Source organism: Lacrimispora amygdalina (genome assembly GCF_003432035.1).
GTDB classification, from domain to species: domain Bacteria; phylum Bacillota; class Clostridia; order Lachnospirales; family Lachnospiraceae; genus Lacrimispora; species Lacrimispora amygdalina.
In genome coordinates this window covers 1-57671 of sequence record NZ_QOHO01000018.1, presented here as the reverse complement: position 1 = coordinate 57671, position 57671 = coordinate 1, and the positions used below count along the sequence as shown (strand labels likewise).

The window sequence follows — 57671 nt, the reverse complement described above, 5'->3', positions numbered from 1 at the left end:
TCTCTGGGAATTTAATGGAGAGTGTGATGGAATGATTTTAAGTAAAAGCTCCCGCTTTTTAAGCGGCATACTCATTGCAGCAGTATTAATATCCTCAGTTCCAGTAAATGTATATGCGGAAACAGGAGAAGCTTTAAGTGAAGATGACCGGGACGCGAAATCAATTGGTGGCTGGGTTGGAGGCAGCATTGATAACAGGACTGATATTTTTCTTACAGATGGAGATCCGGTATCCAACTGGTATCAGTACAATACGCAGAATCCTATTGGGGTAAGTTCTCCAACAGACGGTGATGGTGATGAGAATATTTTTGAATACTGCCCTTATTATGAAACGAAAGATAACAGCAAAGGGAAAATATATAAAGATTATATAATTCAAGATCCCGGATATTATGCGTTGACTGCTAATGCTGAGATATTTCTGCGGTCTGGGGGCGATGAAGGAAAACTGACAATAGAACTCTATTCTGATACTTCGGGAACTGGTACCCCCATTAACAGCTCAACAGTATCATCAGCCGGATTTACAACGGAAGAGTGGCATACCTTATCCATTAATTCGCTATCCCTAACCGCAGATGTAAAAAGGATCAGGTTTATTTTAGAGGCAACGGCCGCAGAAATCAATAACGCAGACGACTATATTGATTTTGACGGTCTCAGCATGAAATTTACCAAGGTGGCAGCACCTCCAATTATTACCAATCTGGGCGGGAACGCCTTTTTTACAGAAGGATCTTTACCGGTCTATCTGGATTCCGGAAGTGATGCAGCTGTAACAGTGGATACCGCTTTTGGCAGAACCTATGCAGGGGGATCGGTTGATGTATCAATAATCAGCGGATCCGTAATTACAGAAGATGAATTAAAGATTGGTGAAAGTGGTGATATTACACTGTCTGAAGAGAATGTTAAGTATCTTGATACTGTGATTGGCACTTATACAGGTGGATCTTCAGGAACTAACCTGACCATTAATTTAAATTCCAATGCTGATAACAGCAGTGTAACAGCTTTATTAAGAGCAATTGTATACAATAATAAAAACAATCTTAAACCCAGCACTATGATAAGAACAATCCGTATATCCGTAGAAGATAATACTGGAATTTCGGGTAATGCTGATGTTACCGTTACGGTTAATAATATCAATTATCGTCCGGTAAGAAAAAGCGGGATAACGGATACGGGTACTGATCAAGTAACGGTAAAAAATGCATATCACCTGGATTTAAGTACAATATTTGAGGATCCGGACACCGATTCACTAACTTATAAAGTAAAGGTAAATAACTCAATTGCGGATGTAGCACAAGAGAGTTATGAATATACCCCGCAAACAGCAGGCGTATATACTTTGGAATTTACCGCCAATGACGGAATGGTGGACTCTGCAGACACCTACACGGTGACACTGACAGCACTCAATACAGCTCCGGTCAGAAAAAGCGGAGTACCTGCCTCCGATTCAATAAACATGGTGGTTAATACAGCTTTTTCCCTTAACTTAAATGATGTTTTTGAAGATGCAGATAGCGATACCCTTTCTTATAAGGTAAAAATTAACGGGCAAACGGAGCAGGCAGCGGTTAGCAGCTATTCCTACACGCCAACCGCAACAGGTACGTATACCCTGGAATTTAAAGCCAATGACGGACATGATGATTCGGCAGATACCTACACGGTAACGCTGAATGCAGTAGCACCCAATACACCCCCGGCAAGAAAAACCGGAGTGAGTGATACAAAGGAAGAGACAGTGCCAGTTAAAAAAGCCTGCGGGATTAATCTGAATGAGATATTTGAAGATGCTGATGGCGATTCATTATCCTATAAGGTAAAGGTAAATGGCGGAGCGGAGACGGCAGCAGACGGGAATTATTCCTATACTCCCTCAGCCGCAGGAACACACACGCTGGTATTCAGGGCCTATGATGGAAGTGCAGACTCCATAGATACCTATACGGTAATACTTACTGCTGTGAATACCCCTCCGGTAAGAAGAAGTGAAGTGGGGGAATCAATATCTGATAATGTAACAATAGGTAGTACCTACACTATGGATTTAAGTACAATATTTGAAGATGAGAACCAGGATCCGCTTACTTATAAAGTAAAGATTAACGGTGGTACGGAAGAGATTGTAAGTATGCCTTATTCCATTAACCTGACCAGTTTGGGAACGTATACTCTGGTATTTAAGGCATATGATGGATTTTCTGATTCCACAGACACCTACACAGTAATCCTGAATGTAAAGGAGCCTAACCGGGCACCGGCCAGAGCAGCCGGGGTAGAAGAATCGGAGTCAATAACAGCACCGGCAAATTCCAGTATTGTCAGGAACCTTGCAAGTATATTTGAGGATGACGACGGTGATCCGCTTACCTACAAGGTGAAGGTTGACAGCAATCCGGAAGTGGCAGCCAATGGTAATTTTACCTATATAGTCCCTGCCGTTGGCGCCCATACCCTGGTGTTTAAAGCCAATGACGGAACGGTAGATTCCACCCAAACCTATACGGTGTATATTACAGCAACAAAAGATCCTGTCAAATCGGTCACTGCACCTAACCCGGTGACAGGAGTAACGAACGGTGCAGCAAAAACAGCCGCTGCACTTCATTTACCGGAGAAGGTGGTCCTTGTTACTGAAATGGGAACCGTATTGGCTGATGTAACCTGGGATGTGACAGCCAGCTCCTATGATCCGGATCAGAAGACGGAACAGACATTTGATGTAGAAGGTACCGTAAGTCTTCCTGATGAAGTATATAATCCTGATGGCATATCCCTGGACGTAACGGTTACTGTGACCGTTAAAGCAGAAGTGCTGGTGGATAAGGTTCTGGAGAGTATTTCTCCGTTGTCCCCTGTAACAGGAGTTCCTAACGGTACAGCAAAAACAGCCGCTGCACTTGGTCTTCCTGTAAATGTAGATCTTGAGACAGATAATGGAACCGTACCGGCGAGTGTTACCTGGGATGTGGCCTCCAGCTCCTATGATCCTGACCTGAAAACGGTCCAGACCTTCGAGGTAGAAGGAACCGTGACTCTTCCGGCCAAAGTAATTAATCCTGACAGTGTATCTCTGGATATTATAGTTGAAGTAACAGTGGATGCAGAGTCACTGAATGATAAAATTCTGGAAAAAATTTATCCGCTGCCTTCCATAAAAGGAATTACGAACGGAACTGCCAAAACAGTTACTGCCCTGGGGATCCCATCCAGAGTTACGCTGGGAACCGATGCCGGAAACGTTCAGGCAGATGTGATCTGGGATTTGGATTCCAGTTCCTATGATCCGTTCATCAGTGAAGAACAGACCTTTACTGTAGAGGGAAATGTAGTTCTGCCGGATAACGTTATCAATCCATCTGGAATTTCTCTGGAAGTAACGATTAATTTAACCGTTTCGGAAGAAGAGGAAGAACAGGAGTATTATACCATCCGGATCAATGTGACGAAAAGACCGGATAAAGTCAGCTATACACTGGGAGAGGATTTGGATACACAGGGGCTTGAGGTAACTGAATATCAGAAAGCCAGTCCCTCAAATGCAGTGAAAAAAACAGTTTTATCAGAGGGGCAGTATGATCTGGAATATAATCTTACCAGAACAGGAACACGAACAGTTAAGGTTATTTATTACGGAACCGACCGGTATGGGAATGAAAAAGAGTTTACAGATGAGTTTACGGTCAGAGTAAAAGAACCGCCGAGAGATGACAGCGATGACGATGATGACAGAGAGATTACACAACCAGGCAAACCAAAAGGCGGAGACGATGACCATTATTATTCCGGAAGCTGGCATTCAGATGAAAATGGATGGAGGATAAACGGAAATGATGGAAACAGTCCGGCAAACCGCTGGGTGTACACGGACTGGAAGGGATCAAACGACTGGTACTTCTTTGACGAAAAAGGCTATATGGTAACTGGATGGTTAGAGTACAAAGGTAATAAGTATTATTTAAATCCGGTCAGTGACGGAAAGAAAGGCTATATGTATACCGGCTGGAACATGATTGAAGGAAAATGGTATTATTTCAGTGAAGCGGCAGATGAAACAAAAGGTTCCATGCTTAAGGACACAACAACTCCGGATGGGCATCGGGTAGGACCGGATGGAGAACGTATTTCTTAAAATTACAGGATAGTATCTCCATTAACCCATTTGCACTGTAACAGAATAATTGATTTCCAGATAAGAAAAGGAAAGAGAGCATTCGGCAATAAACTTGACCGTCCGCTCTCTTTCTTTTCTACTGCAATGAATTAAAATATTTTTATTGCTATATTTTACCAGAAATAGTAAAATAAACAAAAATACATGGAATTTGATGCATGAAGGGTAACGGGTTCGGGGGAAAAATTAAGAATATAATGAAAGAAAAACAAAAGAAGAACAGAAGAGCCCTGTTATTTTTAATACTGTCTGTTTGTTTAATATCAGGGCTTGTAAGTATCCGGAATCAATATGTTTCCTATCCCATATCCGATGGATTTATAAACCTGTCGGATATGAATATGGAAGATAAGGCGGTTCAGTTAAATGGTGCTTGGAAGTTTTATGAAGGGATATTTGAGGATACTGTCTCCCGGACAGCAGGCAGCCTGGACGTTCCGGGAAGCTGGCGGGGAAAAGTAATTAACGGAAAGAAGCTGGAAAAACACGGCATCGGCGTATATGAACTCCGGGTAAAAGTTCCGGCACCCGGTGATTACTGCATGAAGCTTAACTATGTTTCCAGTGCATATGAACTTTACATAAATGATAAAAAGATTGTAGAAAACGGAAAAATTGGTGCAGACAAGAACGGAGAAATTCCCAGCTGGGCCCCTCAGTTTGTCTACTTTAGTGCCGATCAGAGTGATCTTGTGATCCGGCTTAAGGTATCCAATTTTCACTGCAATAATGGCGGAATCGTACTTCCGGTCTATATTGGAAAACAGGCGCCGCTGTTCCGGTTTCACCTTCTCAACCTGATGAAAAACATCGGGTTTATTGGTATTCTCGCTGGAATGGCGTGCTATCTGTATGTTTTTAACTGGTGTCTGAATAAAAAAGCACAGTCTGTATATCTCTGGATTTTTTGTATCTCTGTGCTGGTTTCTGCGTCTATTATAGACGGAGAGAGTCTGGTCAGTATTTTATCCTTTCTCTCCATTGATGCAGTTCTGAAAACAGAGTATATATCCTTTATGGTCCAGATTACATCCATTCAGTTCTTTCTATGGAGCATGTACCCGGAGCTGGGAAAAACCCATCCGGTCCGCTTTTTAAAGCTTTTGGATTTTTTCTATACCGCCATTCTTGTTTTTCTGCCCGTCGTGCCTGCGTTGTATGACAATATGGTATTCGTACCGATTCTGTTAATTAATGCAATTTGTTATTTTTTAAAGATTGCCAGGGCGTTTCAGCTGAAAAAGCCCAATGCCGGACCGGTTTTACTGGGCTATTGTGTATATGTGATGTCCTGTATCCTGCAGCTTGTGGATATCCAGCATAATATTGATGTAAAATATTTAAATGACTTTAATTTCTACTATTTCGGAGTGCTTTTTTTCCTCCTCAGTCAGGGATATGTTCTGGCAGTGAATGTGGAAGATACGTTCCATCAGTCTGAACTTGCCCATGAGATGGAGATTGCCTCTTTGCAGGCCCAGATCTCCCCTCATTTTTTGTTTAATATTCTTCATAACATTTACTACCTTATGGACACCAATGCGAAGACGGCAAAAGATATGCTTATGTGTCTGTCTGATTTTTTAAGGGTAAAATACCGGTTTGATTACAGAACCTATACCCTGTATCAGTTAAGAGAGGAACTGGATCTGGTAAATGCTTATGTGGAACTGGAAAATGTGAGAATGAATGGTGCATTAAAGCTTGAGATTGATGCACCTGATGAGCTTCGGACAAACAAGATTCTTCCCCTTACCCTTCAGCCCCTTGTGGAAAACTGTATTAAGCACGGATATGATTCCCGTGAGCTTCATATCCGGATCGGGGTCATGGAGAAAGGAGAGATGCTGCTGATCAGCGTAGAGGATAACGGCAGGGGAATCAGACCGGAAATTCTTGAAACTATTGGCAGGAGTGATGCTTCAAAAAGAGGAGTTGGAATCAGCAATATCAATTACAGACTTAAAATATGTTTTCAAAGCCAGCTGGTCATTGAAAGCCAGTGGTCAAAAGGAACAAAGATCAGTTTTCAGATACCGAAGAGGGGGTAATATGCAGGTATGCAGGTTGTAGTCATTGATGATGAGAAAAATTCAATTGAATATCTTACGGAACTGCTGAAGAAAAAGGATGAATTTTCTTTGGCAGCGGCCTTTTCCGATTCCAGAGAGGGGCTGGCGTATTTACTGAAGAACCCATGCGACCTGTTATTTTTGGATATTGATATGCCGGGAATTAATGGAATGTACATTGCTGAGCAGATCAGCAGCCTTCATCCACAAACGAAGATCTGCTTTGTAACTGCGTATAATGGTTATGCAGCAAAGGCATTTGAACTGAATGCAGTTGATTATTTATTAAAACCCTACACAGAAGAACGGTTTTATAAGTGTCTGAATAAATTAAAGAATACCACAGCCGGACAGGAGGTATACCAGGAGATCAGCGGGCAGTATGAATATAACTTGGACATGATCTGCGGGTATAACGACGAAGATATTGTTCTTATACCGGCGGCTGATATATTTTATATAGAAGCATTACAGGGGGTTTGTATGATACATACCAGGGATCACGTATTCCGCGGTAATAAAACGCTGAATTTTTATGAGGAAAAGCTGAAGAAAAATTCATTTTTCCGGACTCATAAGTGTTACCTGGCTAATCTCGCCAGAGCAGACCGGTTTCGGCCGCGAATTAATTATACCTATGATATGTATTTTAAGGATATTTCCGATGTGATACTGGTAAGCCGGAATAAGGTAAAGGAACTGAAACAATATTTCAATTAATTCAGGAGGATGAAATGATGAGTGAAAAAGTCAGGGTAAGTGAACTAAAGGCAGGAGATATCCTTTTACTGGAGCCCAGCGAAGACAAGATATCAAAGATCATAGCGTGGGTCACAAAATCTGAAGTAAGCCATACCGCTTTAAGCTGCGGGCCTGCCAAGCCGACAGGGACTGTGATTGAGGAAACGCCGCCCAATGCAGTCGAGGACACCATCCTTACCAGAACAGCAAGGACAGCCTATGTGATGCGGTTAAATCCGGGAAATAACGACTGTCAGCCGGTTATGAACATTGCGGCCCGGTATGTCAGAGAGAAGCTGCCTTATGCCCATGCCCAGCTTCCGTTTATCGGCCTGTATTGCATTACCAGTAACATACTGGGTGATACGGGGATTCAGGGCCTTGTAACAAAGATTGTGAAACTTTCCATGGGGATTTTAATGGAGCTGGAAGATGCGGTGATTTATAAGGGCAGAGAAGCCATGATGTGCTCCCAGTTTGCTTATCATTGCTATAAGGAAGCGGGAGAGAGTTATGAGATTCATTTAAATAATAATACAGGCTTCCCTGTGATTGATAAGATCATTGAAATCATTCAGAGGGATCCTTCCGGTTATAACAGCCGGATATTCTCTGCAATTGGGGAAAACAGCCCTGTAACGGATGAGAATGTGGATGAAGCAGTCAATGAATTATATGAGGCGCTGAGTGAGAATCAGGCTGGCACACGGCTTTCTGTATCGCCTGATTTGCCGGATGACCTTATTATAGAAGTAACCCGTTTCTGCATCCAGTTCGTTAAGACATTTTCCAGGGGAGCAGACTGTAATCAGGAGGATGCTGTCTACTATTTAGACAGACTTAAGGATATGTATGAATACTTCATCTCCCCAGGAGACCTGTTGAAGAACACCCTTAATTTAACCTGTATCGGTACGGTTGATTATGAAGGTTGAAGAATTTTATTAACCATTGATCCCGCAGATTAACAGGTTATGCTGTTTTTTTGCATCTTAGGGATATCCTGCCTGCAATGAATAAAATACCGGTATAATGTAGCCAGCTGGAGAATACAGACCAGCTGGCTTTTTTGGCGCAATAACGGCCGGAAACTGTTTTTTAAGGAAGGCGGGGAATTAGATGGATTATGCAAAAACAAAACAGTGGCTGGATGATCATGGAGTCATTCTGGAGGAAAGCTTCTATACAGCATTAAATAATCTTGCTAAAGACTACAAAAAGACAAATGACTTAAGGCTTCTGGAAGACGTGTATCAGAAACTGGGGGTAAATAAACAGGCTGTTTCCTGGTGGAAAAATCACCCGTACAGCACTCAGACAAGAGAATCCAAGAAGCAGGTGATTGCCTCCTGTGCGAAAATATTTCATTTAAATTCAGAGGAATCCGAGCTTCTGGCCAATAAGGCGGGGCTCTCTCTTTCCGGTGAGCATGATTTTTGCGGATATTTCAGACAGTTTCTAAATGGCGGCAGAGGAAGAGGCAAATCCATCTGCGAAGCAGCCAATGTCAGCGAGCGGATGTTTCAATACATTAAGAGTCAGAAAAGGCCGTCAAAGGAAACATTGCTGGCAATTGCCATTTCTCTTGGACTTGGAATTGACGAAATACAGCTTTTACTGAAAAAAGCCGGGTATGCGTTATCCGCTTCTCTTCCCAATGATGCAGTTGTATGCTGGTTTCTTTCCGGTGAAAGAAAAACAGACGGAACGGTTCCGGTTCTGTTTTATATCAATGAAGTGCTTGATGAGCTGAGACTTCCTCTTCTGATGACACGGTTGAAAAGCTCATAATAAATGTATTTTACCTAAAATAAATAGATTTTATGAAAGCCGGATCTGGAGCAGCCGGCTTTTTGAGGTTGCACTGGTAATAAATAGATATATGTCCTCTTAATTGTCAAAAATCTGACGAGAATAAAAAACATTAAGATAAATTATAATAATTATTGTAAAATCTATTATAATTAATATCAATTATGTCGACAATATAAGGTATGAACAAATCGCACATCTAGTGCCAGCTTTTTTTTGCTATGGCATATGTAGTACTTTAACTAAAAAATCCCCTGATAAATTGATCAAATTGACTAAAATAATGTAAAAAATGTCGAATAATGCGATAAAATTTACTTTTCAAACACTTAGAAAGGACTTATATTGAATAAAGAAAAGCAGAAAAAGGAGGGGGTATCTATATGACAGATGCTGAGAAACTGCGGATTGTACAGATGGAGAATGAGAAGCTGATGGAAGAAAATTCGAGACTCCATAAAGTGATTGAAAGGTTGAATCAGACGCTGAACAGATTGATCGGACGTTACATAAGTACTGATAAAATCGCCTGACAGGGGATGGGTAAGGAGTGCAGGGGGGCACTCCCGGAATGTCCCTGTCAGGGATCAATCCCCTTTTGGGATTCTTCCTGGTCACTTAAATTTAATCCCTTGTTTTTACGTACCATTTCCCAGATTGTCTGGTGCATCCATTCAATGGTTTTATTCAGTTTTTCATTTTCAATCTCCAGTTCGGTAATGCGGTCTCCCATTCGGGCAATGATTTCCCGGTTATTATTCACCTTATGAGGTACCAGCAGGCGCTTTACATAGGGAGACGATGAGGCAATGATTTGGGAGGATAGCAGTTCGTCCCTTTCTTCACAGGGCAAATCCATGAAAGCCTGATAGCTGATGGACAACGCAAGCATGTCCACCTTGCACTTTGGGCATACCGCATTCCTCTCCAGCTGATAATAACCATAATACCCGCATTTGGAACAATAGTACACGGACAGTTCTCTCATTGGTCTCCTCCTTTTTTTATTAGTGTATGAACATTCTACTCCTATATATATAACGTTTAATCGACAAAAATATAACGCGAAAACACTGAAATCGATAAAAAAATTTCTATTTTAGCATTTTGTACTGATATTACAGATACAATTGTTCAAAACAAATAAAAGCCCGCTGCTGATACGCCGCGGGCTTTTTGGCAATTGAACGGATGTTTCATTTATAAAGGTAATCTATTTACTGAATAATACCATTTACATCTACAACGTAAACTTTTTCGTTGGTGTCTTTGAAATCTCTGAAGCCTGCGCCAAGCTCTGGTTTTGCTGTGGACTTGGATGTGGAAGAAGCTTTCTGAAGAACACCATTGGTATTCACAAGATAGTTCTTGCCGTTAAGAGCGAATGGAGCAACTCTTAAATCCGCATCTGCTTCTTTTCTTAAACCATACTCGTAAAGAGTATCGTCAAGAATACCGTGGAAGCCCTGACCTTTCTTGCTTCCTGAAGTTACAAAGTACCAGATCTGGTTCTCGCCTAAATCTTCGTCATAGATGGACTGTTTTCCAGTGTTGATCGCGCCGCTTTCTGCGAAATAGAAGTTTGCAGTATTTCCGTCTTCCAGAGTAACAACCTTAAGTCCGGTCTGCATTTCACCTTTTGTATTAAATCCATATTTCTGGGAGTTTACAGTGAATAATTGAATACCCTTTTTCGCAAAGTAAGGAGCACCGTTTTTGAAGAAGAACCAGTGCTGTTCGCCTTCTGCGCTGATGCCTTCGATGCCTTCGATTTCTCTCCAGCCATCAACTCTTGCACCGCTCTCATCATAGTACTGATAGCCTGCTGCGGAAGTATTGTTGTCAGTATTTTCGGCCGCTTCTGAAGGAGTTGCTGTTACAGGAAGTTTGTACCAGCCGGTCTGCATTTCACCATTTACAAAGGTGTAATAGGAACCGTTAATTTTTTTGTCTACCTGATCTTTTACCATGATACCGTCTTTGTCAAAATAGTACCATGCACGTGGATGCTCGGAATCTTCTTTTGCACTGTCAAGCTCAAACCAGCCTGTTTTCTGTGCTCCGTCGTTTTCGCCACCCAGGTAATAAGTAGAACCTGCGATTTCTACTTTGCCAGTGAGCATCTGACCCTGTTCGTCAAAGTAGTACCAGCTGTTGTTAATCTTCTGCCATTTGGAAACTACGGCTTTTCCGTCTTTTCCGTAATAATGCCAGTAGTTTTCAGGCGAGTCAGGGGAGTCCCAGTAGCTGTCATTGGTAACAGAGATCCAGTAATTAGATACTCTTTTACCGCTCTCATCTACATAGTACTCATCAATTTCCTCGCTGGTAGCGATTTCGCCATCCTCGTTTAAGTAGTACCAGTCTTCTCCGTACTTCTTCCAGGAATCAGTGGCGAAGTAATCACCCTCCTCATAAAATCTCCATGTACCGTTTTCTTCTACCCAGCCAGTTGCCTTGGCATAGACAGTAGAGGCTGTGTTAAAAGATCCCAGTTGTGGGGCTGCAGCAGTTAAAATACCGGCAGCGGATAATACAGCCATCAATTTGATTTGCTTTTTCATAAATATGTTCTCTCCTTTTTTGCAGTAAGTTTTATCGTGGCCGAAAATCCATAGTTGCATTACTCTGCGATTATAACGTAAACAAAAGGGAGAAAGAAAGTGTGGTTTGATGGCAGATATGGAAGGAGCTAACAGAACAGGAGAAAAGTTGAGGATACGCAGGGGTTCCCCAGTCTGTATGGTGCCGCCCCAGTGCAGGGAATTCGGGCAGTTGTAAGGAAAACGAGGCTGGGACGGAGAAGAAACGGAAGAAAAATGGAAATGCAGGAAGCATTTAGAAAGTAAGAAAACTTTAATAGGAAAATAAAGTGGTGTGTGGTATAATCACAGTCAGATAATTACCATTCCTTAATAAAGGAGAAAATAACATGAGAACGAAAGTATCCAATTATATAGCCCGGAGTCTGGTGGAGCTTGGAATCACCCAGGTGTTTACCGTAACAGGAGGAGGTGCCATGCATTTAAACGATGCATTGGGACATCAGGAAGGGCTTAACTGTCTCTATAACCATCATGAGCAGGCATGTGCCATTGCTGCCGAATCCTACGCCAGAATCAGGGGACAGATTGCTGCTGTATGCGTGACCACAGGCCCGGGGGGTACCAATGCCATAACCGGAGTTTTAGGCGGATGGCTGGATTCCATTCCCATGCTGATTCTGTCAGGACAGGTCCGCTATGATACCACAGCCAGATGGTCCGGCGTAGGAATCCGTGCCATGGGAGATCAGGAATTTGATATTACAAAAGCAATTGACTGCATGACCAAGTACAGCGAGATGGTGATTGATCCCATGAGGATCCGCTACTGCCTGGAAAAGGCAGTCTATCTGGCGTATTCCGGCCGCCCCGGACCTGTATGGCTGGACATTCCCTTAAACGTGCAGGGCGCTTTTGTGGAAACCGGTGATTTAATCGGATTTAATCCGGAGGATTACGAGCAGGGGGGAGACGGATGGGCTTCTGTATGTGAAGCAAAGATCTCTGAGGATGAGAACGGGTATGGAGAGAAACGTCAGACACTGCCTCCAAAGCCCGATCAGGATGCTGTCCGTGACGTCCTTTTAAAGATCAAAGAAGCATCACGCCCTGTAATTAATGCAGGCAATGGAATCCGCATCGGACAGGCTCATGAGGCGTTTCTTCGTGTGGCAGAGAAGCTGGGAGTTCCTGTTGTGACGGGCTGGAACAGCCAGGACTGTATTTATGATACCCATCCTCTTTATACAGGAAGAGGAGGCGGAATGGGAGACCGTCCCGGTAATTTCGCCATACAGAACAGCGACCTGGTGCTTTCACTTGCCAGTCGTTTAAGCATCCGCCAGGTTGGATATAACTATGACACCTGGGCCAGAGAAGCTTATGTTATTGTCAATGACATTGATTCTGAGGAATTAAAGAAACCGTCTGTCCATGCAGATATGCGGATTCATGCAGATATTAAAGAACTGCTGGCGGTGATGGAAGATCTTCTGGATCAGGAATTTAAGGCGACTGGGAAAGATCCGCTTTTTAAGGGCGGGAAGGGAATTGACTCACTTACCTGGAATGAGACCTGCCGTATGTGGAAAGAGACGTATCCGGTGGTGCTTCCAAAGCATTACAGCCAGGAAGAAGAGAAGGAAGTCAACATCTATGCATTTATTAAGGAGCTCAGCTCCCGTCTTCCGGAAAACCAGATTACTGTGGTTGGCAACGGATCGGCCTGTGTTGTGGGCGGACATGCTTATGTGATCAAGCCCGGCCAGCGTTTTATCACCAATTCTGCGGTGGCCTCCATGGGATATGACCTGCCGGCAGCCATCGGCATTGCAAAGGCTGATCCGGGAGAGGACATTATTCTTGTGACCGGGGATGGAAGCATACAGATGAACCTGCAGGAACTGCAGACGATTATACACCACCGCCTTCCCATTAAGATATTCGTAATAAATAACGGCGGTTATCATTCCATCCGGCAGACCCAGAAGAATTATTTTGGGGAGCCGTTGGTGGGAATCGGAGATGACAGCGGGGATTTAAGCTTCCCTGATATGATGAAGCTCTCCGGTGCATACGGATACCCCTATGTCTGCGCCCGTCACAACGGTGAGATCGATCAGGCGCTTCGTGATACCTTATCTCTTGACGGACCGGTGATTTGTGAAGTATTTGTCAGCAGAGATCAGAATTTTGAGCCGAAGTCAGCGGCCAAGCGTCTCCCGGACGGAACCATGGTTTCTCCTCCATTAGAGGATTTATCCCCGTTCCTGTCTGAGGAAGAGATGAACCGCAATATGATCATTCCCCGAATCAGGGACTAGACTACAGGACAGGGAGGAAATACGGTGAATGTTGTTGTAACAGGAGCGACCAGCTTCCTGGGAAGAGCTGTGGCGGACCGCCTTTTAAAACAGGGCAGCAGGGTATATGCAGTGGTCCGTCCCGGTTCGGAGAATATGAGATACCTTCCGGCAGAACAAAAGGGACTTCACGTAATAGAACGGGAGCTTGGGGAGCTTGATACGCTGGATCAGGTAATTGACGGACCCTGCCAGGCATTTTATCACTTTGGCTGGGATGGTTCAGGCAGCGAGAACCGTATGAAACGGGAAGTCCAGCAAAAGAATGTCAGGGACTCTTTGAAGGCTTTGGAAGGGGCCGGACGTTTAGGCTGCAGCCGTTTTCTCTTCAGCGGTTCCCAGGCGGAATACGGAATTCACGCAGGACCGCTTACTGAGGAGACCGTATGCAGTCCTGTCTCTGAATATGGAAAGGCGAAACTGGATTTTTTAAATCAGGCGGCAGAAAAGACGGACCAGTGGAGACAGGAAGGGATTTTTTCCATGGAGTATATTCACGCAAGGATTTTCAGCGTGTACGGACCGGGAGACCATCCATGGTCTCTGGTGGAAAGCTGCTTACGGGCATTTGGCAGGGGAGAATACATATCCCTGGGGGAATGTACACAAATGTGGAATTTTTTATATCTGGAGGATTGTGTCCGGGCACTGATGCTTTTAATGGAACGGGAAAAAGAATCGGTTTCCGGAATTTATAATGTGGCAGCGCCGGAAAGCGAAACAAAGCCGCTGCGGGAATACATTCGGCTCATGTATGAAACCATGGGATATCATGGCAGCTACAGTTATGGAAGAAGACGGCCCAATGCGGAAGGTCTTGCAAATCTGATTCCGGATATAAAAAAGCTGGAAAAAGAGACCGGTTTTTCTCCCCTTGTGAACTTTTCTGAGGGAGTTAAGAAAACCTGCGGATATTAAAAAGGATTGACATGGAGGAAAATTTGTGGTATGAGAGATAGGATTTGTATTGTGTGCGGGCAGGCACTTGACGGGGAACCTTTACTGACACTGGATCATATGCCCGCCTCCGCCCAGGATATTCCGGGCCGGGAGGATCTGGCAGATGACAGGGGAATCAGTTTAAATCTGCACCAGTGCAGCTGCTGCGGTCTGGTTCAGTTTGATTGTGAGCCAGTGCCATATTATAAGGACGTAATCCGGTCCGGCGGATTTACCACCACCATGGTGGAATTAAGAAAACGCCAGTACCGGCATTTTATTGAATCCTGCCATCTGGAAGGGAAGAAACTCATTGAGGCTGGCTGCGGCCAGGGAGAATTCCTTTCAGTACTTACCGGATTCCCGGTTATTGCCTGCGGAATTGAGCACCGTGAGAGCCTGGTTTTACTAGGAAAAGAAAAAGGGCTGAATGTCTGGAGGCAGTTTGCCGGGGAGGGCGAGGTTCTTGTATCCCCCGATGGCAGCATGAGCGGTCCCTACGATGGATTTTTATCCTTTAACTATCTGGAACACCAGCCGGACCCTGTTGGGATGCTTCGCTGCATTGCAGAGAATTTAACGGATGAGGGCGTGGGTTTAATTACCGTGCCAAGTCTTGAATATATCTTGAAGTATGACGGCTACTACGAACTGATCCGGGATCATATTGCTTATTATACCTTTGATACGCTGCGTTTTGCAGCGGATCAGGCTGGTTTTGAAGTGATTGAGGAAGAGATGGTAAACCGGGATACGCTCTCGGTGATTGTCAGAAAGAAGAAAACCTTAAAAGAAAGGCCGTCCGGGGATAGTTCCGGCAGACTGGATGTCTCCGGTCTGGTACAAAGCCGTGTGATCATTGGCGATGAGCTGAAACGTCTGATCCGTGAATTAGAGTCAGAAGGAAAGAGCCTTGGAATCTGGGGAGCAAGCCATCAGGGCTTTACCCTCGCATCCACAACTGTAATCGGGGATTTTGCCAGATACATCATTGATTCAGCTCCCTTTAAACAGGGCAGATATGCACCTGCCTCCCACTTGCCCATTGTGGCACCGGACCATTTCCTTAAGGATCCGGTAGATGCCATTTTAATCGTGGCTCCGGGCTATACAGAGGAGATCGCTAAGTCCATCGTGGAAAAATTTGGCCGGAATGTGGAGATTCTGGCGTTGAAATCCAATCATTTGGAAAGGATATAAGAAAAAAGTATGAAAGCATTTGTATTAATTGAACCGGGAAAAGTTGGCTGGCATGATGCGCCGGAGCCGGAGCTTACACCTTACGGAGCGATTCTGCGCCCTGTTGCAGTGGCGCCCTGCTCCTCTGATGTTCATACCGTTTACGGAGGGGGATCTAGAAAAGCGCCCAATCTTATATTAGGCCATGAATGTGTGGCGGAGATTTTACAGACCGGTGAATTGGTGAAAGATTTTAAGCCTGGAGAGGTTGTTGCAGTTCCTGCCATCACCCCGGACTGGAGGGCTATGGGGATTCAGGAAGGAAATTATAAGCACGCATCGGCTCCATTTTCCGGACATCAGCTGGGCAGATCCATACCCGGCGTATTTGCTGAAAAATTCCTGATTCCTGATGCGGATACCACTCTTGCAAAGATTCCTGAGGGAGTTACACTGGAACAGGCTCTTATGTGTGTGGATGTGGTCACTACCGGTTTTACCGGGGCGGAATATGCAGACATACAGTTTGGAGACACAGTCGTGGTTATGGGAATCGGTCCCATCGGCCTGATGGCAGTTGAAGGTGCCAGACATCTGGGGGCGGCCCGCATCATTGCAGTAGGTACCAGGCCTGTATGCACCAGTCTTGCCATGGAGTTTGGGGCGACGGAGGTCTTAAGCTATAAAAACGGCAGTATCGTGGATCAGGTGATGGAACGGACCGGCGGTCTGGGAGCCGATGGCGTCATCATCTGCGGAGGCGGTGACGAAGTATTTACCCAGGCGGTTGATATGGCAAGATATGGAATCGGAACCATTTCCAATGTCAATTATTTTGGCGGCACCGGAAATCTTGCTTTCCCCAAATTTTCGGGCGGCAGGGGAATGGGTGGGAAGACCATTCATACGGAGCTGGCAAAAGGCGGGAGAGTGAGAATTGAACGCCTCTTAAAGATGATTCAGTACGGCAGAATTAACCCCCAGAAGCTGGTGACCCATCACCTGTATGGACTGGATGAAGTGGAGACTGCGCTCCGGCTGATGAAAGAAAAACCTGCAGATTTAGTAAAAGTGATGGTGCGGACAGATGGGAAGTGAACACATGAAAACAATTAGCATTGTAGTTCCCTGCTATAATGAGGAAGAAAACGTAGAGGCCATGTATCAGGCGATTACAGGTGTTTTTAAAAGGGAATTAAATCAATACGGTTATGAACTGATTTTTATTGATAATGATTCTTCTGACAGAACCAGGGATTTAATCCGCAGTTTATGTTCAAAGGATAAAGGGGTAAAGGGAATTTTAAATGCGAAAAATTTCGGGCAGTTCAATTCTCCATACTACGCCATGCTCCAGTCAGACGGCGACTGTACGATTTTAATGGCTGCAGATTTCCAGGACCCGGTGGAGATGATTCCCAGATACGTAAAGGAATGGGAAGACGGTTACAAAATTGTGATTGGTATCAAGAAGTCCAGCAAAGAGAGCAGGATCATGTACTGGCTGAGAAGCTGTTACTATAAGATGATTAAAAAACTCTCGGATGTGGAGCAGATTGAGCATTTTACGGGATTCGGACTCTATGACAAATCATTTATTAAGGTTTTAAGGCAGCTTGATGATCCGACACCTTTCCTCAGGGGAATTGTGGCAGAGCTTGGTTTCAGAAGAAAAGAGATTCCTTATGAACAGCCCAAACGGCGGGCTGGGAAAACCAGCAATAATTTCTACAGGCTCTATGATGCGGCGATGTTAAGCATTACTTCCTACACAAAGGTCGGACTTCGCCTGGCAACCATTTTTGGAAGTATCTGCTCCTTTGCCAGCATGGCGGTGGGCCTGATTTATCTGATCTTAAAGCTGATCTACTGGGACCGTTTCCCAGCCGGGATGGCACCTCTCCTCATTGGCATGTGCTTTCTGGGATCAGTTCAGATCTTCTTTATCGGTCTTGTGGGGGAGTACATTCTTTCCATCAATGCCCGCATTATGAAACGTCCTCTTGTTATTGAGGAAGAGCGGATTAATTTCACATGCGGCACACAGGAAGATACAGATGAGGATCTGCTTCTTATGGCAGCCTCCATGGAGGATGGGAATCAGAGATGAAATATAAGATAGATGTAGCGCGGATCCGTGACAATACCATCGTATTAAATGGCTGGGTAATCGGAAAAACTCCGGATGAACCAGTGGAATTTAAGGTGCTTGATGAACAGGGAAATCCTGTGGAATTCAAATACGTACCGGTGCGCAGAGATGATGTAAGCCAGATTTATTTTAAGAAAACGGTTGAAAAGGACCTGGGTTTTGATATCCGGATTCCTTATGTCCGGGACAGCAGAAAAGACCGGACTTTGGTGATACAGTGTGATAATAAGTCAGTACAGGTAAAGCTGAATGCGGATATCATAGAAAAGCAGAACAGTTCAGCCCATAAAAAAACGGCTAAATTAAAGAGCATGATGAATAAGCAGACACTGCAGTCTGCCATGGATTTCCTCATGGAAAATGGTCTGAAAGCCTTTGTGATCAAATCCAGACATAAGCTTCAGGGAATTGACAGTGATTACGATTATCCGGAATGGGTATCTCTTACGAGAACAACGGAGGAGGAACTGGCACAGCAGAGACAGGTTGTGTTTGATTATATGCCAAGACTTTCTGTTGTCATACCCGCCTATAAGACACCGGAACGTTTCCTTTCCGCCATGCTTGATTCACTCCTTGCCCAGACTTACACAAACTGGGAGGTCTGTGTGGCTGACGGAAGCCCCAGGGGAGAAGGGGTGGAACGGGTGCTTAAGCGCTACGCCATGAAGGATGAGAGATTCCGTTACGTGATACTGGGAGAGAACAAAGGAATTTCCGGCAATACCAACGCTGCCATTGAGATGGCCACAGGTGATTTTATTGTTCTTGCAGATCATGACGATACGCTGGCACCGGATGCATTGTTTGAATGTGTAAAGGCCATTAACAAAGATCCTGAGATTGATGTGGTTTATACGGATGAGGATAAGCTTGATATCGACGGAGGGGAATTGTTTGAGCCTCACTTTAAACCTGACTTCAGTCCGGATTTGTTAACCAGTGTTAACTATATCTGCCATTTGTTTGTGGTAAATCATGAACTGCTTCTGGAAGTGGGATTATTTAAAGAGGAGTTTGACGGAGCCCAGGATTATGATTTCATTCTGCGCTGTACGGAAAAGGCCAGAAAGATCTGTCATATTCCAAAGGCACTTTACCACTGGCGCTGCCATCAGGATTCCACAGCAAGTAATCCGGAAAGCAAGCTGTATGCTTTTGAGGCAGGTGCGAGAGCCGTCAAAGCTCACTATGACCGGCTGGGAATCCGGGCGAAGTCCGTGGAAAAGGGCGTTGATTACGGCATCTACCACACCACATTTGAGATAACCGGAGATCCTCTGGTATCCGTCATTATTCCCAACAAGGATCACAGTGCAGATCTGGATTTATGCATGCGCTCCCTGATTGAGAAATCCACTTATAAGAACCTGGAGTTCATTGTTGTGGAGAATAACAGCACGGATCCGGTTACATTTGACTATTATGAGAAAATTCAGAAAGAATTTGAGTTTGTCCATGTTGTAACATGGGAGAGAGAATTCAATTATTCTGCCATCAATAATTTTGGCGTTTCATTTGCAAAGGGAGAGTACCTTCTGTTTTTAAATAACGATACAGAACTGATTAATCCGGAAAGCATACATGAGATGCTGGGATTCTGCCAGAGAGATGATGTGGGAATCACCGGAGTCCGGCTTCTGTACTCGGATGATACCATTCAGCATGCCGGAGTGGTTGTCGGTTTCGGAGGAATTGCAGGCCATACCTTTATAGGTCTCCATAAGGCGGAAAGCAGCTATTTTAACCAGGCTATGTGCGCAAGGAATTACAGTGCCGTTACTGCGGCCTGTATGATGAGCAAACGGTCCCTGTTTGATAAGGTGGGAGGATTTTCCGAAGATCTGGCAGTTGCTTTCAATGACATTGATTACTGTATGAAGATCCGTTCCTTAAATAAGCTGGTGGTTTATGCGCCCTATGCCCTTTTTTACCATTATGAGTCAAAGTCCAGAGGGCTTGAGGACACGCCGGAAAAGGTGGAACGCTTCAACCGGGAGATCCGGAAGTTTTCAGAAAAATGGCCGGAAATACTACGGGACGGCGATCCCTACTATAACCCCAATTTAACTCTCCGCAAATCCAATTTTGCATTAAGAGATTTAAAGAAAGAGAAAATAGGGGAACCCTATCAGTTAGAGGTTTAAGATGCGAAAGAAAGTAACAATCATTATTCCCAATTATAACGGATTAAAATTTATGGAACCCTGTTTTAAGGCCTTAAGAGCTCAAAGTGATCAGAACTTTGAGCTTCTTGTGGTGGATAACGGTTCTTCTGACGGAAGCGTTGAATGGCTGAAAGACCATCAGATCCCATCCATATTTTTAGAAGAAAATACAGGATTTTCCGGTGCTGTTAATGTTGGAATCCGGGAATCTGTAACCCCCTATGTCATTCTTTTAAACAATGATACGGAGCCGGATCCGGATTACGTCAGGGAGATGGTAAAGGCCATCGAGCGTTCTCCGAAGATTTTCTCCGTCAGCAGTAAGATGATTCAGCTTTACCACAAAGATCTCATGGATGATGCAGGAGATATGTACAGCGTACTGGGCTGGGCCTATCAAAGGGGAGTGGGACAGAAAAGCAGCGGCTATAAAAAAGCCTGCCGGGTGTTCTCTGCCTGCGCCGGTGCTGCCATCTACCGGAGAGAGGTATTTGACAAAATCGGAGGCTTTGACGAGGATCATTTCGCATATCTGGAGGACATTGATGTGGGATACCGGGCTAAGATATGTGGCTATGAGAACTGGTACTGTCCCAAAGCCGTGGTTTATCATGTGGGAAGCGGAACCAGCGGTTCCAAATATAACTCCTTTAAAGTAAAGCTGGCTGCAAGAAACAATCTTTATTTAAACTATAAGAATATGCCTCTGCTTCAGCTTTTATTTAACTTACTTCCCATTTTGGCGGGAATGGCAGTAAAATATTTGTTTTTCCGGCGTATTGGCTTTGCCTCTGATTATGTGGAAGGGGTAAAGGAAGGAATCAGCACTCTGAAAAAAACAAAAAAAGTCAGGTTTCAAATGTCCCGGCTTGGAAATTATATAAGAATTGAGGGAGAGCTGATTTTCGGTACATTTCTCTATGTATGGGAATTTATGAACAGAAAACTAAAAATTGACAGGTCAATTTAAGAATAATTTAATGGCATCATATTGACATATCATGTATAATAAACGGGAAATTATCATGGAAGAGTATGTAGTCATGCAAGTAGGAAGGTTTTGCTGCTATGATTAAAGATAATCAAAAAAAATTTAACGGGTTTCATGTAGCACTGGATGGACTGGTCATTATTCTGTCGTATGTGATTGCCTGGCTTCTTCTTTTACTGGGCAACCGGATATTCAGTCCCTATAAGCAGGTTTTGCCACCACAGTACTATTTTGCGGCGCTTCTCCTGATTTTGCCGACCTATCTGCTCCTCTACGGCATTTTCCAGCTGTATGCACCGAAACGGGTTCAGGAAAGGCGATACGAGTTCACCAATATTTTAAAGGCCAATTTACTGGGGCTTCTGCTCTTTACCCTCAGTCTGTTTCTGGTTAAGAAGAATCCGTATTTCAGTGAGTTCTCAACCCGAATGGTATTCTATTTCTTTGCTGTCAATGTTATTTTAGAGACTGCGGAGAGAAATTTAATCCGAATGATGCTTCACTCCATGCGGACCAAGGGATACAATCAGAAGCATATACTTCTGCTGGGGTACAGCCGTGCGGCGGAAGGCTTTATTGACCGGGTTCGTATGAATCCCGAGTGGGGTTATCAGATCAAGGGAATTCTTGACAACAACAAAGAATGGGGTGCTGAGTATAAAGGGATTCATGTCATTGGAAAAGTGAGTGACTTAGATGAAATACTTGCCCTTAATTCCCTTGACGAGATTGCCATAACCTTAAGCATCAGCGAATATGCGGATTTAGAGCGGATTGTGGCATCCTGTGAAAAATCAGGTGTTCACACCAAATTTATACCTGACTATAATAATATGATTCCTACCAGACCTTACATTGAAGATCTGCAGGGGCTTCCTGTGGTCAATATCAGGCGCGTGCCGCTGACAGATCCGGTGAATGCCATGTTAAAAAGGGCTGTAGACATATTTGGAGCGGCCTTTGCTCTGGCTGTATTTTCTCCGGTAATGCTTCTTACTGCCATATTAATCAAGCTTACTGCTCCCGGTCCCCTGATCTATAAGCAGGAGAGGGTAGGGCTTCACAACCGGTCATTTCCTATGTATAAATTCCGGTCCATGGTGGTACAGGCTCCTTCGGAAGAAAAAACAAAATGGACAACAAAGCACGATTCCAGAGTTACACCGGTGGGGCGTTTTATCAGAAAGACAAGCATTGATGAGATGCCGCAGTTTTTTAATGTGTTAAGGGGAGACATGAGTCTGGTGGGTCCCAGACCGGAACGCCCTCTTTTCGTAGAAAAATTTAAAGAAGAAATACCCCGCTATATGATCAAGCATCAGGTACGTCCCGGAATCACAGGCTGGGCACAGGTAAACGGACTTCGGGGAGACACTTCCATTACAAAACGAATTGAACATGATCTGTATTATATAGAGAACTGGACACTTGGATTTGATATTAAAATATTGTTCCTTACCATGTTCAAAGGGTTTATTAATAAAAATGCGTACTGATATCGGATACGACACAATTAGGATGAGGATAAGTAAATGAGAAATGAATTTGATGATGAATTAAACCGTGAAAATACCCGAAAGGAAAGGCGCGGTTCTGATTCGAAGCCAGATTCTGCTGGCAGCAGCGGGCAGGCAGGCAAAGATCCAAAAAGGTCTGTAAACGAAGGCGAAAGCCGGACTTACAGAAGGCGGCCGTCAGTGGAAGGTAACGGGCAGTCCATGTTTAAAGGACAATCATCAGCAGGAAAGCAGCCTTCATCGGCGGATGCAGCACGCAGACAGCCGGAAACTGGCAGCAGACAGGCACAAAGCGGTGCCAGACGTCCTGAGACAGGTGCAGCGCGGCCGGAAAGCGGTGCCAGACGGCCGGAAACTGGCAGCAGACAGCCGGAGGAAAATAGAGCAAGAGCTCCAAAGAAAGATCAGATCGTGATAGGAGACGGCGCTTCCAGACAGCAGCCACGAATTTCTCCACAGGAAAAGGCCGCTGCTGCCAGCCGTATGGCAGTTCATACAGAAAAAAAGAGACGAATCCGTAAATTCATAATCCTTGCGGTTGCGGAAATTTTTACACTGGCACTTATTTTCTCCTATGCTTATGTGGCCAGAATTATGGGCTCTATTCAGAAACCCGATAATTTTAATGCCAATCAGGTGCGTAATGAAGTAATGTCTCCGGAACAGAAGAAGCATATGACCGGATACCGGACCATTGCTGTATTTGGCGTAGACAGCCGTGACGGCAATGTAAATAAAGGAACCAATGCCGATGTTATTATGCTCTGCAATATAAACAGAGGTACTGGGGAAATAAAAATTGTATCCGTTTTCCGTGATACATATCTGAATATAAATGAAGGAAGTACTTATAATAAAATCAATGCTGCCTATGCAAACGGCGGAGCCGCCCAGGCCCTTGCCGCTCTTAATAAAAACCTGGATCTGGATGTCACCGAATACGTGACATTTAACTGGAAGTCTGTTGCAGATGGAATCAATATGCTGGGAGGCGTTGACATTGATATCAGCAAGGCAGAATTCCGCTATATAAACTCCTTTATTACAGAGACTGTGGAAAAAACCGGTGTTCCTTCCGTTCATTTAAAATCAGCAGGTATGAATCATCTGGACGGCGTTCAGGCTGTGGCCTATGCCAGACTCAGAAAGATGGATACGGATTATGCAAGAACAGAGCGTCAGCGCCTTGTGATTCAGAAAGCCTTTGATAAAGCAAAGAAAGCTGATCTTGGGCTTTTAAACAGAATACTTCTTATGGAGGTAGATCAGATTGGTTCAAATTTAACGTTCAGTGATTTTACAGAACTGCTTCTTGATATCGGTAAATACCACATTGGTGAAACAGGAGGATTTCCATTCGCCCGCGGTGACATGAAAGTCGGTAAAAAGGGAGACTGCGTTATTCCCCAGACACTGGAGACCAACGTAGCACAGCTTCATAAATTCCTTTTTGATAAGGACAGCTATGAGCCATCTGATATGGTAAAAAAGATCAGTGCCAAGATCGCAGCTGATTCCGGCATGTATAAGCAGGGAACCAGCATCGATCATGTGCCTACCGACGAAGGACTGGACGATGACAGGACGAAACCGGCCGTAAAGGAAACGAAGGCTACAGAGGCAGAAGAGACCTCCGGTACGGAGGAAACGATTGAAGCTACTGATGAGTTTGGAAATCCCGTAAAGACAACGCAATCCCCGGAAAACGTCACAGGCCCTACCAAAGAAACCAAGCCTTCCGAAACTACCAAAGGTACCGGAAAGCCGGGAGAGACGAAACCAACTACTTCCGGCACCAGTGAGACCACTACCGCTGCTCCGGGACCCGGAACCAGCGGAACTACCAAGCCGGGAACTGACGAAGAGACAAAGACGACTGTTCCAGGTCCCGGAGAAACTAAGGCGACACAGCAGGCAGGGACGGCTCCAACCACTGCAGCGACTGTCCCGGGGGGCACAACAGATGCAGTAGTAGTTCCTGCACCGCCTTCAAATTAATATTAAATTAAAAATGACCCATCCCTGCTTACAGCGCTTTGCAAAAAAGCTCTTTTTGCAGGGATTTTTTCATTTCACATATTCAATATAGATTTATCACAGAATGGTCACATTTCATTGGTAGACTTTGATTATCAGAAGAGATAACAAACATACATGAAAGGAGATTGATGTTATGTATGACGAAAATAACAACATTGAAACAGGCCGGGCAAATCCGGAAGCCAATAAAGAAGAAGCCGTAACAACCAATTTTATTATGAGAGATCCGGAGCCGGAAAAGAATCAGTCTCAGAACAGCATTCCCCATTATCAGGAATACCGTTATCAGAGAACTCCGGACCAGATACCTTATCAGGAAGACGGCAGGAAAAGAAAAAAAGGCGGTTTTGCCAAAAAAGCAGCAGGAATTGTAGGCAGTGCGCTGGTATTTGGAATTGTTGCAGGCAGCACGATCGTAGGAATCAACTGGGCAGCAGGCTCCTATGCACAGAAAAATTCAGTGGAGATCAGCCGTGCGGAGACCGTGCCGTCCACACAAGCGAATAATTCTCTTCCGGCATCAAATACATCCAGTATTTCTGCAGTCAATGACGTATCTTCTATTGTTGACAAAGCAATGCCGTCGGTTGTAGCCATAACAAGCAAGGTTGTCTATGAAAGCCAGACATGGTTTGGTCCCATGCAGCAGGAAGGAGAGGGAAGCGGTTCCGGAATTGTTGTTGGTAAAAACGACGATGAACTCTTAATTGTCACCAACAACCACGTAGTTCAGGGAGCCAGTGAACTGAAAGTTACCTTTATTGACCAGACACCAGTGGATGCGGCGATTAAGGGAACCGATGCAGAGAGTGATTTAGCAGTAATAGCAGTTCCTTTAAAGAACATCTCTTCTGACACATTATCCAAAATAGCGATTGCCTCACTGGGCAAATCCGATACATTAAAAGTTGGGCAGGGAGTCATTGCCATCGGCAATGCACTTGGATACGGACAGTCCGTAACAGTAGGTTATATCAGTGCACTTGACCGTTCTGTACAGACAGAAGACGGAACCAACCGTGATCTGCTTCAGACCGATGCAGCCATTAATCCCGGCAACAGCGGCGGCGCCCTCTTAAATATGCAGGGAGAAGTAATCGGCATTAACTCAGCCAAATATTCCTCCACAGAAGTGGAAGGTATGGGATACGCCATTCCCATCTCAAAAGCACAGACAATCATTGACAGTCTGATGACAAAAAAGACCAGAACACAGGTTGCAGACAACGATCAGGGCTACTTGGGAATCCAGTGCAAGAACATTGATTCTACCACCAGCCAGCAGCTTGGTATGCCACAGGGCGTATTTATTTATAAAATTGTGGAAGGCGGAGCAGCATCCAAGTCAGATCTCCGTGAAAAAGACATTATCACCAAATTTGACGGGCAGGGAATCAAAACCTATGATGACTTGACTGGCATGCTTAAATACTATGCAGGGGGAACAACCGTTACTCTTACGGTACAGTCTCTTGAAAACGGACAGTATGTAGAACGTAATGTTGACATTACACTTGGCAAAAAGCCTGCAGATACAAACCAGCAGGGATAATAATGCAAAAAGAACGGACTCCTGAAATTCTGATTGGAATTTCAGGAGTTTTTTCTATTTCATTAAAAAAATCTAAACTGTCAGTCTCCTCTTGTAGGAGTCTTTTAAATGCTTTATAATAATTGGATATACCGAATAGAATTACAGATAAAAGGAGATTATACTTTGAACGATAAAGATTTTCTGGAGGAGAAGATGGAAGATAATAAGATCCAAAACTCTGATATTGATAAAGAAAAAAAAGATGACGAATCAGAATACGAAAAAATCTGTTACGTATGCCGAAGGCCGGAAAGTAAGGCAGGCGCCATGGTATCCATGCCGGGAGGTATGAATTTATGCCATGACTGCATGCAGAAGGCATTTGATTCGGTCACTCAGGGAGGTCTTGACTTAAGCAAGCTCCCCGGAATGCCGTACATGAATCTCAACCTTAACGATCTTGGAAGTTTAAACAAAGATTTAGAGATTCCCCAAAAACAGAAGATCAAAAAAAGATCAGATAAGGAACCAAAAAAGCAGCTGGAGCGAAAAGACATACCGGCTCCCCATACAGTCCGTCAGAAGCTTGACGAATACATCATTGGACAGGAACAGGCAAAAAAAGCTATATCCGTAGCAGTCTACAACCATTATAAGCGGGTATATTTAGCAGACGCCTTAGAGAAAGACGAGGATACCATTCAGATTGAGAAATCCAACATTCTCATGATCGGGCCCACGGGCAGCGGCAAGACATATCTGGTAAAAACGCTGGCCAGACTTTTAGATGTCCCCCTTGCAATCGCAGATGCCACTTCCTTAACCGAAGCAGGATACATCGGCGATGACATTGAAAGCGTGGTATCGAAGCTTCTCTCTGCAGCGGACAATGACGTAGAACGGGCAGAACGCGGAATTATTTTTATCGATGAAATCGATAAAATTGCAAAGAAGAAGAATACCAGCAGCAGAGACGTAAGCGGAGAGTCGGTCCAGCAGGAACTATTAAAACTTCTGGAAGGAAGTACCGTTGAAGTTCCGGTAGGTGCAAATCAGAAGAATGCCATGACTCCGATGACGACTGTCCGCACCGATAACATCTTATTCATCTGCGGAGGAGCATTCCCTGATCTGGAGGACATCATCAAAGAGCGGCTCAAAGAAAAGACTTCCATGGGATTTTCTGCCGAATTAAAAGACAAGTATGACAAGGATTCCAACATACTGTCCCGCGTGACCAATGAAGACTTAAGAAAATTTGGAATGATCCCGGAATTTCTCGGACGTCTGCCCATCACTGTCACATTAGAGACATTAACAAAGGAACTGCTGGTCCGGGTATTAAACGAACCCAGGAATGCCATATTAAAACAGTATCAGAAGCTTTTAGAACTTGATGAGGTAAAGCTGGTATTTGAAGACGACGCACTGGAGTGGATCGCAGAAGAGGCATTAAAGAAAAAGACTGGTGCCAGAGCACTTCGTGCCATCATTGAAAGCTTTATGCTGGATATCATGTATGAGATTCCCAAGGACCCCAACATCGGTTCCGTCATTATCACAAGAGCTTACTTAGACAAGAACGGAGGTCCCCTCATTCAGATGAGAGGATAAGAAGAAAGGAGAGTGAAACATGCTATATATCGGTATCATAGGTATCCTTGCGGCTCTCGATCTATTTATCAAGCAGTCCATTGAACAGCAAAACGACGATGATTTCCCAAAAGAACTAAAAGAAAGCGGCGGAAAGATCCTTCTATACAAGAATCATAATCCTGGTTTTTCCTTCGGTTACTTAAAAGAACATCCGGAGCTGGTTTCCATGATTCCCCTGGCAGTTGCGTCCTTTATCGGAGGAATGCTTGCATGCCTCTTAAGAAGCAAAGGAAAGACAGCAGAAAAACTTTCCTTATCAATCGCTCTCGGAGGAGCAGTCAGCAATCTTTACGACCGTCTGGTCCGTCATTACGTAGTGGATTATTTCAGTATTCAGTACGGAAAGCTGAAAAAAGTCGTCTTTAACCTGGGAGATTTCTTCATCTTTCTGGGCGCCGGCCTTATCATCATCATTGAAACCGTACGTGCATTCAAAGAACGCTGAACTTAAAAAAACGGCTGTCTTCTTGACACAGCCGTTTTTCTATTGTACAATCATTCATAAAATATTATAAAACAGGAGTTGATTTTTTTGGATTCGAGTGACTATATACAGTTGCTTATGTTAATTATTTTAGTTGGATTATCAGCATTTTTCTCATCCGCTGAGACAGCACTTACGACGGTGAACCGGATCAGGGTCAGAACTCTGGCAGAAGCAGGCAACAAAAATGCCATTACGCTTACAAAGATTCTGGAGAACCAGGGCAAGATGCTCAGCGCGATTCTCGTAGGGAACAATGTGGTCAACTTAACCGCCTCTTCCATGTCCACCACGCTGGTCATGAGTATCTGGGGGAATAAGGCGATCAGTATTGGTACCGGCATTCTGACGCTTGTAATTCTGGTTTTCGGTGAGATTTCCCCTAAAACCATATCGACCTTATATTCCGAAACAATTTCTTTAAAGTATGCAAAAATTATATATCCCTTTATGACAGTGATGACACCAGTTATCTATGTGGTGCACATCCTCTCTTCCAGCTTTCTGCGTTTCATTCACGTCAACCCAAACCGAAAGCAGGATTCCATCACAGAAGACGAACTTAGAACCATCGTAGATGTAAGTCATGAAGAGGGAGTCATTGAATCAGAAGAAAGAAAGATGATTAACAATGTATTCGATTTCGGAGATTCCGTAGCCAGGGACATCATGATACCCCGTATCGACATGACGCTGGTAGACGTGAATGCCACCTATGAAGAACTCATCGATATATTCCGTGAAGAGATGTACACAAGAATACCTGTATACGAAGATACCAATGACAATGTAATCGGAATCATCAATATGAAAGACCTTCTTCTAAACGACAACAGTACCGGCTTTCATATACGGAATTTCTTAAGAGAGCCTCTCTATACATATGAGTACAAGAAAACGGCTGAACTCATGATAGAGATGCGCCAGACCTGTAACAATGTGGTCATTGTACTTGACGAATACGGAGCAACAGCCGGCATGATCACACTTGAGGATTTACTGGAGGAGATTGTAGGAGAGATCAGGGATGAATACGATGAGGACGAAGAGAACGAACTTGTAGAAGTAGCGCCGTTTGAATATCTGGTGGAAGGTTCCATGAAGCTTGATGATTTAAATGACCGACTTGGTTTGGAACTGGAATCAGATGACTACGATTCCATAGCCGGACTGATAATCGGAATTTTGGATCGTCTTCCTGAACAGGGGGAAGAAGTGGTTTACAGTGATATCAGGCTGGTGGTGGAAGCCCTGGATAAGAACAGGATTGATAAAGTAAGGATGTACCTGCCTCACCAGGCGTAAGGGGGTTTTAGGGGTGTGAGGAAACAGGACAGAGCAAGAGGGGCTGAGACGGAGTTTCGGCGGGAGAACTTCTAAGGCCGGACAGGCACAAAAAACATGGGACCGGAAACACTTCACCCGAATTTCTGAAAGAAATTCGCGCTCAGGGTTTCCTCGGAAATTGGCTTTGAAGCCAATTTCCGCCCATGTTTTTTGCACCTGCCCGGCCTAAGAAGTTCTAACCCGCCTCCAAACCGTCTCAGCCCCTCTTCCTCTGTCCTGTTTCCCGCGACGCCGCTGAAAACCCACTGGAAGCCAATCCCCTCCACGTTTTCAATACTCATTAAGCGAAGATGCTGGTTATCCCGTCTTGTCCGAGACGTTTTTTTCCAGATGAAGAGAACGCGTCTGACTGAAAATGAGGAGTCCGGTCCCCGGATACGGCGAATTTTGCAGGGCGTCGATAGGTGTTAGGGAGAGAAAGTACGGAAATGAGGACAAAAAACGGACTCACAAAGTCCGTTTTTTAGGCGCCCTGAATCGGGTTTTCATCAGGAAAACCCGATGAATGGTGCCGGTGTCCTTATTTCCGTGCTTTCTCTCCCTTACACCTATCCCGCCCGAAACCATGAGCGTATCCGGGGACCGGACTCCTCATTTTCCGCCAGCCCCCCCTGTCTTCCCATCTCAAACACATCATCCCCGCTAACTAAGCATCCCCCCCGCAGTCCCACTGGCTGCGCAGATCGCCATCGTAGTCAGTATCTGATTCATCGACCCGTTTATCCCCCTGTTCAGCATAAAGGAAACCGCAAACAGCACAAGGAAATACAAAAGACCAAGTAACAGGCCCCAGAAGAACCTCCTCTGCTTTATGCTCTTTCCCATGAGAATACCTCCAAAGAGACAGGTGATGATGTAAACTGCATTGACACCCAGCCGGATCTGACCTTCCTTCAGCCGGAATCTATAAAGCGCTAAGGCCAGGATCACCAGCAGGACTCCGGTCAATATGTAGGTGACAAGCAGATTTCTAAGTGTGACCTGAAGCTTTGATTTTTCCATGTTATTACTCCTTATGTCTTGTCTTATGGTTCAGTATATTCGTCCATCAGGGAGGATATTCGAATATATTGGCGGTAGAAAAAAATGTTTGAGCACCTGCCGGAGGGGGCAATTCATCTTGCACTGGTTAAAAACATGTGGTATAATCTCAAAGAATTAGGCAAATACAGGAGGTGTAAGTTTATGAAACACGTGAAAACATTAAGTTCCAGTACTTTAAAAGAATCTATGAAAAAAGGCGGCTGCGGTGAATGCCAGACATCCTGCCAGTCAGCTTGCAAAACATCCTGTACAGTAGGAAACCAGAGCTGCGAGAACAGCAATCGTTAGTATAAAACTGTATAGAACAGCCATAAGGCAGATAAGCATATGCCCCTACGGTCGTTAGACGGTAGGGGTTGCTTCGCTTGTCTGCTAAAATGATTACGGGTTAAATTTTAATTAAGGAGAATACAGGTGATCCATCAATATATTAATAATGGCTTCCATATTATTATGGATGTCAACAGCGGTTCTGTTCATTCGGTCGATCCGGTTATGTATGATGCTGTGAAAATTGCGGCAGAACTGGTGCCGGATATGGAAGAGGCTGCAGCGCTTCCGAAAGAAGCGGAAGATAAAGTGCTAGAGGAACTTTCCGGGACCTATGAAGAGGCTGAGGTCAGGGAGGCTCTGGAAGAAATTCAGTTTCTGATTAATGAAGGGGAACTGTTTACGAGGGATATTTACCATGATTATGTGGTTGATTTTAAAAAGAGAAAAACGGTTGTAAAGGCACTTTGCTTACATATTGCTCATGACTGCAACCTCGCCTGTAAGTATTGCTTTGCGGAAGAAGGGGAGTATCACGGACGCCGTGCGCTGATGTCATTTGAGGTTGGAAAGAAAGCGCTGGATTTTCTGATTGCTAATTCCGGGAACCGGAAGAATCTGGAAGTGGACTTTTTTGGCGGCGAACCTTTGATGAATTGGGACGTTGTTAAACAGCTTGTTGAATACGGACGCTCAAAAGAGAAAGAATATAATAAGAACTTTCGTTTTACCATGACGACCAACGGCGTTCTTTTGAATGATGAGATTATGGAATACTGCAACCGGGAAATGAGCAATGTGGTGCTGAGCCTTGACGGACGCAGGGAAGTCAATGATCAGATGAGGCCGTTCCGTAATGGTAAGGGGAGCTATGAACTGATTGTTCCTAAATTTCAGAAGTTTGCTAAACTGAGAGGGACAAAGGATTATTATATCCGCGGAACATTTACCAGGAATAATCTGGATTTTTCCAAAGATGTGCTGGAATTTGCTGATCTTGGTTTTGAAAGTATGTCCATTGAACCGGTTGTGGCTCAGGAAGATGAGGATTATTCCATCAGGCAGGAGGATATTCCGGCAATTTTAGAGGAGTATGATAAGCTGGCTGTTGAGTATATTAAGAGACAGAAGGAAGGAAAAGGATTTAATTTCTTCCACTTTAACATTGATCTGACTCAGGGACCCTGTGTAGCAAAGAGACTATCAGGCTGCGGTTCGGGGACAGAGTATCTGGCAGTTACCCCTTGGGGGGATTTCTATCCATGCCACCAGTTTGTCGGGGAAGAAGAGTTCCTTCTCGGCAATGTAGATACAGGTGTGACAAACACACAGATCCGCGATGAATTTAAGCTTTGCAATGTTTATGCGAAAGACAAATGCCGGGATTGCTTTGCAAGGTTTTATTGCAGCGGAGGCTGTGCAGCCAACTCCTATAATTTTCATGGAAGCATTACGGATGCGTATGATATCGGCTGCGAGATGCAGAAGAAGCGTATTGAGTGTGCAATCATGATTAAGGCAGCACTGGCTGAAGAATAAGACTGAAAGAACTTGCTTTCAGACTTAAGCTTGTTTATTCCAAAAGTGAAGGAGAAAAGTCATGAAAAGTAACAAAGGCAAGGGCCTGTTAGGGCTGATTTTTGCACTGGCGATGGTTGGATTGTTCGGCTATTTCGGCTATACCACCATGGGTGACATTAAGCTTGGATTGGATCTGGCGGGGGGCGTCAGCATTACCTATCAGGCAAAGGAAGAAAAACCAAGTGCCGAGGATATGAAAGACACAATCTACAAGCTGCAGCAGAGAGTTCAGAACTACAGCACAGAAGCAGAGGTGTACCAGGAAGGGGACAACCGTATTAATGTTGATATCCCCGGCGTATCTGATGCCAATGCAATTCTGGAAGAGCTTGGAAAACCTGGCTCTCTGACATTTACAGATGAGGCTGGAAAAGTTATTTTAAATGGTAATCAGGTATCAACTGCGAAACCTGTTATTACTGAGAATAACGGCATCAAGGAATACATGGTAGATTTGACATTTACAGATGAAGGAAAAAAGATCTTCGGCGATGCAACGACTGCTAATGTAGGGAAGAGGATTGCGATTATTTATGATGGAAAGATCTACTCAAACCCAGTGGTTCAGGAACCGATTACCCAGGGACAGTGCCAGATCAGCGGTATGAGCTCTTATGAAGAAGCGGAAACTCTGGCTTCTACTATCCGCATTGGATCTCTTTCTCTGGAACTGGAAGAACTGCGTTCCAATGTAGTGGGTGCTAAGCTTGGACAGGAAGCTATTACTACCAGTTTAAAGGCAGGAGCGATTGGATTTGCAATTGTAGCCGTATTTATGATTCTGGTTTATCTGCTTCCGGGATTCGCTGCAGTAGTAGCATTATCTATTTATGTAGGTGTTATCTTAATTCTGCTGGAAGCATTTGAGGTGACTCTGACTCTTCCGGGAGTTGCAGGTATTATTCTTTCCATTGGTATGGCGGTGGATGCAAATGTTATTATTTTTACCCGTATCAAGGAAGAGATCGGATATGGAAAAACGGTTAAATCGGCAATTCAGGCCGGTTTTAACAAAGCGTTGTCTGCCATCATAGATGGGAACGTTACCACTCTGATTGCGGCAGCGGTACTTTTCTGGAGAGGTTCCGGTACAGTAAAGGGCTTTGCTTCTACTCTGGCTATTGGTATTGTTCTTTCCATGATAACTGCGCTGTTTGTGACCAAGTTTGTTTTAAACAGTCTGTTTAATTTAGGTTTTGACAAGGAAAAGATGTATGGAATTAAGAAGGACAGAAAGCCCATTGATTTCGTTTCAAAACGTATGATCTGGTTCTGCGCATCTTTGCTGGTGATTGTTCTTGGACTTGCATGGCTTGGCGTGAATAAGTCCCAGACCGGAAATATTTTAAATTACAGTATGGAATTTAAAGGCGGTACCTCCACCAATGTAACATTTAACGAAGATTTGTCTTTGGACAAAATATCTTCTGAGGTGGTTCCTGTTGTGAAGGAAGTAACCAAAGATTCAGATGTTCAGACTCAGAAGGTAGCAGGTACCAATGAGGTTATTATTAAGACAAGGACACTGACTGTAGCAGAGAGAGAAGCTCTGAATAAATCCATGGTGGATCACTTTGGCGTGGAAGAAGAGAAGATTACCGCAGAGAGCATTTCAGGAGCAATCAGCCAGGAAATGAAGCGGGATGCAATTGTGGCGGTTATCATAGCTACCATCTGTATGCTTCTGTATATCTGGTTCCGGTTTAAGGACATCCGCTTTGCCGGCAGTGCGGTACTGGCACTGGTTCATGATGTGCTGGTTGTGCTTACCTTCTATGCGATTTTAAAATGGTCGGTGGGCTCCACGTTTATCGCATGTATGCTTACGATTGTGGGTTATTCCATTAATGCTACCATTGTTATTTTTGACCGTATCCGCGAAAATCTGAAGACTCAGGTTAAGATGGAACTTTCTGAGATCGTTAACTTAAGTATTACCCAGACATTTACCAGAAGTATTAATACTTCTCTGACCACATTTATCATGGTATTTGTTCTGTATATTATGGGTGTATCCTCCATTCGCGAGTTTGCACTTCCTCTCATGGTGGGAATTGTATGCGGTACTTACTCTTCCGTCTGCATCACGGGATCTCTGTGGTATGTCATGACTGTAAATAAGGACAAGAAGAATTCAGCCGCAAAAGTAACTGCTAAAAACAGCAAAAAAACAAAGTAAGGAATTGTAAATGAACTATAAAATCATTGCAAAAGACGGCCGTGCAAAGAGGGCGGAAGTGACTACGGTGCATGGCACAATCCAGACGCCGGTGTTTATGAATGTGGGAACGGTAGGAGCGATTAAAGGGGCTGTATCCACGGATGATCTCAGGGAGATCAAAACCCAGGTGGAACTGTCCAATACCTATCATCTTCATGTGCGCACAGGCGACCGGTTAATTAAGGAATTCGGCGGGCTTCACCAGTTTATGAACTGGGACCGCCCCATTCTTACGGATTCCGGCGGATTTCAGGTATTTTCTCTCACTGGTCTGAGAAAGATAAAGGAAGAAGGCGTGTACTTCCAGTCCCACATTGACGGACACAGGATCTTTATGGGACCTGAGGAGAGTATGCAGATTCAGTCGAATTTAGCTTCTACCATTGCAATGGCATTCGATGAATGTCCGCCTCATCCCGCCACCAGAGAATATATGCAGAACAGTGTGGACCGTACTACCAGATGGCTGGAGCGGTGCAGGACTGAGATGGCAAGACTTAATGAACTCCCGGATACCATTAATAAAGATCAGCTTCTCTTTGGCATTAATCAGGGAGGAACCTTTGAAGATATCAGGATCGCCCATGCGAAGACCATATCTGCCATGGATCTTGACGGATATGCCCTTGGAGGTCTTGCGGTAGGAGAGAGCCATTCGGAGATGTACCGGATTCTTGATGAGACGGTGCCTTATCTTCCGGAAAACAAGCCCACTTATCTGATGGGGGTAGGCACTCCGGCTAATATTTTAGAATCTGTGGACAGAGGCGTGGATTTCTTTGACTGTGTTTATCCGTCAAGAAACGGCCGTCACGGTCACGTTTATACAAACCTTGGAAAATTAAATCTATTTAATTCCAAATTCGAGCTGGATCATAAGCCGATTGAAGAAGGGTGCCAGTGCCCTGCCTGCCGTTCCTACAGCAGAGCTTACATCAGGCATTTATTGAAAGCAAAAGAAATGCTGGGCATGAGATTATGTGTCTTGCATAATCTGTATTTTTATAATACAATGATGGAAGAGATTCGCGAAGCGATCGAGAATCACCGTTATGGAGAATATAAAGAGAGGAAGCTATCCGGCATGATGACCGGTGGATCCGGGGCATAAGGCCCTCTTTTAGGACAGGCAGACGGCAGATCGATATATAAGGAGGAAACGGTTATGTTATTAGCAACAGGCGGTACGATGGGCATGGGTTTCTGGGTAATTTACATTGCAGTAATCTTTGGCTTTATGTATTTTATTGCGATCAGACCACAGAAGAAAGAGAAAAAAAGACAGCAGGAGATGTTCGCCAGCATTGCAATCGGTGACAGTGTATTAACCAGCAGCGGATTTTATGGAGTTATTATTGATATGACTGATGATACGGTTATCGTTGAATTCGGCAACAACAAAAACTGCAGAATTCCAATGCAGAAATCAGCTATTGTACAGGTTGAAAAGCCAGAAGCATAAAAACCATTACCCGGAAAAAGAGATCTTTTTCCGGGTTTTTTCTTGTTCGGGGTTGACAGATGTTTCTATGTGAGATATACTTCAAAAGTAAACGGTTCAATAGTGAACTATTAAATGCGCTGGAACAGCTGTTCCAGTATACAGCGCAGGAATTTTCTCATATGATTTAGTAAGGGTGTTGTTATGAATGAGTCTGTTACCAGTATGCCGGGAGAAAGAATGAGACAGGAAGAAGAGTGCTGTCTGGCATGTTTTGTAAAAATCGATAAGGTATATCAGAAGCTTTGCAGCCAGTCCGTATCGGAATATGGTTTTACTCCCAATGAAATAGTCGTTATGATGTTTCTGGCAAATAATGAGGGATTAAAAAGTGCTTCGGAGATTGCGCAATACAGAAATATCTCCAAGGGTCTGATCGCTAGATCTGTAGATTCTCTTTGTGAGAAGGGATATATAACAGCAGACAGGGATAAGAATGACCGGAGGCTGGTCCGTCTTAAGCTTACAGAAAAAAGCCTTGAGATTGTGGAACGGATCAGGCGGTGCAGGAAGGACTTTGTGGAAGAACTTCACAGGGAAATTCCCGAAGAAGATCTTAAGATTCTTCACCGCACCGCATCAATCATGAATCAGAATGTGGAAAGCTTATTAAATAAAACCTCCGTCAAGACCGATAATCTGACCGGTTAGATAGGAGTTTTTATAACCCAGGTGAAAGACAAGATCTGCCACTTCTTCCGCTTTACCCAGCCTTCCGGCGGGAATATCATCGATTAGAGCGATTAACTCATCTTCGCTTAGGAATTGATTCATCTCTGTATCGATGGCACCGCATGCTACAGCATTGACCTGGATATTACTTGGTGCCAGTTCTTTGGCAAGAGCTTTGGTGAATGCATTGATACCGCCTTTGGTGGCGGAATAGGCTACTTCGCAGGACGCACCCGAGACACCCCAGATAGAGGAGATGTTTATGATCTTTCCCTGTTTGCGTTCCAGCATTCCGGGGATCGCCAGCTTTGAACAGTGAAAAACAGATGTTAAATTGGTTCGAATGATACGGTCCCAGGCTTCTGCCGGCATATCCTGAAGGAGGCCGATGTAGGAGATACCTGCATTATTAACAAGAACATCCAGAGGACCAAACTGTTTTTTAATCATTTGAAAAAGTTCCCGGCACTTATTCATATCTCCCATGTCACCCATATAGGAGAGGCAGGAGATCTGATAAGACTCCAGTTCCTTCCTGGTCTGCAAAAGGCGGTCTTCATTATGAAGACAGTTAATGACCACATTGTATCCTTTTTTTGCAAATTTGACAGCAATGGCCTTTCCGATTCCGCGGGAAGCGCCGGTTACAAGTACTGTTTTTCTAGACATAAAACCACCCTTTCTGTCGGTATATGATGCCTTTATTTTAACAAATTCTGCATCAAAATGCAACGAGGGCATTGCATACAAAAAGTCGGGTGAGATATAATGAAGACAAAAGAATCTGTATTACAAATTAAAGAAAGCAGGTAGATAAAATGAATGAGATTTATGACGTTGTGATCATTGGGTCAGGTCCGGCAGGTCTTACCGCTGCTGTATATGGAAAAAGAGCAGAACTTAAGATGGTAGTGATTGAAAAAGAAGTCGCCAGCGGCGGCCAGATTCTCAATACCTACGAGGTGGATAATTATCCGGGACTTCCCGGAATTAACGGATTTGACTTAGGTATGAAGTTTCGGGAACATGCAGAAAAGCTGGGAGCTGAGTTTGTCACAGACGAGGTACTTCGGATCGAGGCAGCAGACGGAGAATTCACCGTTGTCGGCCAGGAACAGTCCTATGTGACAAAATCGGTTATTATTGCAACCGGCGCTCTGTATCGGAAGCTCAGCGTTGTTGGAGAGAAGGAACTGACCGGAATGGGTGTTTCCTATTGTGCAACCTGCGACGGAGCATTTTTCCGTAACAAGGTAGCCGCCGTTGTAGGCGGAGGCGATGTGGCAATTGAAGACGCCATATTCCTTTCCAGAATGTGCAAAAAGGTGTACTTAATTCACAGAAGAGATGAACTGAGGGGGGCAAAGACACTGCAGACTCAGTTATTTAACCAGAAGAATGTTGAAATCATCTGGGATACGGTAGTCGAAGAGATTGAGGGAGGAGATCAGGTAGAGTCACTGACCATTAAAAACTCCAAGACAGAAGAAACAAGCAAGCTTTCCGTTGACGGCGTATTTATTGCAGTGGGAATCAATCCCCAGAGCGAAGCCTTTGATAACCTTGTTGAGATGGATCATGGATATATTAAGGCAGGAGAAGACTGCGAGACCAATATTCCAGGTATTTTTGCAGCAGGTGATGTAAGAACCAAACAGCTGAGACAGGTATCCACTGCAGTTTCAGACGGAGCCAATGCAATTACAAGCGTAGAGCGTTATCTGACACGATACGGTAAATAAACTCACAATATTAAAATCCTCCGATAAGGGAATTTATGACCTTTACCGGAGGATTTTACTAACCGTTATATTCCTGGTTTTCAGGAATATAGGTGTCAAAGGGGGCTCTGCCAGAGACTGCCTCCTGGCTCCCGTTATCTGATTTTTTCTGAGCGGAGGATGCCTCACCTTTCAGCTGCTGAATCTGCCCATCCAATTCCTTAATTCTTTTTTCCAGATCTTTGTATTTGCTGCTTTGCTGTAATGCGAAAGGATTTCTTTCTTTATCCCGCTGGTCTTCCAGTTTCCCCTTTTCCTTTTCCAATTCTTTTATTTGCTGCTCAATATCACTGGTGCTGGCCGGCTCTGGTTTTTGGCCTGCCTCTGCACCGGCCGGGTATTGAGGTGGGAAAGTTCCTATATTGCTGATATTCATAGCAATGCCTCCTTTTTTCTGAGATACTATGAATATATTAAGCATATCATGAAGTTTCAAGAGCCTTGCATTGAGATGCAGTCTGATTGTTGTGAAATGATAAAGAGTACATTTAAACGAAAGGTTTGGGGATTTTTCTCAATATGGACGGTACCATGATATTTCCCGGCCACTGCTTTTATACTTTGAAGTCCGATTCCGGAACCTTTGACTGGCACATTATCATCGGAACGGCTGTTCTCAATTTCAATCATAAAAAAATCACCTTTCCTAACCGTCTTAAGTATCAGAAATTGCGGTGTTTTGCTTTCGCTGCTGCAGGCTTTGACAGGCTGTTTATCGGTTTCAGCAGATAATCGGATGCTTCTACGGAAAAGGCATCATAGACATATTCCTTCAGAACTGTTACAAAAATAAGAAAGCATTCGGAACCGGACTGCCGGATCCGCTTTGCTGCTTCCATACCAGTCATACCGCCCATTTGTATATCAAGGAAAACAATGTCGAATAATATATCACTTTTAAGCAGATCTTCTGCACAGGAAAAAGCATATATCCCAGCTTTATAACTGGTTTCATTCATATAACCGGATATCTTATTTTTTAATTCCAGTATCATTTTGTCATCATCATCACATACCGCTATTTTAATCAAAATCTGTACCTCAGTATCACATAATAAAATAAGCCACATTAAGGATACATTTGATGTTATAAAAGTTCAAGTAAAATGTTGTGAAATGCTGCCAGAGTGTCCTGCTATGCAGTGGTACGGCATGCAAAAATTAAGGGTGGAAACCGATTCTGGTTTCCACCCATGTCTGACTTCATTTTATAGTAATTCCGGTTCAATCAGTCCGTAAGAACCGCCTTTCCTTTTATATACAACATTCACTTCGTCTGTATCTGCATTGAGGAATACGTAGAAGTTGTGTCCCAGAAGCTCCATCTGTACACATGCTTCTTCCGGATCCATAGGCTTTACCGCAAATTTCTTTGTTTTGACAATTTCCACATGATCATCAGCGGCTGTTTCATCTTCCAAAAATGCTGTTGAAAAAGAGGGAGCATTTAATTTTTTGTCGATTAACTTATTTTTATATTTTTTCAACTGCCGTTCCAGGATCTCTTCTACCAGATCGATGGAAACGTACATGTCAGTGCTTGATTCTTCGGCTCGAATAATATGTCCTTTCACTGGAATAGTTACTTCAATTTTCTGTATTTCCTTCTGCACGCTGAGTCTTACTGTTGCCTCTGTAGCAGGTGCAAAAAAACGGTCCAGTTTTCCAAGTTTGTCCTCAACTGCCTCCCGTAACCCTGCTGTCACCTCAATATTTCTTCCTGTAATTGTAAAACGCATAGGTCATCAGCTCCTTTTTCTTGAGATAGCTATAGTATAGCATATTTATTAGAATAATTCAATCTCTCTGTAAAATTTTAAGATAATTTAAGGAAAGATTTTGTAAAAAGTCTCTTCTTATTATTTTATCAATTTATTGAAAAACTATAGATAGGATAAAAAAAATGTCAAGGGAAAAATGGAATTTTTCGTCGAAAAAGAAAATTTTATGACAAGTATACAAAAATGTGTGGATCTGTCATTCCTGTGGGAATGCTGGGAATATGTGGAGAAAAAATGTGGATAATGTGGATAACTCGGTGCATAACTGTTTTTTTTCGCAAATGCGAGGGTTAGTGGTGGGGATAAAAATGGGGGAAAAATACACAATCCAATGTGGATAATGTGGAAAAGTCGGGAATCGAACAAATTTTTTGTGCAATGTGTCAGGTTAACCATAATTTTCAGCTGAATTTGCTGGAGGTTGCTGATGAAAATGGAAGTACCTGGCAAGAAATGGTCTGATTATTACCAGAATGTTAATTTTTTATGAATTCGTTGAATTAAAAGCAGGTTAGTGCTACAATATACAGGATTGTACGGTGTATATTGAAAGATAGAGTAGGAGAATAAATCATGAACTTGGTTCAAAAAATATTTGGAACTCATAGTGAAAGAGAATTGAAAATTATTAATCCCATTGTGGATAAAATAGAATCTCTGCGCCCGACCATGGTTGCACTTACGGATGAGGAATTGAAAAACAACACGAAGCTTTTTAAGGAAAGACTGGCAGCAGGAGAAACTCTTGACGACATCTTGCCGGAAGCGTTCGCAACTGTAAGAGAAGCCGGAAGGCGAGTTCTTAATATGGAACATTTCCGTGTGCAGTTAATCGGTGGTGTGGTTCTTCACCAGGGACGTATTGCGGAGATGAGGACTGGTGAAGGAAAGACTCTGGTGTCAACATGCCCGGCTTACTTAAATGCACTGGCAGGGAACGGAGTACAGATTGTAACAGTTAACGACTACCTGGCAAAGCGTGATGCGGAGTGGATGGGAAGAATCCATGAGTTCCTTGGTCTGACAGTAGGCGTTGTACTCAACAACATGAACTCAGATGAGAGACGTGATGCTTACAACTGTGACATCACCTATGTAACCAACAATGAGCTTGGTTTTGACTATTTAAGAGACAACATGGCCATCTATAAAGAACAGATGGTTTTAAGAAATTTAGATTTCTGTATCATTGATGAGGTCGACTCTGTTTTAATTGATGAGGCGAGAACTCCTCTTATTATTTCCGGACAGAGCGGGAAATCCACAAAGCTCTATGAAGTCTGCGATATTCTTGCACGCCAGCTGGAGAAGGGCGAAGCTTCCGGAGAGTTTTCCAAGATGGGTGCCATCATGGGAGAAGAAATCACTGAGAGCGGTGATTTTATTGTGGATGAGAAGGACAAGGTTGTAAATTTAACGGAACAGGGTGTGGAAAAGGTGGAGCAGTTCTTCCACATCGAGAACCTGTCAGATCCGCAGAACTTAGAGATTCAGCATAACATCATTCTGGCTCTCCGTGCCAACTATTTAATGTTCAGAGATAAAGATTATGTGGTAAAAGATGATGAAGTCCTGATTGTAGATGAATTTACAGGACGTATTATGCCCGGCAGACGGTATTCTGACGGCCTTCATCAGGCGATTGAAGCAAAAGAGCATGTGAATGTCCGCAGAGAGAGTAAAACTCTTGCCACAATCACATTCCAGAACTTCTTTAATAAATACAACAAAAAAGCAGGTATGACGGGTACTGCTCTTACAGAGGAGAAGGAATTCAGGAACACCTATGGAATGGATGCGATCTCAATTCCGACAAACCGTCCGATTGCCCGTATTGACCAGGAAGATGCAGTTTATAAAACAAAGAAAGAAAAATTTGAAGCAGTATGCGATGAAGTGGCAGCTGCCTACGAAAAGGGTCAGCCGGTACTGGTTGGTACCATAACCATTGAAACATCTGAGATGTTAAGCGGTATGTTAAAGCGCAGAGGCATTCCCCACAAAGTCTTAAATGCAAAGTATCATGAGCTTGAGGCGGAAATCGTTGCTGATGCAGGTGTGCATAAGGCAGTCACCATTGCAACCAACATGGCAGGCCGTGGTACGGATATTAAGCTTGATGATGAATCCAAAGCTGCAGGCGGTTTGAAGATAATCGGTACAGAGCGTCATGAGTCCCGCCGTATTGATAATCAGCTCCGTGGACGTTCCGGCCGTCAGGGAGATCCTGGTGAGTCCAGATTCTATATCTCTCTGGAAGATGATTTAATGCGTCTTTTCGGTTCCGAACGTCTTGTAGGCATGTTCAATGCTCTTGGTGTGCCGGAAGGCGAGCAGATTGAGCATAAGATGCTTTCCAATGCCATTGAAAAGGCACAGATGAAGATTGAGACCAACAACTACGGCATCCGTGAGAACCTATTAAAATACGATGAGGTCATGAACGAACAGCGTGAAGTGATCTACGCAGAAAGAAGAAAAGTTCTTGACGGGGACAACATGCGTGACGTTGTATTAAAGATGGTCACTGATATTGTTGAGAATGCTGTGGATTTGTCCATCAGTGAAGAGCAGTCTCCGGAAGAATGGGATTTGAATGAATTAAATACCCTTCTCCTTCCTGTGATTCCCCTTCAGCCAGTCACCCTTCCGGAAGACGGAAAAGTGAGAAAGAATGAGCTGAAGCATATGCTGAAGGAAGAAGCTATTAAGCTTTATGAAACCAAAGAGGCAGAGTTCCCTGAGGGAGAACAGATCCGTGAGATTGAGCGTGTCATTCTTTTAAAAGTAATTGATAATAAATGGATGTCCCATATTGACGATATGGATCAGCTGCGCCAGGGTATTGGCCTTCAGGCCTATGGACAGAGAGATCCCCTTGTGGAATATAAGATGAGCGGCTATCAGATGTTTGATGAGATGACAGCTGCTATCCGGGAAGATACTGTCCGGATCCTCTTCCACATCAGAGTTGAGCAGAAGGTGGAACGCGAGCCTGCTGCCAAGGTGACAGGAACCAATAAAGATGACAGTTCAGTGAAGGCACCGGTGAAGAAGGCTGATAATAAAGTCTATCCCAATGATCCATGTCCATGCGGTTCCGGCAAAAAGTATAAACAGTGCTGCGGACGCAAACCAGTATAGTATTTTTATGAGATTGGAGTCCGCTCCCTTACCGGGACGGACCCCAATTTTATATTTATAAATTAAAAAACGAAAGTGGGTGACACAGTGGTAGAATTAGATCAGTACAAATACGAATTATCGATGTATGAAAAACCATTAGTGGAAGTGAGGGATTCACTTTGACTTAGATAACAAGTTAAAGCGAATCGATGAGTTAGACAAGTCCATGGAGGAGCCGGGCTTCTGGGAAGATCCGGAAAAGTCAGGAAAGATTGTTCAGCTGGCAAAGAATCTAAAGGATACCGTACAAAGCTACAAGGAGTTAGAGCAGCAGTTTGAAGACATCGGAGTCATGATCCAGATGGGCAATGAAGAAAACGATGCCTCTCTGATTCCGGAAGTAGCCCAGATGCTTGCTGAATTAAAGGAAAAGCTGGAGGAGATGCGCATTAATACGCTGCTTTCCGGTGAATATGACAGCCATAACGCTATTTTAAGACTGAATGCCGGCGCCGGCGGGACCGAATCCTGTGACTGGTGCAGCATACTTTACCGCATGTACTGCCGCTGGGCGGAGAAAAAAGGCTTTCAGACAGAAGTGCTTGATTATCTTGACGGAGATGAAGCAGGAATCAAATCCGTAACCATACAGATCAATGGTGTTAATGCCTTTGGCTATTTAAAATCAGAAAAAGGGGTGCACCGTCTGGTACGTATTTCCCCGTTTAATGCGGCCGGCAAGCGTCAGACCTCCTTTGTATCCTGCGATGTCATGCCGGATATTGAAGAAGACCTTGATGTGGATATCAATGATGAAGATTTAAGAATTGATACCTACCGCTCAAGCGGGGCAGGCGGACAGCATATTAATAAAACTTCCTCTGCCATCCGTATCACACATCTCCCTACAGGAATTGTGGTACAGTGTCAGAATGAACGGTCCCAGTTCCAGAACAAGGATAAGGCAATGCAGATGTTAAAAGCAAAGCTTTATATGTTAAAGCAGCAGGAGAATGCGGAGAAACTTTCCGGAATCCGTGGAGATGTAACGGAAATCGGCTGGGGAAACCAGATTCGTTCCTATGTGCTGCAGCCTTATACGATGGTGAAGGATCACAGGACCAATTCAGAGACAGGCAATGTAAACAGTGTCCTTGACGGAGCGTTAGACCAGTTTATGTATGCATATCTCCGCTGGTTAAGCACCGGGGCAAAAGCTGGTGAGGATTCAGCAGAAATCTAGGTTTTTTCATGCATTTTTTTAAATACCGAAGAAAATAAATACAAAAATAGTTGCATACCATGTATAAATATGATAATATCTTCCCTATGAGCACAGATGTATTTCCGATGCGGACACAGAAGGGAAGATATTTTTTTATGGAAGATAAAAGTAAATATTTTGTGGTAAAGCAGAAAGCTGTACCTGAAGTATTGCTGAAAGTTGTTGAGGCAAAAAAATTACTGGAATCGGAACGGGTTATCACTGTACAGGAGGCAACTGACCGGGTTGGAATCAGCCGCAGTTCCTTTTATAAATACAAAGATGATATCTTTCCGTTCTACGACAATGCAAAGGGAAAGACCATTACACTGGTCATGCAGATGGATGATGAGCCTGGTCTTCTTTCTGATTTGCTTCATGTGGTAGCTGTGTACCGCGCGAATATATTAACCATTCATCAAAGTATTCCGGTCAATGGCGTTGCCACCCTCACTTTAAGCGTGGAGGTTCTTGAAACGACAGGGAATGTTTCAAAGATGGTTGAGGATATGGAAGAAAAGAATGGAGTCCACTACGTAAAAATTTTAGCCAGGGAGTGAGAATATGATGAATGTTGCAGTTATGGGCTATGGTACCATCGGATCAGGTGTTGTTGAAATTCTGGAAAAGAACAAAGAAATCATTGCCAGACAGACCGGTGACACGGTGAATGTAAAGTATATTCTTGATTTAAGAGAATTCCCCGGTACACCGATTGAAAACAAAATTGTTCATGATTTTTCCGTTATTGAAAAGGATCCGGAGGTATCCATGGTAATCGAAACCATGGGAGGCTTAAATCCGGCATATCCCTTTGTGAAAGCAAGCCTTCAGGCAGGAAAGCATGTAGCTACTTCCAACAAGGCTCTGGTGGCAGCTTATGGAACGGAGCTTTTAAAAATAGCAGAAGCAAACCGGGTTAACTTTCTCTTTGAGGCAAGTGTGGGAGGCGGTATTCCCATAATACGTCCTTTGTATACGTCACTTGCCGGTGAAAAAATCGAAGAAATTACAGGCATTTTAAATGGTACAACCAACTACATACTGACCAAGATGGACAAAGCCGGAGAAACCTTTGAAGAGGCACTTAGAAAAGCCCAGGAGCTGGGGTATGCAGAGCGTAATCCGGAGGCAGATGTGGAAGGACATGATACCTGCAGGAAAATAGCCATTTTAACAGCACTGGCTGCGGGACACGAAGTGAATTACGAGCATATTTATACAGAAGGGATAACAAATATAACGGATGTGGATTTCCGTTATGCGGAAGCTCTTGGAACTTCTGTCAAATTATTCGGATCCAGCAGAATCAGTGACAATACAGTTCATGCCTTTGTAGCTCCGGTCATGATTGGAAAGGAACATCCGCTGTATTCGGTAAACGATGTATACAACGGCATTCTGGTAAAGGGGAATATGCTGGGCACTTCCATGTTTTACGGAAGCGGAGCCGGAAAGCTTCCTACAGCCAGCGCTGTTGTGGCAGATATTATTGAAGCCCTTAAGAATCCTGGTCATCATGTGAAGATGGGCTGGGATGAAAACAGCTTAAAGATCTCTTCCATGGACAGCGTTTCCTTCCGGTATTTTGTAAGAATTAAGGGAATTGCGGCAAAGCGTCTTGCTGAAGCAGAGGCTGCTTTTGGAAAGGTAGAGGTAACGGAACTGGACCACATGGATGAATTCGCAGTCATGACAGAGGTTATGACTGAGGAGGAGTACAGTTTAAGAGCGAAAAAGCTGTCAGGAATCAGACAGCGCATCCGCGCAGAAATTTAATTTTCGCCAGGAGGCATCAATGTTAGTTGTTAAAAAATTTGGCGGTAGTTCCGTCGCAGACAAAGAAAGAATATTCAACGTAGCGAAACGCTGCATTGAGGATTATGAAAAAGGCAATCAGGTGGTTGTGGTTTTATCCGCTATGGGAAAGACAACGGACGGTCTGATCGCCAAAGCCCATGAGATAAATCCAAATCCTCCAAAGAGAGAGCTGGATATGCTTCTGGCAACCGGAGAGCAGGTGAGCGTGGCACTGATGTCCATGGCCATGAATGTTCTGGGAGTACCGTCTGTATCTTTAAATGCGGCACAGGTCGCCATGCATACCTCCTCAGCCTATGGGATGGCCAAATTAAAGAAAATTGATACGGAGCGGATCCAGCATGAACTGGAAGCGAAGAAAATCGTTATTATCACAGGTTTTCAGGGCATTAATAAATATGACGATTTGACAACTCTCGGACGGGGAGGATCGGATACCACAGCAGTGGCGCTCGCAGCCGCTCTCCATGCGGATGCATGTGAGATTTACACCGATGTGGATGGAGTCTATACGGCCGATCCCCGGATCGTTCCGGATGCCAGAAAGCTTTTGGAGGTTTCCTACGATGAGATGCTTGAATTTGCTTCTCTGGGAGCCAAAGTACTTCATAACCGTTCGGTAGAGATGGCAAAGCGCTATGGAGTACAGCTGGTTGTGCGGTCAAGTCTGAACAGAGAAGAAGGTACCATCGTCAAGGAGGAAACAAAATTGGAAAGAATGCTGGTGAGCGGAGTTGCCGCGGATAAAAATGTAGCCCGTATTTCAGTGATCGGGGTTAAGAATGAGCCCGGAGTAGCATTTAAAATCTTTAATCTTCTGGCAAAACACAATATTAATGTTGATATTATTATCCAGTCCATTGGCAGAGAAGAAAGAAAAGATATCTCCTTTACGGTGGCGAAGCAGGATTTAAAAGAAACCATGGAGCTGTTAAATGAGCACAGAGACGGGATTACAGCCCAGAATGTAACCAGCGAGGAAGATGTGGCAAAGCTTTCCATCATCGGTGCGGGAATGACCAGTAATCCGGGAGTTGCAGCAAAGATGTTTGAAGCACTTTATAACGCCGATATTAACATCAAGATGATTGCAACATCTGAAATAAGGATCACAGTCCTGATCCACGAAGAGGACGTAAACCGTGCCATGAGAACCGTCCATGATGCCTTTGATCTTGCAGATTAAATTAAGGTGGAACCAATGATCTGGTTAGAAAAAATATGGAAAATAGGATCCGTCTGTATCTTTCATTCCCTTACCGGGCTGTATTGCCCCGGATGCGGGGGAACAAGGGCAGTCCGGACTTTGTTACAGGGGGACCTGCGGATGAGTGTTCAATATCATCCGCTGGTCCTTTATACTGTTTTTGCTCTTTTGATAGATATGGGCATCAGATTCCTGTCAAAAAAAAGAAAGCATCCGTTCGATCATAGAAAGCGGGAACGGATACTTGTTCTTATTGGAGCAGGAATCGTGGTTATAAACTGGATTTTCAAGAATTATATGCTGGTGGTAAAAGGTATAGACTTACTGCCGCCTTTGAACTGATTATTTGCCGGCACCGCCCGTCGGCATCAGTGCCTGGGTGGTTGCTTCAAATACCTGTCTGAAATACAGCCCAAGAGGGGTATTGGTATCCATGACATCATAGACAAATATAATAAACAATGCCAGTAAAAGTCCGCAGACAGCAGAAATTATGGAAAGAATCAGTCCCAGCTGAGCCTGATGGCTGAAGGGCTTTCCTTTCTTTGATAAAACGGCAAGAGCGATGCCTGTCAGACCAAAAATAAGACCTGCCGGCAGATTCCAGATGCTGAATAAGGGAAGACAGTCTGTAAGCAGTCCCAGACCGCCGAAAAGGACAGACCAGAATGCAAAAAACGAACCTGTATTCGGAGTCTGCGGAAGCATTCCGTTATTGCTGTTATAATTTTCTCCCATTGGTGTTTACCTCGTTTGTGAATAGTACAGACAGCATCCAGGATTTTCCTGATCTGAATCTGTATTGTATGATTGTAGCACGAAAAGACCGCTGTGTCCAGACGGGTATTGCATAACGGGGAATGATGAATTATAATAGTTGAATTGAACCAACTATGAAAAATAAGAGGTACAGCATGGATATAATAAAGATTTTGCAGGAAGAACTTTCCATTTCCAGAAACCAGGTGGAAGAAACAGTCAGACTCATTGATGAGGGAAATACCATCCCTTTTATCGCGAGATACCGGAAAGAAGCAACCGGTTCTTTAAATGATGAGGTTCTGCGTAACCTGGATGAAAGGCTTCGTTATTTAAGAAACTTGGAGGAGCGCAAAGAACAGGTCCTTTCATCCATCAGAGAACAGGAGAAGCTGACACCGGAACTGGAAAAAAAGATTCTGGAAGCCCAGACCCTGGTTGCAGTGGAGGACTTATACCGTCCCTATAAGCAAAAAAGACGGACAAGGGCCACCATTGCCAAAGAAAAGGGATTAGAGCCCCTTGCGGATCTGATCATACTTCAGATGATTAAAACTCCCCTTCTGGAAGCTGCATCTGACTACATTTCAGAGGAAAAAGGAGTTGCTTCTGCCCAGGAGGCGATTGATGGAGCAAAGGACATTCTGGCAGAGCGGATTTCCGATCATGCGGAATACCGCACATACATCAGGAATGCAACCATGAACCAGGGAAGCCTTTCGTCGGCTGCAAAGGATGAGGAAGCAGAATCTGTTTATGAGATGTACTACAATTATGAGGAACCTTTAAAGAAGACGGCAGGTCACCGGATTCTTGCCATTAACAGAGGCGAAAAGGAAAAAGTTCTGACTGTAAAGGTTCTGGCTCCGGAAGAAGTGATTCTCAGATATTTGGAAAAACAGGTGATAATCCGGGACAACCCTGTTACCTCTCCTGTATTAAGGGAAGTGATAAAGGACAGCTATGACCGTCTAATTGCACCGGCAATTGAGCGGGAGGTCAGAAGCGATTTAACGGAAACAGCGGAGAACGGAGCAATTCGTGTATTCGGTAAGAATTTAGAGCAGCTTCTTATGCAGCCTCCCATCGTAGGACGAGTGGTTCTCGGCTGGGATCCGGCCTTTCGTACCGGATGTAAACTGGCTGTGGTTGATGAGACAGGAAAAGTGCTGGATACGGTTGTAATTTATCCCACTGCCCCTCAGAACAAAGTGGAGGAAGCCAAGACAGTTTTAAAGAAGCTGATTAAAAAATATGGTATCTCCCTGATTTCCGTTGGAAACGGAACTGCCTCAAGAGAATCGGAAGCCATCATTGTGGAACTGTTAAAGGAGATTCCGGAGCCGGTTCAGTATATCATTGTCAACGAAGCCGGAGCTTCTGTTTATTCCGCCAGCAAGCTGGCAACAGAAGAATTTCCTAATTTTGATGTGGGCCAGAGAAGTGCAGCATCCATTGCCAGAAGGCTGCAGGACCCGCTGGCAGAACTGGTAAAGATTGATCCCAAGTCCATTGGTGTCGGCCAGTACCAGCATGATATGAACCAGAAGCATTTAAGTGAGGCATTGCAGGGCGTTGTGGAAGACTGCGTGAATAAAGTAGGCGTGGATTTAAACACGGCATCTGCCTCTCTTCTGGAATATATATCAGGTATCTCAAAACCCATTGCGAAGAATATTGTGGTTTACCGGGAGGAGAACGGAGCGTTTGAAAGCAGGAGCCAGTTGTTAAAAGTTGCAAAACTGGGGCCAAAGGCGTTTGAACAATGTGCCGGATTCATGAGAATTCAGGGAGGAAAGAACCCTCTCGACGTTACCAGCGTACATCCGGAATCCTATGATGCTGCGAAAAAACTGCTGAAGAAACTGGGATATGAGGCCAAAGAACTGATGAACGGAGGATTAAACGGAATCAGTAAGAAGATTCATAACTATAAAGAACTGGCCGAGGAACTGGAGATTGGTGAGATCACCCTTCGGGATATTGTAAAGGAACTGGAAAAACCGGCCAGAGATCCCCGCGATGAGATGCCCAAACCAATTTTACGTACCGATGTTATGGAGATGAAGGATTTACAGCCAGGAATGGTTTTAAAGGGGACGGTGAGAAATGTAATCGACTTCGGCGCTTTTGTGGATATCGGCGTTCACCAGGACGGACTGGTTCACATTTCCCAGATATCAGACAAATTCATCAAACACCCGCTAGAAGCTGTCAGTGTAGGAGATATCGTGGAAGTAAAGGTAATAAGCGTAGATGTTCCCAAAAAGAGGATTGCTCTTACCATGAAATTCTAAAAGATACAGCTTACCGCTGTACAAAAGGAGGAAAATGTGGAACAAATTAATCCGCTTGTGTTAGATGTGAAACTTACAGCAAAAGATCTCTGGAAATTTTCCATGTATCATTCATACCGGGGATTCCAGGGGGTTTTCAGCTTCCTTTTCAGTGCTGCAGCTCTTTACGTGCTGGTTGCAACCTGGTCAACAGCAACTCTTTCCTACCGGATTCTTATTATAGTCTGTGCTCTGATGTTTACAGTATGGCAGCCTTTTGTTCTCTATATGAAGGCAGCAAGGCAGGCAAAACGATCTGTGATCCGCGATGGTATGACTCTTTCCTTCTCAGCGGAAGGGATTGTGGTAACCCAGGGGCAGGAGAAGCTGGAATTACTGTGGGAAGATGTGATCATGGTGAAGAGAGTCGGAAAACTGCTGATTATCTATATGGACCGGATTCATGCCTATTTGCTTCCGGATTCTGTCGCAGGCGAAAAGGCCGCGGAATTAACGGCATTCATGAAAGAAAATCTGCCTCCTGAGAGGCGAAAGAGGATATAAGTCATGGTTATAGAAAGCTGGAAACCAGAAGAAACCTTTGAGCTTGGAAAAAAACTGGGAGAGGAAGCGCATCCTTCCTCCATATTTTGCTTAAATGGAGATCTTGGAGTAGGAAAAACCGTATTTACCCAGGGGTTTGCCGCCGGTCTTGGTATTACTGAACCGGTGGACAGCCCAACATTTACCATAGTGAAACAATATGACGACGGGCGTCTGCCTTTTTACCATTTTGATGTATACCGCATTGGCGATGTGAGCGAAATGGACGAAATCGGTTATGAAGACTGCTTTTACGGGGAAGGTGTTACCCTGATTGAATGGTCCGGACTGATCAGTGAGATTCTTCCTGAACGGGTCATCACAGTAACAATTGAAAAAGATTTAAATAAAGGATTTGACTATAGAAAAATCACCGTGGAGGGAATGTAAATGAACATATTAGGAATTGAGAGCTCCTCTCTTGTTGCATCCGTTGCCCTTTTTTCGGATGACATACTGACTGCGGAGTACACGGTAAATTTTAAAAAGACTCATTCCCAGACACTGCTTCCCATGCTTGACGAGATTGTAACCATGACCGGGGTAAGCCTGGATCAGGTAGATGCCATAGCGGTTTCTGCAGGACCCGGTTCTTTTACCGGACTTCGTATTGGTTCTGCCACAGGAAAAGGTCTGGGTCTGGCGCTTAAAAAACCACTTATTTCTGTACCTACGATAGATGCCATGGCTTATCAGTTCTACGGCAGTTCTTCTATTATATGCCCGATTATGGATGCAAGAAGGAATCAGGTCTATACCGGTATTTATGATAACCGCAAGGGCTTTTTAGTTAGGAAGGAGTCCTGCGCTATGGACATAAGGGATTTAATTGAAGAACTGAATTCCATGGGAGAGCCTGTGATTTTCTCAGGAGACGGAGTTCCAGCTTACAAAGAAAGTATAGAAGAATTCATGAGGGTTCCGTTTGAATTTGCACCGGCTCATTTAAACAGACAGCGGGCAGGTGCAGTAGCCGCTTATGGAGCCCGTCTCTTTTTACAGGGGAAGACGGTCACTGCAGCGGAGCATGCTCCCGATTATCTGCGCAAGCCTCAGGCAGAGCGTGAGAGAGAAGAGGCATTAAAAGGAGAATAAGATGGTTCATGTAATGACGCCGGCGGATATATCCGGTGTTCTGGAAATAGAAAAGCAGTGCTTTTCTGATCCCTGGTCTTATGAGATGATTGAAAACGGTTTAAAAAGCAGTCTTGATACCTGGCTTGTGCTTTGGGAAGAAGGACCAGCCGGATACTGTGTTTTCCGGATAGTTGCAGATGAATGTGAGCTGCTTCGCATTGCAGTCCGCCCAGAATACAGGGGGAGGGGCCTTTCCAAGAAACTTATGGACCAGATGGTTTTTTATTCCAGAAAAAACGGGGTGAAATCCATATTTTTAGAGGTCCGGGAAAGCAATGACCGGGCGAGAAACCTTTATAAATCCTATGGATTTACAGAGGAAGGGGTCAGAAAGCATTACTACCTCAATCCATGTGAAAATGCAGTCCTTATGGTTTGCCGCGATATTTGAAACATTTACCACTAAAAATAAGGCATAACACCGTTTATAATGTAGGGGTATCCAGTAAGGATGCCCTTTTTTCTATCCCGGTGTGCAGGGAGGGGAATTAAGGGATTTCTCTGGAAAATGCGAAAAAGGAACGCCTTGCAGGCATACCATTATGCCCGGAAAGAAAAGCATGGGCGGTAAAAGGAAAGGTGAGAGTAAGATGAGAAAGTACAAAAACGGCGGTCAGCTAGAAACAGTTGTTTGCAACTGCTGCGGCAAAAAAATTATCGTGTCAGAAGGGATTGCCAGGGAAGGGGTTATCAGTATCAACCATGCGTGGGACTTCTTTTCAGAGAAAGATGGGGAGATCCATCATTTTGATTTGTGTGAAAACTGCTATGATCAATTGATATCTGAGTTTAAGATACCGGTGGAGGTAGAGGAACAGCTGGAATATTTATAGTTGCTAATTCCCTCTGCTTTGTGTTATGATTTTATGAGGCAGTTTTTTTGTGCTGCTCATTGACCTAGACAAAGCGAGGAAATTCTATGTTGGATATATGTTTGCTGGGTACCGGGGGCATGATGCCTCTGCCATACCGCTGGCTGACGGCCATGATGGCGCGGTGTGACGGCAGCAATCTTTTGATTGACTGCGGGGAAGGAACCCAGATTGCTTTAAAAGAAAAGGGCTGGAGCCCAAAACCCATTGATATTATCTGTTTTACCCATTATCATGCGGATCACATCAGCGGTCTTCCGGGACTTCTTCTGACAATGGGGAATGCAGAACGGACAGAACCCTTAACGCTGATTGGTCCAAAAGGGCTTGAGCGTGTGGTGGGAGCACTTCGTACCATTGCGCCGGAGCTGCCTTTTGAACTTAAATTTATCGAACTCTCTGAAAACAGGGAGCAGATAACCATGGCACCTTACGTAATTGATGCATACCGTGTCAATCATAACGTTGTCTGCTATGGTTATTCCATTTCCATTCCAAGGACCGGAAGATTTGATGTGGACCGAGCCAAAGAAGCAGGGATTCCTCAAAAGTTCTGGAGTCGTCTTCAGAAGGGAGAGACCATTGATTATGATGGTACAATTCTGACCCCTGATCTGGTTTTAGGACCGGACAGGCGCGGGCTTAAGGTGACCTACTGCACAGATACCAGACCCGTCCCCGTCATTGCAGAATATGCAAAGGATGCAGATCTTTTCATCTGCGAAGGCATGTACGGAGAAGAGGGGAAAGAGGCAAAGGCAAGGGAATACCGCCATATGACATTTTACGAGGCTGCCAGACTGGCAAAAGAAGCTCAGCCCAGACAGATGTGGCTGACCCATTACAGTCCCTCTTTAACCAGACCGGAGGATTTTATGGATAAAGTCCGTGAGATCTTCCCAAGGGCAAAAGCCGCGAGAGATGCCTGGACGCTGGAACTGGAATTTGATGAGGAATGAGGGAATGGCGATGAAGAAGAATCATACAGAAGAAGATGTCTATATACTTGCAATTGAAAGTTCCTGTGACGAGACGGCAGCAGCGGTGGTAAAGAACGGAAGAGAGATTCTGTCCAATGTCATTTCCTCCCAGATTGATCTTCATACGTTATATGGGGGTGTGGTTCCTGAGATTGCTTCCAGAAAGCACATCGAAAAGATCAACCAGGTCATAGAATCAGCGCTTCTGGAGTCAGGACTTACCCTTGAGAATATGGATGCCATCGGGGTTACTTACGGTCCGGGGCTGGTGGGAGCACTGCTGGTAGGAGTGGCAGAAGCAAAGGCGATGGCTTATGCAGCAGATAAGCCACTGGTAGGTGTCCATCATATAGAAGGTCATGTATCCGCTAATTTTATTGAGCATCCCGATTTGGAACCGCCTTTTATGTGCCTGATTGTTTCAGGAGGCCACACCCATCTTGTGATCGTACGGGATTACGGAGAATTTGAGATACTTGGAAGAACCAGAGATGATGCAGCAGGCGAAGCATTTGACAAGGTAGCAAGGGCAGTGGGGCTGGGGTATCCAGGGGGACCAAAGATTGATAAGGCAGCAAAAGAGGGAAATCCTCAGGCGATTAAATTCCCCAGAGCCAGAGTAGATGGAAATGTTTACGATTTTAGCTTTAGCGGGCTGAAGTCTGCAGTTTTAAATCACATCAATCACGCCAATATGATGGGAGAGGAAATGAATATACCGGATCTTCTGGCATCGTTCCAGAATGCAGTGGTTGATGTTCTGGTTTCCCATACAGTAGAGGCTGCAAAGGAATATGGATTTAAAAAAGTGGCGATAGCGGGTGGAGTTGCTTCTAATTCCGCTCTTCGGAAAGGCATGAAAGAAGCCTGCGAAAAAAATGGAATTGCTTTTTACTATCCGTCGCCCATTTACTGTACTGATAATGCTGCCATGATCGGAACCGCGGCCTATTATGAATTTATTAACGGAGCCAGGGCCGGCTTGGATTTAAATGCAGTTCCCAATTTAAAACTGGGAGAAAGGTAACGGGCCTATGGAACGAACAGCAGCAGTAGTGCTGGCAGCAGGAAAAGGCTCCCGTATGGGCAGTACAATCCACAAACAGTATATGGAGCTGTGCGGAAAGCCTCTTCTTTATCATACGCTGAGAGCCTTTGAAGAGAGTTCCGTAGATGAGATTGTTCTGGTCACAGGTCCGGGTGAGGTACCATTTTGCCAGAATGAAATCGTGGACCGTTATGGATTTTCCAAAATATCTGCCGTGACAGAAGGCGGGAGTGAGAGATATCATTCCGTTTATGCCGGGCTGAAGGCAGTAAAGGACTGTGCCTACGTTCTTATCCATGACGGGGCAAGACCCTGTGTCACCAAGGAAATCATTGATGCGTCAAGAACTGCAGCGATCACATACGGGGCGTGTGTGGTGGGAATGCCGGTTAAAGATACCATTAAGATATCCGATGAAAACGGATATGCGGCCCTGACTCCGGACCGGACAAGCCTTTGGCAGATCCAGACACCTCAGGCATTCCGGTACGATCTGGTCTTAAGGGCCTATAACAGACTGATGGAATCAGAATCTTTCCAAAAAGGGGTTACGGACGATGCCATGGTGGTAGAAACCATGACGAAAGAAAAGGTGAAGTTAATACAGGGTGACTATACCAATATAAAAGTAACTACACCAGAGGACTTAGAGATTGCCAGTGTATTTCTTAACAGAATATATGGGAAAAAATAAAAGGAATGCTGTAGGAGCAGCTTCCTTTTTATTTTTTTCCACCTGTTTTTAACAGATCCCTGACAATCAGATGAAGGTGTTCAAGCTGCTCTCGATTTAAATGCTGTGCGTCCTCCATAAGTTCTTTGACTTTGGCAGGACTGGTTATGTCACGGGAAAAAAATTCGGCTGGTTCAATATCCAGATACTCACATATATAGAAAAAGCCCATCATGGACGGAAGCGCCCGTCCATTCTCTATTTTATGAATATATGTGGGATTCTGACCGAGAGAAAGACTCATATCACGTGCAGATACACCCTTTTGAGCCCTGAGCTCTGAGAGGCGTTTGGAAAAATTGAAGTCTATATACATGGGTAACTCCTCCTGATTCCATAGTATTGCATTAAATGGAATATGTGTAGTAAATAATGCATTCCATCACTTGACATGTTGCATTCATTACAATATTATTATTTATATAAAGTATTCAATGTATGATCAGGCTAAGAAATCCGTTATAAGGATTGCGTGGCTATTAGATAGTATCAGCTGTTTCATCAGATGAAAAGTAGGAAAGAAGGTACAATAGATGGAAACTGGAAAAAGCAGGAATGAGACGGATACAGGCACCAGGGAAGGCCTGCTGGAACGGATTGCGTCAGAATTAGGCTGCATGTATTTATCTGATCTGCGGGGAAGCACAGCCAAAGCACGGTTCCGTTTCGTTGTTTCTGATATTCCGGCAATGGATTATTCAGTAAAAGTATGGCAGGATGCGCTGTACTATATAACGGGAATAGAAGAAAACTTTAGCACTGCTGAGCGGGCAAAGCAACGTCTTTTAGAGTATTTGTAGAGGGGTTTAAAATTATTTGAAAATTATGTAAAAATATGTTGACAGATGATACAAACAATGATAAACTATCGAAGTTGCCGCTGATGAAGACGGTAATTGAGAGAAAAAAGCTCCAAGAGATTTGAAAAAATAGAAAAAAGTGCTTGACAAAAACACAAACTTCTATTAAAATGTAAAAGCGCGTTTGGAGAGGTATCGAAGTGGTCATAACGAGGCGGTCTTGAAAACCGTTTGTCCGCAAGGGCGCGTGGGTTCGAATCCCACCCTCTCCGTTGGCAGGTTTTAGCCGCTAATAACATAGAAATCAGCTAACTGCAGAAGTACCCAAGTGGCTGAAGGGGCTCCCCTGGAAAGGGAGTAGGCCGTTAGTAGCGGCGCGAGGGTTCAAATCCCTCCTTCTGCGTCAGCATTGAGAAGAGACAAGCGTTTCTGCGAGATGCAAAGCACTTTGAAAACAGAAG

General features: G+C 44.2%; 53 protein-coding genes and 2 tRNA genes. 44 read left to right on the top strand and 11 right to left on the bottom strand.

The window, feature by feature from the left end; genetic code table 11:
- Nucleotides 1-31 precede the first annotated feature (31 nt).
- From DS742_RS06530 to DS742_RS28750, 6 genes are all read left to right on the top strand, one after another.
- Nucleotides 32-4153: a hypothetical protein gene (locus DS742_RS06530; protein WP_117416185.1), complete on the top strand. Its 4122-nt coding sequence runs from the start codon at nt 32-34 to the stop codon at nt 4151-4153.
- A gap of 239 nt (nt 4154-4392) precedes the next feature.
- Nucleotides 4393-6246, top strand: coding sequence for a sensor histidine kinase (locus DS742_RS06525; RefSeq protein ID WP_205692739.1), 1854 nt, complete (start codon nt 4393-4395; stop codon nt 6244-6246).
- A gap of 9 nt (nt 6247-6255) precedes the next feature.
- Nucleotides 6256-6987: a LytR/AlgR family response regulator transcription factor gene (locus DS742_RS06520; RefSeq protein ID WP_117416183.1), complete on the top strand. Its 732-nt coding sequence runs from the start codon at nt 6256-6258 to the stop codon at nt 6985-6987.
- A 14-nt stretch (nt 6988-7001) separates the two neighbouring features.
- Nucleotides 7002-7943 (top strand): hypothetical protein, encoded by a 942-nt coding sequence (locus DS742_RS06515; protein ID WP_147325727.1) that lies wholly within the window; start codon nt 7002-7004, stop codon nt 7941-7943.
- Between the two features lie 184 nt (nt 7944-8127).
- Nucleotides 8128-8799 (top strand): hypothetical protein, encoded by a 672-nt coding sequence (locus DS742_RS06510; RefSeq protein WP_117416181.1) that lies wholly within the window; start codon nt 8128-8130, stop codon nt 8797-8799.
- A gap of 404 nt (nt 8800-9203) precedes the next feature.
- Nucleotides 9204-9353 (top strand): hypothetical protein, encoded by a 150-nt coding sequence (locus DS742_RS28750; RefSeq protein ID WP_170313378.1) that lies wholly within the window; start codon nt 9204-9206, stop codon nt 9351-9353.
- A gap of 47 nt (nt 9354-9400) precedes the next feature.
- On the opposite strand, the gene DS742_RS06505 is transcribed toward DS742_RS28750, so the two are convergent.
- A complete protein-coding gene (locus DS742_RS06505; protein WP_117416180.1) occupies nt 9401-9808 on the bottom strand; it encodes a hypothetical protein in 408 nt (135 codons plus the stop codon).
- A 229-nt stretch (nt 9809-10037) separates the two neighbouring features.
- The gene (locus DS742_RS06500) at nt 10038-11384 is read right to left on the bottom strand and encodes an N-acetylmuramoyl-L-alanine amidase family protein (RefSeq protein WP_117416179.1); all 1347 of its coding nucleotides are present in this window, start codon (nt 11382-11384) and stop codon (nt 10038-10040) included.
- A 368-nt stretch (nt 11385-11752) separates the two neighbouring features.
- Between DS742_RS06500 and DS742_RS06495 the strand changes: the two genes are divergently transcribed.
- The 13 genes from DS742_RS06495 to DS742_RS06435 all read left to right on the top strand — a co-directional run bounded on the left by DS742_RS06495 (nt 11753) and on the right by DS742_RS06435 (nt 29691).
- A complete protein-coding gene (locus DS742_RS06495; protein WP_117416178.1) occupies nt 11753-13687 on the top strand; it encodes a thiamine pyrophosphate-binding protein in 1935 nt (644 codons plus the stop codon).
- A gap of 24 nt (nt 13688-13711) precedes the next feature.
- Entirely contained in the window at nt 13712-14644 is a 933-nt protein-coding gene (locus DS742_RS06490) for an NAD-dependent epimerase/dehydratase family protein (RefSeq protein WP_117416177.1), read from the top strand.
- A gap of 30 nt (nt 14645-14674) precedes the next feature.
- Entirely contained in the window at nt 14675-15865 is a 1191-nt protein-coding gene (locus DS742_RS06485) for a class I SAM-dependent methyltransferase (RefSeq protein WP_117416176.1), read from the top strand.
- A 9-nt stretch (nt 15866-15874) separates the two neighbouring features.
- A complete protein-coding gene (locus DS742_RS06480; RefSeq protein WP_117416175.1) occupies nt 15875-16942 on the top strand; it encodes a zinc-binding dehydrogenase in 1068 nt (355 codons plus the stop codon).
- 4 nt (nt 16943-16946) lie between these two features.
- Complete coding sequence (locus tag DS742_RS06475; protein ID WP_117416174.1) at nt 16947-17954, top strand: glycosyltransferase family 2 protein; 1008 nt, start codon at nt 16947-16949, stop codon at nt 17952-17954.
- Complete coding sequence (locus DS742_RS06470; RefSeq protein ID WP_117416173.1) at nt 17951-20143, top strand: glycosyltransferase family 2 protein; 2193 nt, start codon at nt 17951-17953, stop codon at nt 20141-20143. Before DS742_RS06475 ends, DS742_RS06470 begins: the two co-directional genes overlap by 4 nt.
- 1 nt (nt 20144) lies before the next feature.
- Nucleotides 20145-21134, top strand: a complete 990-nt coding sequence (locus DS742_RS06465) for a glycosyltransferase family 2 protein (RefSeq protein ID WP_117416172.1) — start codon at nt 20145-20147, stop codon at nt 21132-21134.
- A 98-nt stretch (nt 21135-21232) separates the two neighbouring features.
- Entirely contained in the window at nt 21233-22651 is a 1419-nt protein-coding gene (locus DS742_RS06460) for an undecaprenyl-phosphate glucose phosphotransferase (protein ID WP_117416171.1), read from the top strand.
- 36 nt (nt 22652-22687) lie between these two features.
- Nucleotides 22688-24670 (top strand): LCP family protein, encoded by a 1983-nt coding sequence (locus DS742_RS06455; RefSeq protein WP_117416170.1) that lies wholly within the window; start codon nt 22688-22690, stop codon nt 24668-24670.
- Between the two features lie 175 nt (nt 24671-24845).
- A complete protein-coding gene (locus DS742_RS06450) occupies nt 24846-26264 on the top strand; it encodes a S1C family serine protease (protein WP_117416169.1) in 1419 nt (472 codons plus the stop codon).
- Between the two features lie 195 nt (nt 26265-26459).
- Nucleotides 26460-27860 (top strand): ATP-dependent Clp protease ATP-binding subunit ClpX, encoded by a 1401-nt coding sequence (clpX, locus tag DS742_RS06445; RefSeq protein ID WP_117416192.1) that lies wholly within the window; start codon nt 26460-26462, stop codon nt 27858-27860.
- Nucleotides 27861-27879: 19 nt separating this feature from the next.
- Nucleotides 27880-28347 carry a signal peptidase II gene (locus tag DS742_RS06440; RefSeq protein WP_117416168.1) on the top strand — a complete coding sequence of 156 codons (468 nt, stop codon included), beginning with the start codon at nt 27880-27882 and terminating at the stop codon, nt 28345-28347.
- Nucleotides 28348-28434: 87 nt separating this feature from the next.
- Complete coding sequence (locus DS742_RS06435) at nt 28435-29691, top strand: HlyC/CorC family transporter (RefSeq protein WP_117416167.1); 1257 nt, start codon at nt 28435-28437, stop codon at nt 29689-29691.
- 113 nt (nt 29692-29804) lie between these two features.
- Here the strand turns inward: DS742_RS06435 and DS742_RS29190 are convergent, their stop codons facing one another.
- Both DS742_RS29190 and DS742_RS06425 read right to left on the bottom strand, forming a co-directional pair.
- Nucleotides 29805-30014 (bottom strand): hypothetical protein, encoded by a 210-nt coding sequence (locus DS742_RS29190; protein ID WP_205692738.1) that lies wholly within the window; start codon nt 30012-30014, stop codon nt 29805-29807.
- 361 nt (nt 30015-30375) lie between these two features.
- Nucleotides 30376-30735: a TIGR04086 family membrane protein gene (locus DS742_RS06425; RefSeq protein WP_117416165.1), complete on the bottom strand. Its 360-nt coding sequence runs from the start codon at nt 30733-30735 to the stop codon at nt 30376-30378.
- Nucleotides 30736-30918: 183 nt separating this feature from the next.
- On the opposite strand from DS742_RS06425, the gene scfA reads away from it, so the two are divergent.
- The 6 genes from scfA to DS742_RS06395 all read left to right on the top strand — a co-directional run bounded on the left by scfA (nt 30919) and on the right by DS742_RS06395 (nt 37001).
- Nucleotides 30919-31065, top strand: a complete 147-nt coding sequence (gene scfA / locus DS742_RS06420; protein ID WP_097003442.1) for a six-cysteine ranthipeptide SCIFF — start codon at nt 30919-30921, stop codon at nt 31063-31065.
- A gap of 126 nt (nt 31066-31191) precedes the next feature.
- The gene (gene scfB, locus DS742_RS06415) at nt 31192-32586 is read left to right on the top strand and encodes a thioether cross-link-forming SCIFF peptide maturase (protein WP_117416164.1); all 1395 of its coding nucleotides are present in this window, start codon (nt 31192-31194) and stop codon (nt 32584-32586) included.
- A gap of 61 nt (nt 32587-32647) precedes the next feature.
- Nucleotides 32648-34807 carry a protein translocase subunit SecD gene (secD, locus tag DS742_RS06410; RefSeq protein WP_117416163.1) on the top strand — a complete coding sequence of 720 codons (2160 nt, stop codon included), beginning with the start codon at nt 32648-32650 and terminating at the stop codon, nt 34805-34807.
- Between the two features lie 10 nt (nt 34808-34817).
- Entirely contained in the window at nt 34818-35960 is a 1143-nt protein-coding gene (gene tgt / locus DS742_RS06405; protein WP_117416162.1) for a tRNA guanosine(34) transglycosylase Tgt, read from the top strand.
- Nucleotides 35961-36014: 54 nt separating this feature from the next.
- Nucleotides 36015-36311: a preprotein translocase subunit YajC gene (gene yajC / locus DS742_RS06400; protein WP_117416161.1), complete on the top strand. Its 297-nt coding sequence runs from the start codon at nt 36015-36017 to the stop codon at nt 36309-36311.
- A gap of 183 nt (nt 36312-36494) precedes the next feature.
- Complete coding sequence (locus DS742_RS06395) at nt 36495-37001, top strand: MarR family winged helix-turn-helix transcriptional regulator (RefSeq protein ID WP_242996413.1); 507 nt, start codon at nt 36495-36497, stop codon at nt 36999-37001.
- On the opposite strand, the gene ymfI is transcribed toward DS742_RS06395, so the two are convergent.
- A complete protein-coding gene (gene ymfI / locus DS742_RS06390) occupies nt 36960-37691 on the bottom strand; it encodes an elongation factor P 5-aminopentanone reductase (RefSeq protein WP_117416190.1) in 732 nt (243 codons plus the stop codon). The genes DS742_RS06395 and ymfI overlap by 42 nt on opposite strands.
- Before the next feature lie 149 nt (nt 37692-37840).
- Here ymfI and trxB point away from each other — a divergent pair, with 149 nt between their 5' ends.
- Nucleotides 37841-38764 (top strand): thioredoxin-disulfide reductase, encoded by a 924-nt coding sequence (gene trxB, locus DS742_RS06385; protein WP_117416160.1) that lies wholly within the window; start codon nt 37841-37843, stop codon nt 38762-38764.
- Nucleotides 38765-38822: 58 nt separating this feature from the next.
- On the opposite strand, the gene DS742_RS06380 is transcribed toward trxB, so the two are convergent.
- The 4 genes from DS742_RS06380 to hpf all read right to left on the bottom strand — a co-directional run bounded on the left by DS742_RS06380 (nt 38823) and on the right by hpf (nt 40542).
- Nucleotides 38823-39179 (bottom strand): FlxA-like family protein, encoded by a 357-nt coding sequence (locus DS742_RS06380; RefSeq protein ID WP_117416159.1) that lies wholly within the window; start codon nt 39177-39179, stop codon nt 38823-38825.
- Nucleotides 39180-39235: 56 nt separating this feature from the next.
- Nucleotides 39236-39466: a GHKL domain-containing protein gene (locus tag DS742_RS06375; RefSeq protein WP_242996414.1), complete on the bottom strand. Its 231-nt coding sequence runs from the start codon at nt 39464-39466 to the stop codon at nt 39236-39238.
- The gene (locus DS742_RS06370; protein WP_117416157.1) at nt 39466-39834 is read right to left on the bottom strand and encodes a LytR/AlgR family response regulator transcription factor; all 369 of its coding nucleotides are present in this window, start codon (nt 39832-39834) and stop codon (nt 39466-39468) included. The genes DS742_RS06375 and DS742_RS06370 overlap by 1 nt, the downstream gene beginning before the upstream one ends.
- 177 nt (nt 39835-40011) lie before the next feature.
- Nucleotides 40012-40542: a ribosome hibernation-promoting factor, HPF/YfiA family gene (gene hpf / locus DS742_RS06365; RefSeq protein ID WP_117416156.1), complete on the bottom strand. Its 531-nt coding sequence runs from the start codon at nt 40540-40542 to the stop codon at nt 40012-40014.
- Nucleotides 40543-41157: 615 nt separating this feature from the next.
- On the opposite strand from hpf, the gene secA reads away from it, so the two are divergent.
- From secA to DS742_RS06335, 6 genes are all read left to right on the top strand, one after another.
- Nucleotides 41158-43728, top strand: coding sequence for a preprotein translocase subunit SecA (secA, locus tag DS742_RS06360; protein WP_117416155.1), 2571 nt, complete (start codon nt 41158-41160; stop codon nt 43726-43728).
- Between the two features lie 87 nt (nt 43729-43815).
- A protein-coding gene (prfB, locus tag DS742_RS06355; RefSeq protein ID WP_117416154.1) for a peptide chain release factor 2 occupies nt 43816-44953 on the top strand; the annotation gives its coding sequence in 2 pieces (ribosomal slippage) (nt 43816-43890 and nt 43892-44953; 1137 coding nt in all).
- A gap of 137 nt (nt 44954-45090) precedes the next feature.
- Complete coding sequence (locus DS742_RS06350) at nt 45091-45534, top strand: ACT domain-containing protein (RefSeq protein ID WP_104434536.1); 444 nt, start codon at nt 45091-45093, stop codon at nt 45532-45534.
- A gap of 4 nt (nt 45535-45538) precedes the next feature.
- Nucleotides 45539-46753 carry a homoserine dehydrogenase gene (locus DS742_RS06345; RefSeq protein WP_117416153.1) on the top strand — a complete coding sequence of 405 codons (1215 nt, stop codon included), beginning with the start codon at nt 45539-45541 and terminating at the stop codon, nt 46751-46753.
- A gap of 19 nt (nt 46754-46772) precedes the next feature.
- On the top strand, nt 46773-47981 hold the full coding sequence (locus DS742_RS06340; protein ID WP_117416152.1) for an aspartate kinase: 1209 nt from the start codon (nt 46773-46775) through the stop codon (nt 47979-47981).
- A 15-nt stretch (nt 47982-47996) separates the two neighbouring features.
- On the top strand, nt 47997-48344 hold the full coding sequence (locus DS742_RS06335) for a DUF2752 domain-containing protein (RefSeq protein ID WP_117416151.1): 348 nt from the start codon (nt 47997-47999) through the stop codon (nt 48342-48344).
- Here the strand turns inward: DS742_RS06335 and DS742_RS06330 are convergent, their stop codons facing one another.
- The gene (locus DS742_RS06330) at nt 48345-48740 is read right to left on the bottom strand and encodes a sodium:solute symporter (RefSeq protein WP_117416150.1); all 396 of its coding nucleotides are present in this window, start codon (nt 48738-48740) and stop codon (nt 48345-48347) included.
- Nucleotides 48741-48916: 176 nt separating this feature from the next.
- On the opposite strand from DS742_RS06330, the gene DS742_RS06325 reads away from it, so the two are divergent.
- The 9 genes from DS742_RS06325 to ispD all read left to right on the top strand — a co-directional run bounded on the left by DS742_RS06325 (nt 48917) and on the right by ispD (nt 56371).
- Nucleotides 48917-51058, top strand: a complete 2142-nt coding sequence (locus DS742_RS06325) for a Tex family protein (protein ID WP_117416149.1) — start codon at nt 48917-48919, stop codon at nt 51056-51058.
- 36 nt (nt 51059-51094) lie between these two features.
- Nucleotides 51095-51601: a YcxB family protein gene (locus DS742_RS06320; protein ID WP_117416148.1), complete on the top strand. Its 507-nt coding sequence runs from the start codon at nt 51095-51097 to the stop codon at nt 51599-51601.
- A gap of 3 nt (nt 51602-51604) precedes the next feature.
- A complete protein-coding gene (tsaE, locus tag DS742_RS06315; RefSeq protein WP_117416147.1) occupies nt 51605-52030 on the top strand; it encodes a tRNA (adenosine(37)-N6)-threonylcarbamoyltransferase complex ATPase subunit type 1 TsaE in 426 nt (141 codons plus the stop codon).
- The gene (tsaB, locus tag DS742_RS06310) at nt 52031-52735 is read left to right on the top strand and encodes a tRNA (adenosine(37)-N6)-threonylcarbamoyltransferase complex dimerization subunit type 1 TsaB (protein WP_117416146.1); all 705 of its coding nucleotides are present in this window, start codon (nt 52031-52033) and stop codon (nt 52733-52735) included.
- A gap of 1 nt (nt 52736) precedes the next feature.
- Entirely contained in the window at nt 52737-53168 is a 432-nt protein-coding gene (gene rimI, locus DS742_RS06305; protein ID WP_117416145.1) for a ribosomal protein S18-alanine N-acetyltransferase, read from the top strand.
- 199 nt (nt 53169-53367) lie between these two features.
- Nucleotides 53368-53610: a hypothetical protein gene (locus DS742_RS06300; RefSeq protein WP_117416189.1), complete on the top strand. Its 243-nt coding sequence runs from the start codon at nt 53368-53370 to the stop codon at nt 53608-53610.
- Between the two features lie 86 nt (nt 53611-53696).
- Nucleotides 53697-54608 carry a ribonuclease Z gene (locus DS742_RS06295; RefSeq protein WP_117416144.1) on the top strand — a complete coding sequence of 304 codons (912 nt, stop codon included), beginning with the start codon at nt 53697-53699 and terminating at the stop codon, nt 54606-54608.
- A 10-nt stretch (nt 54609-54618) separates the two neighbouring features.
- Nucleotides 54619-55656 (top strand): tRNA (adenosine(37)-N6)-threonylcarbamoyltransferase complex transferase subunit TsaD, encoded by a 1038-nt coding sequence (gene tsaD, locus DS742_RS06290; protein ID WP_117416143.1) that lies wholly within the window; start codon nt 54619-54621, stop codon nt 55654-55656.
- 7 nt (nt 55657-55663) lie between these two features.
- Complete coding sequence (gene ispD, locus DS742_RS06285) at nt 55664-56371, top strand: 2-C-methyl-D-erythritol 4-phosphate cytidylyltransferase (RefSeq protein ID WP_117416142.1); 708 nt, start codon at nt 55664-55666, stop codon at nt 56369-56371.
- Nucleotides 56372-56399: 28 nt separating this feature from the next.
- Here ispD and DS742_RS06280 read toward each other — a convergent pair whose 3' ends face one another.
- Nucleotides 56400-56726, bottom strand: coding sequence for a helix-turn-helix domain-containing protein (locus DS742_RS06280; protein ID WP_117416141.1), 327 nt, complete (start codon nt 56724-56726; stop codon nt 56400-56402).
- Nucleotides 56727-56943: 217 nt separating this feature from the next.
- Between DS742_RS06280 and DS742_RS06275 the strand changes: the two genes are divergently transcribed.
- The 3 genes from DS742_RS06275 to DS742_RS06265 all read left to right on the top strand — a co-directional run bounded on the left by DS742_RS06275 (nt 56944) and on the right by DS742_RS06265 (nt 57613).
- Complete coding sequence (locus DS742_RS06275) at nt 56944-57210, top strand: hypothetical protein (RefSeq protein WP_117416140.1); 267 nt, start codon at nt 56944-56946, stop codon at nt 57208-57210.
- Nucleotides 57211-57396: 186 nt separating this feature from the next.
- Nucleotides 57397-57482, top strand: a tRNA-Ser gene (locus DS742_RS06270).
- 42 nt (nt 57483-57524) lie between these two features.
- Nucleotides 57525-57613 (top strand) — tRNA-Ser (locus DS742_RS06265).
- Nucleotides 57614-57671 lie beyond the last annotated feature (58 nt).

What these genes read in the sequence shown, in the direction of transcription:
- DS742_RS06530 (WP_117416185.1), top strand. Translation starts at nt 32, where the DNA reads ATGATTTTAAGTAAAAGCTCCCGCTTTTTAAGCGGCATACTCATTGCA.
- DS742_RS06525 (WP_205692739.1), top strand. Translation starts at nt 4,393, where the DNA reads ATGAAAGAAAAACAAAAGAAGAACAGAAGAGCCCTGTTATTTTTAATA.
- DS742_RS06520 (WP_117416183.1), top strand. Translation starts at nt 6,256, where the DNA reads ATGCAGGTTGTAGTCATTGATGATGAGAAAAATTCAATTGAATATCTT.
- DS742_RS06515 (WP_147325727.1), top strand. Translation starts at nt 7,002, where the DNA reads ATGATGAGTGAAAAAGTCAGGGTAAGTGAACTAAAGGCAGGAGATATC.
- DS742_RS06510 (WP_117416181.1), top strand. Translation starts at nt 8,128, where the DNA reads ATGGATTATGCAAAAACAAAACAGTGGCTGGATGATCATGGAGTCATT.
- DS742_RS28750 (WP_170313378.1), top strand. Translation starts at nt 9,204, where the DNA reads ATGACAGATGCTGAGAAACTGCGGATTGTACAGATGGAGAATGAGAAG.
- DS742_RS06505 (WP_117416180.1), bottom strand. Translation starts at nt 9,808, where the DNA reads ATGAGAGAACTGTCCGTGTACTATTGTTCCAAATGCGGGTATTATGGT.
- DS742_RS06500 (WP_117416179.1), bottom strand. Translation starts at nt 11,384, where the DNA reads ATGAAAAAGCAAATCAAATTGATGGCTGTATTATCCGCTGCCGGTATT.
- DS742_RS06495 (WP_117416178.1), top strand. Translation starts at nt 11,753, where the DNA reads ATGAGAACGAAAGTATCCAATTATATAGCCCGGAGTCTGGTGGAGCTT.
- DS742_RS06485 (WP_117416176.1), top strand. Translation starts at nt 14,675, where the DNA reads ATGAGAGATAGGATTTGTATTGTGTGCGGGCAGGCACTTGACGGGGAA.
- DS742_RS06480 (WP_117416175.1), top strand. Translation starts at nt 15,875, where the DNA reads ATGAAAGCATTTGTATTAATTGAACCGGGAAAAGTTGGCTGGCATGAT.
- DS742_RS06475 (WP_117416174.1), top strand. Translation starts at nt 16,947, where the DNA reads ATGAAAACAATTAGCATTGTAGTTCCCTGCTATAATGAGGAAGAAAAC.
- DS742_RS06470 (WP_117416173.1), top strand. Translation starts at nt 17,951, where the DNA reads ATGAAATATAAGATAGATGTAGCGCGGATCCGTGACAATACCATCGTA.
- DS742_RS06465 (WP_117416172.1), top strand. Translation starts at nt 20,145, where the DNA reads ATGCGAAAGAAAGTAACAATCATTATTCCCAATTATAACGGATTAAAA.
- DS742_RS06460 (WP_117416171.1), top strand. Translation starts at nt 21,233, where the DNA reads ATGATTAAAGATAATCAAAAAAAATTTAACGGGTTTCATGTAGCACTG.
- DS742_RS06455 (WP_117416170.1), top strand. Translation starts at nt 22,688, where the DNA reads ATGAGAAATGAATTTGATGATGAATTAAACCGTGAAAATACCCGAAAG.
- DS742_RS06450 (WP_117416169.1), top strand. Translation starts at nt 24,846, where the DNA reads ATGTATGACGAAAATAACAACATTGAAACAGGCCGGGCAAATCCGGAA.
- clpX (WP_117416192.1), top strand. Translation starts at nt 26,460, where the DNA reads ATGGAAGATAATAAGATCCAAAACTCTGATATTGATAAAGAAAAAAAA.
- DS742_RS06440 (WP_117416168.1), top strand. Translation starts at nt 27,880, where the DNA reads ATGCTATATATCGGTATCATAGGTATCCTTGCGGCTCTCGATCTATTT.
- DS742_RS29190 (WP_205692738.1), bottom strand. Translation starts at nt 30,014, where the DNA reads ATGAGTATTGAAAACGTGGAGGGGATTGGCTTCCAGTGGGTTTTCAGC.
- DS742_RS06425 (WP_117416165.1), bottom strand. Translation starts at nt 30,735, where the DNA reads ATGGAAAAATCAAAGCTTCAGGTCACACTTAGAAATCTGCTTGTCACC.
- scfA (WP_097003442.1), top strand. Translation starts at nt 30,919, where the DNA reads ATGAAACACGTGAAAACATTAAGTTCCAGTACTTTAAAAGAATCTATG.
- secD (WP_117416163.1), top strand. Translation starts at nt 32,648, where the DNA reads ATGAAAAGTAACAAAGGCAAGGGCCTGTTAGGGCTGATTTTTGCACTG.
- tgt (WP_117416162.1), top strand. Translation starts at nt 34,818, where the DNA reads ATGAACTATAAAATCATTGCAAAAGACGGCCGTGCAAAGAGGGCGGAA.
- yajC (WP_117416161.1), top strand. Translation starts at nt 36,015, where the DNA reads ATGTTATTAGCAACAGGCGGTACGATGGGCATGGGTTTCTGGGTAATT.
- DS742_RS06395 (WP_242996413.1), top strand. Translation starts at nt 36,495, where the DNA reads ATGAATGAGTCTGTTACCAGTATGCCGGGAGAAAGAATGAGACAGGAA.
- ymfI (WP_117416190.1), bottom strand. Translation starts at nt 37,691, where the DNA reads ATGTCTAGAAAAACAGTACTTGTAACCGGCGCTTCCCGCGGAATCGGA.
- trxB (WP_117416160.1), top strand. Translation starts at nt 37,841, where the DNA reads ATGAATGAGATTTATGACGTTGTGATCATTGGGTCAGGTCCGGCAGGT.
- DS742_RS06380 (WP_117416159.1), bottom strand. Translation starts at nt 39,179, where the DNA reads ATGAATATCAGCAATATAGGAACTTTCCCACCTCAATACCCGGCCGGT.
- hpf (WP_117416156.1), bottom strand. Translation starts at nt 40,542, where the DNA reads ATGCGTTTTACAATTACAGGAAGAAATATTGAGGTGACAGCAGGGTTA.
- secA (WP_117416155.1), top strand. Translation starts at nt 41,158, where the DNA reads ATGAACTTGGTTCAAAAAATATTTGGAACTCATAGTGAAAGAGAATTG.
- DS742_RS06350 (WP_104434536.1), top strand. Translation starts at nt 45,091, where the DNA reads ATGGAAGATAAAAGTAAATATTTTGTGGTAAAGCAGAAAGCTGTACCT.
- DS742_RS06345 (WP_117416153.1), top strand. Translation starts at nt 45,539, where the DNA reads ATGATGAATGTTGCAGTTATGGGCTATGGTACCATCGGATCAGGTGTT.
- DS742_RS06340 (WP_117416152.1), top strand. Translation starts at nt 46,773, where the DNA reads ATGTTAGTTGTTAAAAAATTTGGCGGTAGTTCCGTCGCAGACAAAGAA.
- DS742_RS06335 (WP_117416151.1), top strand. Translation starts at nt 47,997, where the DNA reads ATGATCTGGTTAGAAAAAATATGGAAAATAGGATCCGTCTGTATCTTT.
- DS742_RS06330 (WP_117416150.1), bottom strand. Translation starts at nt 48,740, where the DNA reads ATGGGAGAAAATTATAACAGCAATAACGGAATGCTTCCGCAGACTCCG.
- DS742_RS06325 (WP_117416149.1), top strand. Translation starts at nt 48,917, where the DNA reads ATGGATATAATAAAGATTTTGCAGGAAGAACTTTCCATTTCCAGAAAC.
- tsaE (WP_117416147.1), top strand. Translation starts at nt 51,605, where the DNA reads ATGGTTATAGAAAGCTGGAAACCAGAAGAAACCTTTGAGCTTGGAAAA.
- tsaB (WP_117416146.1), top strand. Translation starts at nt 52,031, where the DNA reads ATGAACATATTAGGAATTGAGAGCTCCTCTCTTGTTGCATCCGTTGCC.
- rimI (WP_117416145.1), top strand. Translation starts at nt 52,737, where the DNA reads ATGGTTCATGTAATGACGCCGGCGGATATATCCGGTGTTCTGGAAATA.
- DS742_RS06300 (WP_117416189.1), top strand. Translation starts at nt 53,368, where the DNA reads ATGAGAAAGTACAAAAACGGCGGTCAGCTAGAAACAGTTGTTTGCAAC.
- DS742_RS06295 (WP_117416144.1), top strand. Translation starts at nt 53,697, where the DNA reads ATGTTGGATATATGTTTGCTGGGTACCGGGGGCATGATGCCTCTGCCA.
- tsaD (WP_117416143.1), top strand. Translation starts at nt 54,619, where the DNA reads ATGAAGAAGAATCATACAGAAGAAGATGTCTATATACTTGCAATTGAA.
- ispD (WP_117416142.1), top strand. Translation starts at nt 55,664, where the DNA reads ATGGAACGAACAGCAGCAGTAGTGCTGGCAGCAGGAAAAGGCTCCCGT.
- DS742_RS06280 (WP_117416141.1), bottom strand. Translation starts at nt 56,726, where the DNA reads ATGTATATAGACTTCAATTTTTCCAAACGCCTCTCAGAGCTCAGGGCT.
- DS742_RS06275 (WP_117416140.1), top strand. Translation starts at nt 56,944, where the DNA reads ATGGAAACTGGAAAAAGCAGGAATGAGACGGATACAGGCACCAGGGAA.